The following is a 57,121-nucleotide window of genomic DNA, read 5'->3' as shown; positions in this document are numbered from 1 at the left end:
TTTCACCTGCGCCACCGGGTTCAGTACCAGCTCTGAGAAGCTGACCATCTCCATGCGCATGGTTTCGAAGTTGAATTCAGAGGCGATGGGGTTCTGCATCCAGCCGTTAGCAACCAGAATCCACAGCGCGGACATGTTAGAGCCTAGCGCCACCAGCCAGGTCACCGCCATGTGCTGCACTTTACCCAGCCGATCCCAGCCAAAAAAGAACAGGCCGACAAAGGTCGATTCCAGGAAGAACGCCATCAGACCTTCAATGGCGAGCGGCGCGCCGAAGATATCGCCAACGTAGTGAGAGTAATATGACCAGTTTGTTCCGAACTGAAATTCCATGGTCAGGCCGGTAGCGACACCCAGCGCAAAGTTAATACCAAATAACTTGCCCCAGAACTTCGTCATATCTTTATAAATTTGTTTACCGCTCAGGACATAGACCGTCTCCATGATCGCCAGCAAAAACGCCATACCCAGCGTTAAAGGGACGAACAGAAAATGGTACATCGCTGTTAAGGCAAACTGTAACCGCGACAGTTCGACGATATCTAACATAAGGACTCCTTGCTCCTCGCTTTGTCTCCGTCACGCGCGCGATCAGAACGAACGTAATCAGAGTCAGGAACGACTGTTTATTGATTCCAGTTTTTTTATGACCAGCAGAACAGATCTGTGAGCTGCCCGAACAGACGAGTAGCGAATGAAGCAGCTCTGAAAATTGTCAATCCGCGCTTTCATTAACGCGTGCTTTAACAGGAACAAAGCGGGTGTCACCCCGGGTTGAGCAGACGTCTGAAATTTTGTGTATAAGGCTGGATTGATGCAGCGCAATTTACGCTCTTAGCATTGCGCTTTGCCAGCGATATAGTTGGATATAAATCGCGATTAATTGATCTGGATTAACGCAATAAGTTTCCAGATAGAGTCAGGCGGGTTTCTTGTTAATGAGATGTCATTAATGAAATAAGACGGGAAATAATAGTTTACCTTTACCACTTTTTATTAACGTAACTAAACCTGCATGGTTATCTGACCATACCCTTTTCTCTTTAAATGTCTGAGTGATGTCTGTGCGTTACCGACATAAAAAAAGCCACCCGGAGGTGGCTTAATCTCAGATGACGCGGACTTATTTTGCCGGTAATACGGCTTTAACTGCGTCACCGATGTCAGCCAGGCTGCGAACGGTCTTCACGCCTGCGGCTTCCAGTGCAGCAAATTTCTCATCTGCTGTACCTTTACCACCGGCAATGATGGCGCCCGCATGGCCCATGCGCTTGCCTTTCGGCGCGGTTACGCCAGCAATATAGCCCACAACAGGTTTGGTTACGTGCTCTTTAATGAAGGCTGCCGCTTCTTCTTCTGCGCTACCGCCGATCTCACCGATCATCACGATAACTTCAGTCTGTGGATCATCCTGGAACATTTTCAGGATGTCGATGAAGTTAGAGCCTGGGATCGGGTCACCACCGATGCCGACGCAGGTTGACTGGCCGTAGCCGATATCAGTGGTCTGCTTAACCGCTTCATAGGTCAGGGTGCCAGAACGGGAAACGATACCGACGCGGCCCGGCTGGTGAATGTGGCCCGGCATGATGCCGATCTTACATTCGCCTGGGGTGATTACGCCCGGGCAGTTTGGGCCAATCATCCGCACGCCTGCTTCATCCAGCTTCACTTTCACAGTCAGCATATCCAGCGTCGGGATACCTTCGGTGATGGTGATGATCAGTTTGATGCCCGCTTCGATCGCTTCCAGGATGCCATCTTTACAGAAAGGCGCCGGAACGTAGATCACGGTGGCCGTTGCGCCGGTCGCTTCTACCGCTTCGCGTACGGTGTTAAACACAGGCAGGCCGAGATGCGTCGTGCCGCCTTTGCCTGGCGTTACGCCGCCAACCAGCTGAGTGCCGTAAGCCAGCGCCTGCTCAGAATGGAAAGTCCCCTGGCCGCCGGTGAAACCCTGGCAAATGACTTTGGTGTTTTTGTCGATCAGAATGGACATTATTTACCCTCCGCGGCAGCAACAACACGCTGTGCGGCGTCTGTCAGGCTGGTTGCTGCAATGATGTTCAGACCGCTGTCCGCCAGTTTCTGTGCGCCCAGCTCGGCGTTATTACCTTCCAGACGTACCACCACTGGCACGTTAACACCCACTTCAGCGACTGCGCCGATGATGCCGTCGGCAATCAGGTCACAGCGTACGATACCGCCAAAGATGTTAACGAAGACGGCTTTAACCGCATCGTCAGACAGGATGATTTTGAAGGCTTCGGTCACGCGCTCTTTCGTTGCGCCGCCGCCGACATCAAGGAAGTTAGCTGGCTGACCGCCATGGTGCTTAACGATGTCCATGGTGCCCATCGCCAGACCTGCGCCGTTAACCATACAACCGATATTGCCTTCCAGCGCAACATAGTTCAGTTCCCACTGTGTCGCATGCGCTTCACGTGGATCTTCCTGGCTTGGATCGCGCATTTCGCGCAGTTCTGGCTGGCGGAACAGGGCATTGCCATCGGCGCCCAGTTTGCCATCCAGGCAGATCATATCGCCCTGTTTGGTAATGACCAGCGGGTTGATCTCTACCATCGCCAGATCGCGCTCCAGGAACAGCGTTGCCAGACCCATGAAGATCTTAGTGAACTGACCGACCAGCTTACCGGTCAGGCCCAGTTTGAACGCCAGTTCGCGGCCCTGATAAGGCTGTGGACCGGTCAGTGGATCCAGCGCCATTTTGTGGATCAGGTGCGGGGTCTCTTCCGCCACTTTTTCGATTTCCACGCCACCTTCGGTGGAGGCCATGAAAATTACGCGACGCGTTGCGCGATCGACCACAGCGCCCAGGTAGAGCTCCTGATCGATGTCGGTTGCCGCTTCAACCAGAATCTGGTTTACCGGCTGGCCGTTTGCGTCTGTCTGATAGGTCACCAGACGTTTGCCCAGCCAGTTTTCAGCAAATGCGCGAATCTCTTCTTTGCTGTTAACCACTTTCACACCGCCCGCTTTACCGCGGCCACCGGCATGAACCTGACATTTAACTACCCACGGGCCTGCGCCAATTTTAGAGGCTGCTTCTTCCGCTTCACGTGGTGTAGTACAGGCGTAACCCGTTGGGGCCGGCATGCCATACCGTGCAAACAGTTGTTTCGCCTGGTATTCGTGTAAGTTCATGATGTTCTATCCATTCAGGTCTGAAAAGAGTATAGAGGTTGGGCGCGCGAGGCGCGCCCGGTGAAAATCAGACATCCAGCAGCAGACGCGCCGGATCTTCCAGCATCTCTTTCACTGCAACCAGATAACCCACTGATTCACGGCCATCGATCAGACGGTGGTCGTAGGAGAGTGCCAGATACATCATTGGCAGCACCACAACCTGACCATTGACCGCCATCGGGCGATCCTTGATGGCGTGCATGCCCAGGATGGCGCTCTGCGGTGGGTTGATAATCGGGGTGGACATCAGGGAACCAAATACGCCGCCGTTGGTAATGGTGAAGTTACCGCCGGTCAGATCGTCCACTGTCAGCTTGCCGTCACGGCCTTTCACTGCCAGCTCTTTGATTTTCTTCTCAATGTCCGCCATGCTCAGCGCATCAACGTCACGCAGAACCGGTGTCACCAGACCGCGTGGCGTTGAGACCGCGATGCTGACGTCGAAATAGTTGTGGTAAACCACATCTTCGCCATCGATGGAGGCATTCACTTCCGGGTAACGTTTCAGCGCTTCAACAACCGCCTTGATGTAGAAAGACATAAAGCCTAGACGTACACCGTGACGCTTCTCGAAGGCCTCACCATACTGCTTACGCAGATCCATGATGGGCTTCATGTTGATTTCGTTGAAGGTCGTCAGCATCGCAGTGCTGTTTTTCGCTTCCAGCAGACGCTCGGCAACACGCTTACGCAGGCGGGTCATCGGCACGCGTTTTTCGCTGCGATTCGCCACGGGTTGCTGCACGGCTGCAGTTTCTGCCGCAGGTGCGGCGGCTTTAGCGGCTTGTGGTGTGTTGGCCAGATGTTTTTCAACATCTTCACGGGTCAGACGTCCGCCTACACCGCTGCCTTTGATCTGCGAAGCATCAAGGTTGTGTTCCGCAATCAGACGGCGGATGGCCGGGCTGAGCGCATCGTTGCTCTCTTCTTCCAGTGACGCAGTCTGACGCTGAGCCGGGGTAGACTCTTTGCTTTCAGACTTCGCGCTGGTCTCTTTACCGGCGCTGTTGCCCTCTTTCAGACGACCCAGAATCTGACGTGAAGTGACGGTGGCACCCTCTTCTTCCAGAACCGCTTCCAGAATACCGTCAGCAGAGGCTGGCACTTCCAGCACCACTTTGTCGGTTTCGATTTCGACCAGCACTTCATCGCGAGTTACTGCATCGCCTGGTTTTTTGTGCCAGGTTGCCACGGAGGCATCGGCAACCGATTCAGGCAGGTCGGGAACGAGAATATCTACGCTACTCATTATCTTTCCTTTTAATTAATTAACGTTCAGCGCGTCATTAACCAGGTCTTGCTGCTGTTGTTGGTGTACGGACATGTAACCCACGGCCGGTGAGGCGGAGGCCGGGCGGCCTGCATAACGTAAGGTCGCACCAAACGGCACAACTTCACGGAAATGATGCTGGCTGCAGTACCAGGCGCCCTGATTCAGCGGCTCTTCCTGACACCAGACAAAATCCTGTACGTGAGAATACGCTTTTAATGCTTCCTGAACCGCGTGATGCGGGAACGGATAGAGCTGCTCGATACGGACAATGGCCACATCGGTCTGCTCATTTTTACGACGCTGCTCAAGCAGGTCGTAATAGACTTTACCGGAGCACAGCACGACGCGTTTCACGCCCTGCGCATCCAGATTATCAACTTCGCCAATCGCTGGCTGGAAGCTGCCGTTAGCCAGTTCATCCAGCGTAGAGATCGCCAGCGGATGACGCAGCAGTGATTTCGGCGACATCACAATCAGCGGACGGCGCATACCGCGCAACGCCTGACGACGCAGCATATGGTAAACCTGTGCAGGCGTTGACGGCACGCAGACCTGCATGTTCTGCTCAGCGCAGAGTTGCAGATAACGCTCCAGACGCGCAGAGGAGTGCTCTGGCCCCTGACCTTCATATCCGTGCGGCAGCAGCATTACCAGGCCACACATCCGGCCCCATTTCTGCTCACCGGAGCTGATGAACTGGTCGATAACGACCTGTGCACCGTTGGCGAAGTCACCAAACTGCGCTTCCCAGATGGTCAGGATGCGCGGCTCGGCGGTGGCGTAGCCATATTCAAAGGCCAGTACCGCCTCTTCTGACAGCACGGAGTCCCAGACTTTGAACTGGCCCTGACCGCTGTGCACATGGTGCAGAGGGGTATAGGTTGAGCCGTTTGCCTGGTTATGAACCACCGCGTGACGGTGGAAGAAGGTGCCGCGACCGGTATCTTCACCCGACAGGCGAACCGGAATGCCTTCATCAACCAGCGTGGCGTAGGCCAGGTTTTCCGCGCCGCCCCAGTCAAAGGCTTTTTCGCCTTCAGCCATCAGACGACGGTCGTTATAAATTTTGGCAACACGCGACTGCACATCAACTTCTTCAGGTACCTGGCTGATACGCAGCGCCAGCTCCTTCAGACGTTTCATATCGACCTGAGCCGGATAAGGCTCATCCCACTCATGGTTCAGGTAAGGTGACCAGGTAAAAGAGTGCAGGCTCATCGGACGCCATTCCGGCACCACGCATTCGCCCGCATCCAGCGCATCACGATAAAGATTGACCATTTCGGTCGCATCTTCCTGCGTGGCAACGGCTTCACCTTCCAGACGGTCGGCATAAATTTTACGCGGCGTCGGGTGTTTTTTGATTTTCTGGTACATCAGCGGCTGAGTCGCACTTGGCTCATCGGCCTCGTTGTGACCATGACGGCGATAGCAGACCAGATCGATAAACACATCGCGTTTGAAGGTATTACGATAGTCGAGCGCCAGACGGGTCACAAAGGCAACCGCTTCCGGGTCATCAGCGTTGACGTGGAAAATGGGTGCCAGCACCATTTTGCCGATGTCGGTGCAGTAAGGCGTTGAACGCGCATCTTTGGGGTTGGAGGTCGTAAAACCAACCTGGTTATTGATGACGATGCGAACAGTACCGCCCACTTCATAACCGCGTGCCTGTGACATGTTCAGGGTTTCCTGAACTACGCCCTGACCAATTACCGCCGCGTCACCATGAATGGTGATCGGCAGGACTTTATTGCTGGCAGGCTCATCCAGACGATCCAGACGGGCACGCACGGAACCCATAACGACCGGACTGACGATCTCCAGGTGTGACGGGTTAAACGCCAGCGCCAGGTGAACCAGTCCGCCTTCGGTTTCCACGTCTGAAGAGAAGCCCATGTGGTACTTCACGTCACCGGTGCCAAGATGCTCTTTATGCTTACCGGCGAACTCATCGAACAGATCCTGCGGCTTTTTACCCAGCACGTTTATTAGTACGTTGAGACGACCACGGTGCGCCATGCCCAGCACGACTTCACGGGTACCGCTCTTGCCGGCGTGACGGATCATTTCGCGCAGCATGGGCACCAGCGCATCGCCGCCTTCCAGCGAGAAGCGTTTGGCACCCGGGAATTTCGCCCCGAGATATTTTTCCAGCCCTTCTGCCGCGGTCAGCTCTTTCAGGAAACCTTTTTTCTCTTCGTTGCTGAACGCTGCACGGCCCGCTACAGACTCAAGACGCTGCTGGATCCAGCGTTTCTCATCCGTATTGTTGATGTGCATATATTCCGCACCGATTGAGCCACAGTAGGTCTGCGTCAGCGCGTCGAAGAGATCGGCCAGCTTCATGGTCTCTTTACCGATGGCAAAAGAGCCTACGTTAAAGCTTTCCTGAAAATCGGCCTCGGTCAGGTCATGAAAAGCAGGATCAAGATCGGCGACCCGATCCTGTTTCCACAGGCCAAGCGGATCGAGATTGGCGTGCTGATGACCGCGAAAACGAAACGCGTTGATCAGCTGCAGCACTTTCACTTGCTTGGAGTTGGTTTCCGGATCGGAGACAGATGAGGTGTAACGAGATGCATCTTTCGCCAGGCGACGGAAATACTCACGTGTGGTGGAGTGAAACTGCTCAGGTTTCATTCCGGTGCCCGGTAACTGTTGGAACATCGAGCGCCACACTGCATCGACAGAGTCAGGATCGGTCAGGAAATCCTCATAGAGCTGCTCTATGTAAGACTGATTCGCGCCGGCCAGCCAGGAAGAGTCCAGCCAGGGCTTCATCGCGCTGTTCTGCATTGTGATCCCTTAAGCATTGCTATGCTTTTTTGAGGTTTCATTTGTTGCCGCTTTCGCGGTTTGCCGTAGTGAGTTCAGCGATACGAGCACTTTGCGCAGCGCGCGTGGCCCGTAAGGGAACCTTTGTAAACGTGGTCATCACCGCGCTTACAGAGGCTTCCGTTAAAACACCGGGAACCTGAGGTTCCCGGCAGAAAAGCCTTATGCACCGCGCTGCAGCAGCATCGACTTGATATGGCCGATGGCGCGTGTCGGGTTCAGCCCTTTAGGACATACGCTCACACAGTTCATGATGCTATGGCAGCGGAATACGCTGAAAGCGTCATTCAGATTGTCGAGACGCGCATCTGTTTCGGTATCGCGGCTGTCAATCAGGAAACGGTATGCCGCCAGCAGGCCGGCAGGACCGATGAACTTCTCAGGATTCCACCAGAATGATGGGCATGAGGTTGAGCAGCAGGCACAAAGAATACACTCGTACAGGCCATCCAGGTGCTCGCGCTCATCCGGTGACTGCAGATGCTCACGTGCTGGCGGATTTTCCCCATTATTCAACAGGAAAGGCTTAATTTTCTCATACTGCGCATAAAACTGGCTCATGTCTACGACCAGGTCACGCACAACCGGTAAACCTGGCAGTGGACGGATAACGATTTTCTGTTTGCCGTTGCCCAGTGCCGAGACCGGCGTAATGCAGGCCAGTCCGTTTTTACCGTTCATGTTGAGGCCATCAGAACCGCAGACGCCTTCACGACAGGAGCGACGAAACGCCAGTGTCGGATCTTTCTCTTTCAGGCGAATCAGCGCGTCCAGCAGCATCATGTCGCGACCATCTTCTGATTCCAGGGTGTAATCCTGCATGCGCGGCTTGTCGTCGACGTCCGGATTGTAGCGATAAATTGAAAACTCGAGTCTCATGATCGTCTCCGAAATTAGTAGGTACGCACTTTCGGCGGGAACGCCGCGCGCAGTTTCGGCTGCATGTTCACCTCACGGCGCGTCATGCTTTCGGTTTCCGGGACATAAAGACTGTGGCACAGCCAGTTTTCATCATCACGATCCGGGAAGTCGAAGCGACTGTGCGCACCGCGGCTCTCGGTGCGATAGTTAGCCGCTACCGCCGTGGCAAAGGCCGTCTCCATCAGGTTATCCAGCTCCAGACACTCAATACGCTGGGTGTTGAAATCCGGTGAGCGGTCATCCAGACGCGCTGATTTCAGACGCTGGCGAATCTCTTTCAGCTCTTCCAGACCCTGCGCCATTGCGTCACCTTCGCGGAATACAGAGAAGTTGTTCTGCATGCAGCGTTGCAGCGCTTTACGAATCTCAACCGGATCTTCACCGGTGGTGTTGTTTTCCCAGCGGTTGAAGCGCGCCATCGCAACGGCGATTTCATCTTCTGTAGCGTCACGCAGTTCGCCCTGCTCCTGAATACTCTCCAGCAGATGCAGACCCGCTGCGCGGCCAAAGACCACCAGGTCAAGCAGTGAGTTGCCGCCCAGACGGTTGGCGCCGTGTACCGATACGCAGGCAATTTCGCCGACAGCGAACAGGCCAGGAATCACCACATCTTCACCCTGCTCATTCACACGCAATGCCTGACCGGACACTTTGGTCGGAATACCGCCCATCATGTAGTGGCAGGTCGGAATGACCGGGATAGGTTCTTTGATCGGATCGGCGTGAGCAAAAGTGCGTGACAGCTCGAGGATGCCAGGCAGACGTGACTCAAGCACCTCTTTACCCAGGTGATCGAGTTTCAGTTTGATGTGCGGGCCCCATGGACCGTCACAGCCGCGACCTTCACGAATTTCAATCATCATTGAGCGCGCAACCACGTCGCGGCCCGCCAGATCTTTAGCGTTTGGCGCATAACGCTCCATAAAGCGTTCGCCATGCTTGTTTAGCAGATAGCCGCCTTCACCACGGCAGCCCTCGGTGACCAGCACGCCCGCACCGGCGATACCGGTTGGGTGGAACTGCCACATCTCCATATCCTGCACCGGCACGCCCGCACGCAGTGCCATACCCACGCCGTCGCCGGTGTTGATGTGTGCATTAGTAGTGGACTGATAGATACGGCCCGCGCCGCCGGTGGCCAGAATGGTCGCTTTCGCTTTGAAATAGACGGTTTCGCCGGTTTCGATGCAGATAGCGGTACAACCGACTACCGCGCCATCGGCGTTTTTCACCAGATCCAGTGCATACCATTCAGAGAAGATGGTGGTTTTGTTTTTCAGGTTCTGCTGATAAAGGGTATGTAACAGGGCGTGGCCGGTACGGTCGGCTGCCGCTGCAGTACGTGCCGCCTGCTCGCCGCCGAAATTCTTCGACTGACCGCCAAACGGACGCTGATAGACACGACCATCTTCCAGACGCGAGAACGGCAGGCCCATGTGCTCCAGTTCCAGAATCGCTTCCGGGCCGGTTTTACACATATATTCAATCGCGTCCTGGTCACCGATGTAATCGGAACCTTTGACGGTGTCGTACATATGCCATTCCCAATTATCTTCATGGGTATTACCCAGCGCAACGGTAATACCGCCCTGCGCAGATACGGTGTGGGAACGGGTCGGGAAAACTTTCGATAACAGGGCACAGCTCTGGCCGGCCTGGGAGATTTGCAATGCGGCCCGCATACCTGCGCCACCTGCGCCGATCACCACGGCATCAAACTCTCTGATTGGCAAACTCATTTACACACCCCACACCACAACAAATCCATAAATCGCATACCACAGCAGCGCCACGACAATCACAAACTGCAACAACAGGCGCGTTGGCAGTGATTTAACGTAGTCTGTTAACACCTGCCACATGCCGATCCAGCCGTGAATCAGAATGGAGAACAGCGTCAGCAGCGTGAACACTTTAGTGAATGCCGAAGCGAAGAAGCCACGCCACAGGTCATAAGTCAGCGTGTCTGTCATCACAACGAAACCGAGGATGTAGACGATGTAGAGTGTAATAAGAATTGCAGTTGCCCGCAGCAGCAGCCAGTCCTGAATGCCGCTACGACCCAATGCGGATGCATTGCTTACCATACGAGGACTCCCGCCAGAATTGCCAGCACGACAGTGATTACAAAAGTCATATGAGCAGAACGCTTACCCACTTCCAGCGTTTCAGCCAGATAACCAAAATCCATCAACATATGACGAATCCCGCTCACCGCGTGATAGGCCAGCGCGGTTAAGATGCCCCACATAATGAACTTCGCGAAGAAGCCATCCATGATGGATGCAGCGTGCTTGAAACCTTCAGGAGAAGAGAGAGAGAGACCGAGCAGCCACAGCAGGATGCCAATGGCAACCAGGGTGATTACGCCGGAGACGCGGTGGAGAATGGACGTTATTGCAGTAACGGGAAACCGGATCGTCGAGAGATCCAAGTTGACAGGTCTTTGTTTTTTCACGGTTTTGCCCACACAGCTCTTTTTTATTTTGCTTCCTCCGGACCTGAAGCGGAGTCTAATCACAACGTGTGGCAGACTTAACCGTCACCAAACAAGCAACATCCAGTGTTAATTGACGCGGTAGTAAACGCTGGGTGGCTCCTGGTGTCAGGGTGTTCCGGAGACCTGCCAGGAGTATAGGAGGATCACATTCTGATTACAATTCCCCTACAAACTCTTTGGTATATTTTAGGTGGAACAGTGATCATACTCACGATTTTCACAATTGATACAATTTTAATTATCTGATTTGACAATAGTTCAACAATTCAGTTACAAACTAAGCCTGTAAATTCCTATGATGCACAAAAGTTATGGGGATACACTTTCCCCTAAGCGCAAGTTATGTAACATTGCGAATATGAGCTTTAAAAAGCATCAGGTTATTGGTTACCAAGAAGTTATGTCCTGACCGGATCTTTAACAACCGCGATATGCAGCATGTCCATGGCTCACCGGTTCCCGCTGGGAACGCGCCGCTCACTCTGTACCCTGCACCCGCTTTATACCCGCAGAGTGATACCGTGTAGTTTTGCCAACCGCAACATGAACGCGTTTCAGGTGTCTAAAGATCCTTACCTACATAAGGCGCTATGGAGACGAAAATGACAGATAAAAAAGTAACGCTAACCCTGCAAGATGGAACATCTGTTGAACTGGACGTGCTGAAAGGTACGCTGGGCCAGGATGTGGTTGATGTCCGCGCTCTGGGTTCAAGTGGCCTGTTCACCTTCGATCCCGGTTTTACGTCTACAGCGTCCTGCGAATCTGCCATCACTTTTATCGATGGTGACGAAGGTATTCTGCTGCACCGTGGTTTCCCGATTTCTCAGCTGGCGACCCATTCTAACTATCTGGAAGTCTGCTATATCCTGCTGAATGGCGAAGCGCCGGACCAGAAACAGTTTGATGAGTTCCGTACCACCGTTACCCGTCATACTATGATTCATGAGCAGATTACCCGCCTGTTCCACGGCTTCCGTCGTGACTCGCATCCGATGGCAGTAATGTGCGGTGTGACCGGTGCACTGGCTGCATTTTACCACGATTCACTGGACGTAAATATTGAGCGCCACCGCGAAATCGCGGCATTCCGTCTGCTCTCTAAGATGCCGACCATGGCAGCGATGTGTTACAAATATTCTATCGGCCAGCCGTTTGTTTATCCGCGCAATGACCTCTCTTACGCCGGTAACTTCCTGCACATGATGTTCGCCACGCCGTGCGAAGAGTACAAAGTGAATCCGGTGCTGGAACGCGCCATGGACCGCATCCTGATTCTGCATGCTGATCATGAGCAGAACGCCTCAACCTCTACCGTACGTACCGCCGGTTCAAGCGGCGCGAATCCGTTTGCCTGTATCGCCGCAGGGATCGCCTCTCTGTGGGGACCGGCGCACGGCGGTGCCAACGAAGCGACCCTGCGTATGCTGGAAGAGATCAGCACCGTTGAGCACATTCCGGAATTTGTTAAACGCGCCAAAGACAAGAATGATTCCTTCCGTCTGATGGGCTTTGGTCACCGCGTTTATAAAAACTATGACCCACGTGCGACCGTAATGCGCGATACCTGCCATGAAGTATTGAATGAGCTGGGTATGAAGGATGATCTGCTGGAAGTGGCGATGGAGCTGGAACACATTGCGCTGAACGACCCGTACTTTATCGAGCGTAAACTCTATCCAAACGTAGACTTCTACTCCGGTATCATTCTGAAAGCGATGGGTATTCCTTCGTCCATGTTTACGGTGATCTTCGCGATGGCCCGTACGGTTGGCTGGATTGCCCACTGGAAAGAGATGCACGACGAAGGCATGAAGATTGCCCGTCCGCGTCAGCTCTACACCGGTTATACCGAGCGCGAGTTCAGCTCACAGCTGAAGAAGTAAGATTTGATGGATAGCGGAGAGAAATCTCCGCTTGATGTGGTTATAACGCTGGGGCGCTTCGCTGGGATACTGCGCCTGCGCATGAAACACGGTCAGATCGGAAAGTCGCTTAAACCATCCCTGGCCGCTCGGCCCGCGCCGTCCCTGGCGCGGGACGCTTTCCTCTTCTGACCATGTTCCCCGCGTGTTAAGCTTCTTCGTAGCAGTTGGAATCACCCGGTTCGAAGTTTTTTAGCCGTCTGATGTAAGAACATTTTTCGCTATAAACTTCATGTCCTTTCTATCCCTGACAACCCGGACACCAGTAAAAAGGCCGTGATGAAAGTGTGCCCTTCTCAACTATCGTGCCACAACGCCGGCATTTTTTGCCCTGCCGATGGAACACCTCAAACTGAAACGCCGCTTCCTCATGATACTTCTTCATGGTTCCCCGCATCCGATAGGCATGACGCGGCACCGATAGCAGCGCCTCGCTGAAAGCAGTCAGCTGATCGTCACTGAGATCCTGCGCGCGATGATTTGGCAGAAGCTGCGCCAGCCAGAGAATCTCAGCGCGCAGGTAATTTCCCAGCCCGGCCAGAAAAGCCTGATCCAGCAGCAGACCACTGAACTGTCGCCGCCGGAACCGGGGCGACAGCAGCCGCTCTTTCACCTCTTCAACGCTAAGCTGGCTGTTCAGCACATCCGGTCCGATGCGGGTCAGAAACGGATGCGCTGCCAGCGTATCTGCGTTGAGCAGTTCAATATCGGAGGCGCTGTAGAGCAGAATCGCTTTGCCCGCCGTCGCCAGCCGCACCCGCAACTGACGTGTGGTATTGAGTTCGGTATCAGGTTTCACAATGCGCCAGACACCATAAAGCTGGTTATGACTGTAGAGTGTCAGGCCATTGCTGAAATGCGTCAGCAGCGCTTTGCCCCGCGTCTCAATCGCCTGCACCTGCTCACCAATCAGTGAGGATTCGTAAGTCTTCAGCTGAGGAAACGCGAACCACGCTTCCGTTAACGGCTGACCCACAATGGCGGCTTCAAGCTTATCCGCCACGCGGCGAATTTCCGGTCCTTCTGGCATCGTTCTTCCTCTTAATGGGTGGCACCGCCAGCCTGTTTAATATCGTCGCCGGTCTCCAGCATCACTTTTACCGCAATCTCCAGTGCCTGAACAATGGTTGCCACCGCCATGCTGGGCGCCCCCGGATGCTGCGCCGCCTGTTCAGGCAGATAGGGAATATGAATAAAGCCGCCACGCGCCGGACTTTTCTGCAGCTCAAGCCAGTGCAGCAGGCCATACATCACCCGGTTACAGGTAAAAGTGCCTGCCGTCTGCGAGACCGATGCGGGGATCCCCGCTTCACGCACCGCGGCCACAATCGCTTTGATGGGCAGCCGGGAAAAATAGGCTGCCGGGCCGCCTGCGATAATCGGTTCATCGACGGGCTGGTTTCCCGCATTGTCCGGGATACGGGCGTCATCGACATTAATACCGATACGTTCAACGGTAATGTCGCTGCGGCCGCCCGCCTGCCCTACCGACAGCACCGCGTCCGGTTTTACCTCTTCCAGTGCCCGGTTCAGCACGTTGAGCACCTCACTGAACACCACCGGCAACTGGCGGATGACTATCGTCGCCCCGCCAATCTGTTTGCCTTCCAGTGCGCGTACCGCTTCCCAGGAGGGGTTAATCGTTTCACCGCCAAAGGGTTCAAAGGCGGTCATCAGGACAGTTTTCATGCAGCCTCACAGGAACATCAGGAAATAGAGCAGGAAAATGTTAACGATTAACAGTAGCACACCGGTCGGAATCTGAGCTTTGATGACAGCGTTACGGTCGGGCAGCTCCAGCAGTGCCGCCGGAACAATATTGAAGTTGGCCGCCATCGGCGTCATCAGCGTGCCGCAGTAGCCGGAGAACATGCCAATCGCTGCCATCACCGCCGGATTTCCGCCATGCTGCAATACCAGAATCGGAATGCCGACGCCTGCGGTGATAATCGGAAACGCAGCAAACGCGTTACCCATGATCATGGTTAGCAGCGCCATCCCGACGGCATAGACCGTTACTGCAACAAAGCGGTTATCCACCGCCAGCCAGGTTTCGGTCAGATGTGAAATGGCACTGCCCACGCCCGCACTGGTAAACAGCAGTCCGAGCGTGGCGAGGATCTGCGGCAGGATAAAGGCCCAGCCAATCGAATCCAGCAGGCGACGGGTCTCCTGCATCGACTGCACCGGCTTTTCATGGGTCAGTTTCAACGCCACCAGCCAGCCAATGACACAGCCGACCATCATTGAAAAAAGTGTCACCAGCGTGGCGTGATTTCCGGGACCGAATACCGCATCCTGCAGACCGGGAATATGGTTAAACGCCAGCACACCGACCACGGTCACGACCGGAATGGCCAGCGCGGGCAGAAACAGTTTGTTGCGCAGACGCAGCGCACTGGCCTGCTTCTCTTCATCGCTGCGCTGATGATAGCGACCCAACCGGACACCCCCCAGACCGGCAATCAGCGCCATTACCACCACAATGACACCGATGGTGATATGCAGCATTCGGGTGCCCGCTGCATCCGAACCCATCAGACTGCTCATCATCTGCGTCGTCCAGTCACCGACCAGAAACACCAGGCCATACAAAGCCCAGAACAGTCCGGTGGTAAAGCGGCGTGGGTTCGCACTGTCACGCCAGGAAAGGATGGCCACCACCAGCAGGATAATGCCTGCCAGCCACATCAGATATTGTTGCTGAAACATTACTGACCTCCTTTGGCTCTCAGCGCCTGGTTGTTCAGCAGCTGCAACTCACGCGCAAGCTGACGATCGAGTCGCACCAGACGTGCCGAGTGGATCAGGAATGCGGCTATAGCAGTCGGAATGCCCCATAACGCAATGTGCAGCGGTTCGGTCTGAATCCCGGCCGACTCCTGCATGAAGTTGTGCATAAAAATAATCGCGCCAAATGCTACAAAGATATCTTCACCAAAGAAGAGTCCGACGTTGTCGGTAGCTGCTGACATGGCACGCAGCTTATGACGAAGTTCAGGTGTGATCTCACCATAACGGTTCTCCGTTGCGCCCTCTGCCATCGGGGCCAGCAACGGACGCACCATCTGTGGATGCCCACCCAGGCTGGTTAGTCCCAGCGCGGCGGTGATTTCACGTACAAACAGGTAGACGATTAGCAGACGTCCAGCGGTGGCCGTTCTAATCTGAGCGATCCACGCCTGTGCGCGCTCCTTCAGCCCGTGACGCTCCAGCAGCCCAATGACCGCCAGCGGCAGCAGCAGAATCAGCGGCAGGTTACGGGTATTCAGAAAACCTGCGCCGAGCTTTTCCAGAATGTCCGTCAGCGGCATCATCGCCGCCAGACCGGTTACAAAACCGGCGACGATCACCACCAGCACCGGATTAAAACGTAATACGAAGCCAACGACGATCGCGGCAATGCCCAGTAAAGGCCAGAGATTCACTGCACTTTCCATGGATTTCCCCCAGAGTTAAAAAACCCGACATAAGCCGGGCTAAGTAGTGTTTTCAGGCGCTGGTGACACGGATCTGCTGTCCGGCAACCGCATCACGCAACCGCTGTGCAAACTGCAGGGCGTGCGCGCCGTCGCCATGTAAGCAGACGGTCTGCGCATTCACTGCCACCCATTCTCCCGTGATACTTTTTACCTTACCCTGCTGCACCATCGTCAGCGTCTGATCGATAGCCTGCTGCTCATCGTCAATCAGCGCGCCCGGCTGGCTGCGCGGCACCAGCGCACCGCTGCTGAGATAGCCACGATCGGCAAAGACCTCTTCCCGCGTGCGTAAGCCGTAGTGCGACGCGGCACGTATCGATTCGCTGTTCGCCAGTCCCACCACAATCAGCTGGCTGTCGACGGCACGGATGGCGCGGGCAATAGCGTCTGCCAGCACCGGATCAGCCGCGGCCTGGTTATAGAGCATGCCGTGCGGCTTAACGTGAACCAGCCGCGCACCTGCGCTCTCCGCCAGGCTTTTCAGCGCGCCAATCTGGTAGATCATCTGGGCATAGACCGTTTCCGGTGGCAGCTGCATGGCGCTGCGGCCAAAGTTCTCCCGATCGGGAAAAGCAGGATGCGCGCCGATGGCGACGCCGGATGCCTGCGCCCAGCGCACCGACTGCAGCATGGTCTGCGCATCCCCTGCGTGAAAGCCACAGGCGATGTTGGCGGAACTCACCAGTTCAAGCAGTGCCTGATCGCTGGCACAGCCTTCGCCAAGGTCAGCGTTTAAATCAATTTTCATGAAGTCCCCATATCATCTGGTCCAGCGCGCGTTGCTGATGCTGACGTGCCAGCATCGCTTCCGGCAGGGTGCAGTGAATAAAGTGAATTGGCTCACCCAGGCGGATTTGCGCCAGATGATAGAGATCGGCTTCGATGACGGAGGCGATACGCGGATAGCCGCCGGTGGTCTGGGCATCCGCCATCAGCACGATAGGCTGTCCGTTCGGCGGTACCTGAATGACACCCGGCATCAAACCGTGTGACAGCAGCTCACGCGGACTCTCACGTTTAAGCTCACGTCCCTCAAGCCGGTATCCCATCCGGTTGCTTTGCGGGCTAAGTTTCCATGCGGTGCGCCAGAATGCCTGCTGCGCGTCGGAGCTGAACTCGTGATACTCCGGGCCAGGCAGTGCGCGGATGCGGTTGCCCCATAGCAGCTGCCGTACCCCGACTTTGCGGTCGAACTGACACGTCGGTTTGCCCAGCGGGATCCGATCGCCATCCCGTAAGGCGCGACCGTGAAATCCGCCAAATTTTGCTTTCAGATCGGTGCTGGCTGAGCCGAGCACCGCAGGGATGTCAAAACCACCCTGCACTGCCAGATAGCTGCGCATGCCGCGCTGCGGCATCGCCAGCGACAGGACCTGGCCGCGTTTTACCGGCATTCGCCAGCCCGTCCAGACCGGCTGACCGTCCAGCTCCGCATGGCAGCCTGCGCCAGTGAGTGCGAACCAGCCGTCGCGGGTAAACTCCGCTTTGAACTGGCCGAGCACCAGCTCCAGCACCGCGCTGTCAGGCGCATTGCCCACCAGCACATTGGCGGTGAACATCGCGGGATGATCCAGCACGCCGCCGGGGCTGATGCCATACTGACGCCAGCCGTAGCGCCCCGCATCCTGAAGGGTGGCGGCCAGCCCGGCGCGAAGAATATTTAACATACGCCCTCCTGTTGCGGCACAAAGCGAACCCTGTCACCGGGACGGAGCAGCGTGGGCGGTTGCTGCAGGGGATCAAACAGCGCGGTGCGCGTCTGGCCGATTAACTGCCAGCCACCAGGCGAAGCCAGCGGATAGACGCCCGTCTGGCTGCCGCCGATACCAACCGATCCGGCCGATACCGCAACTCTCGGCTCCGCACGGCGCGGTATGTGCAGCCGCGGATCCAGTCCGCCCAGATAGGGAAAGCCCGGCTGAAAGCCGACAAAAAACACCACATAGTCGCTGCTGCTGTGCAGCTCAACTACCTGACCGGGCGTCAGCGCGGCATGTTCCGCCACCACCACCAGATCGGGGCCAGACTCACCGCCATAGATCACCGGGATCTCCACCAGACGCGACTCCGGCAACTGCGCTTCACTCTCTTCCCACCAGCGCTGAAGCCGCTCTATCGCATCCAGCGCACTCTGCTGGGGATCGCGCAGAATCAGGGTGATATTGTTCATGCCAGGAATGACCTCCAGCACGCCCGCATCCGACTGCAGTCGCTGGTTAAGTCCCCAGATACGCTGCTGACTCTCCAGTGAGACCGGCGGCTCCAGCTCCAGCACGACAGCGCGTTCACCCAATAAATAACACCGTGCTCGTTGCAACAGCTACCTCCCGCCTGATTGAGATCGTGCCTGGCCGACCTGACCGGATGCCCGGTTCAGCCGATGGCTTATCTACGTAAAGCAAATAGTTATGCGAAAGTGGCAGGGATGTGTCAACCGATTTAGGTCCTGCGCAGGCGCGCAGGACAAGGGAGAGATCAGGCAGGATTAGGAATATCGATAAAGGTCACATCAAGATTGTGATGTTGCGCCAGCCACTCGCCCAGCGCTTTTACGCCGCCACGCTCGGTAGCGTGATGGCCTGCGGCAAAGAAATGCAGCCCCTGTTCGCGTGCGCTGTGAATAGTCTGTTCAGAGACTTCACCGGTGATGTAGGCATCAACGCCCGCAGCGGCCGCCTGGTCGATAAAGCCCTGTCCACCGCCGCTGCACCAGGCGATGTGACGAATCAGCGCGGGTGCGTTGTCACCACAATGCAGCGGTTCACGTCCCAGCTTATCGCCGATTCGGCGGGCCAGTGCTTCGCCGGAAATCGGTTCAGCCAGCTCCCCCCAGAACACCAGCGGCATCACTTCGCCACGCACCTCGATATCCAGCAGTTTCGCCAGCTGGGCGTTGTTGCCCAGTTCTGAATGCGCATCAAGCGGCAGGTGCCAGCCATAGAGATTAATATCGTTAGCCAGCAGCGTCCGCAGGCGGCGGCGCTTCATGCCTTTAATCACGGCCGGTTCACTTTTCCAGAAGTAGCCATGATGGACGATTATTGCATCGGCCTGACGTGCGACCGCCTCATCCAGCAGGGCCTGACTGGCCGTCACGCCGGTGATAATCGTTCTGACTTCGCTGCGTCCTTCAACCTGCAACCCGTTGGGGGCGTAATCACTGAAGCTGTGGCTATCGAGTTGCTGATTGATCAGCGTCTCTAATTCGTAATGGTTCATTCAGGCTCCTTCGAGGCCTCAGGCGGCGCTTTTGGCGCGCTCAAAGGCGTCTAATGTCTTTTTACGGGCTGCCTTATGATCCACGATTGGTGCCGGATAATCGAGTTTCCTGTTGTTCTTTTCCGCCCAGACGTGGGGCTGGTGGATATGGCTGTCAGGGACATCCGCCAGCTCCGGCAGATAGTGACGGATAAATTCGCCCTGCTCATCAAAGCGCTCGCCCTGTGTGGTCGGGTTAAAAATGCGGAAATAAGGTGCTGAGTCTGTACCGGTGGAAGCCGCCCACTGCCAGCCACCGTTGTTTGCGGCCAGGTCGCCATCAATCAGTTGCTGCATGAAATAGCATTCGCCTTCGCGCCAGTCGATCAGCAGATCTTTGACCAGGAAACTGGCAGTAATCATCCGTAAACGGTTGTGCATCCATCCCAGCGCCTTCATCTGACGCATTGCAGCATCGACGATCGGAAAGCCGGTTTTCCCTGCTTTCCAGGCATCGAAATGCGCGTCGTCACGCTGCCATTCCACGTTTTGCGTCCAGTCAACAAAGGGTTTGTGCCGGCAGAGTGCCGGATACGCAACCAGCAGATGACGGTAGAACTCACGCCAGATTAGCTCGTTCAGCCACGTAAATGCACGACTGTTGTCCAGCGCATCGGGATGTTCATGCAGTACGCGATGCAGGCACTGACGGGGCGACAGCACGCCGGTCGACAGATAAACCGACAGACGACTGGTGGCATCCAGTGCAGGAAGGTCGCGCTTCGCGGGATAATCGAGAACCGGTTTAGTGGCGAAATGGCGCAACCGCTTCAGGGCGGCTGCTTCGCCTGCCGGAAACAGATCCTCATCAAAGGCTTCGGTCGGACAGTCAAAAGCGGGGAGCCGGGTGGTTTTCAGCGGTGCACCGTCGCGGGGCTTAGGTGCAGGCACACACTCCGGCAGACTCTGCTGCAAACGGCGGACAAAAGCTTTGCTGAAAGGCGTAAAGACTTTGTACATTGAGCGATCGCCACTCTGCACACTACCGGGTGGCAGCAGCAGGCTGTCATCAAAGCCCTGGCAGATCACGCCCGCGTCATCGAGACGCTTTTCCGCCTCTGCATCGCGCTGACGCTCATTCATTTCATACTGATAGTTATAGAAGAGCTGGTCGACCTGGTGCTTCTCACAGAATTCCGTCAGTGCATCGATACTGTCGCTGAAGGCGTAACACGCCTGATAGTGCAGCGCAATGCCCCGCTCAGCCAGCGCGTTCTGTACTTCCACCAGACTGGCGTGAATAAACGCCGCCTGCCTGGGTGACATGTCATGCTGTTGCCACTGTTTTGGCGTAGCAAGGAAGAGCGCAATCACTTTTGCCTTGCTGTCGCGACAGGCGGCGTGAAGTGCCAGATTATCGTTGATGCGTAAATCATTACGCAGCCAGACCAGATGAGTGGTCATATGCCTCCTGAATTACTGTCCGTAGCGTAAGCACAAGGCTTCGGGATAGGGATCGAAATAGCGCTGCTGTGCCAGCCACGGATGCGGGTACTCCGCCATGTAGTGCTTGAGAATGGTAATCGGCACCAGCAGCGGTTGTGTGCCCTGACGATAGCGGTCAATCAGGGTTGCCAGTTCCTGACGCTGCGGTGAATTCAGATGCGTGCGGAAGTAGCCCTGCACATGCATCAGCACGTTGGTGTGATTGCGACGTGAGGCGGGACGTGACATCAGTTCCATCATGCGATTGCGATATTCAAAGGCAAAAGCTTCCAGCGATTCCCACTCACTCATCGAAGCAACAAACGGCCCCAGTTCGCGGTATTTCTCCTGCGAGTGCGCCAGCATCATCAGTTTGTAGCGGCTGTGAAAGGCAATCAGCCCCTGGCGGGTCAGGCCCTCTTTCCACATCTCATTAAACTCATGCAGTGCGCAGATGCGGCCAATAAAGTTCTCACGCAGGGCTGGGTCGTGCAGACGACCATCTTCTTCCAGCGGTAGCCAGGGCATCTCACGCTGCAGGAATTCAGCAAAAATGCCGGTGCCCACTTTGCGGTTGTTGTTATTGTCAGGCTCATAGACCCGCACACGCTCCATGCCGCAGCTCGGAGATTTGGCACAGAGGATATAGCCACAAAGGTGATGCAGTGATTTTACCCGTTCCGCTGACCAGTCACGCATCTGCGTGGTAACCTCTTCTCCACCATCTTTACTGAAGCAGAGATGCAGCTCATCATCACCCTGCTTTACCAGACGCAATGCCGGACGCGGCGTAGGCAGACCAATGGCCATTTCAGGACAGACCGGCTCAAAGCGGACAAATGGCGTAAGATCTTCAGTCGCAAAAGTAAGACGCTTATGCCCACCATCAAATCTGACGCGGTCGCCGAGCAGGCATGCACTGATTCCAACGGGGATTTTTTTGCTCATACTTGTACAACCTCATAAATCTTGTAGAGGTTTAAGTGTAGCGCAAAATGGCCAGTAAGAAAGGGGTATAACGTGGTTGCAGCCCATTTATTCTCAGAATAAACGCAAAAAAAGGCCCGGTCAGTTGACCAGGCCTGTTTTGCAACAAAGCGAATTACCAGAACGCGCCGCCACCGGCTTCAGACTGCGCCAGCCAGACCGGCTTTGCGCTGGTCTTGCACCAGACGCGATGCAGATAACTGTAGAAGCGTGCCCGATCCTGTCGAAACAGCATGACAGGCAGTGCCAGAACGCCGAGAAGAACCACCAGCGTACGACGCGCGAGTATTTTATAACGTGGATAAGCCTGATACATGGTTTCTCCTCCCGGTAAGTTAAAGTGTGCGAATGTGATCTGTGTTCAACTTTACGCCAGATTGTGTAATTTTACTACTCATCTGACCACTTATTTGCCGTTATTTTTGATGTTTAAGAATCAACCTGTAATTTAGTTACAGATAAGTTATCGCCAGGTTACGAGAGGGTTTGAATGCCCGGAAGATGAAGTGCGCGGACGGCAGCATAAAATATTGATAAAGTAGCGCTTCGGCACTCACTCAAGGCAGGTATTGCGTGACCACGGTTTTGATCGTTGAAGATGAAAAAGAGATCCGCCGCTTTGTACGGCTGGCGCTGGAAAATGAAGATCTGAAGGTGTTTGACGCTGATACGCTGCAGCGCGGACTGATTGAAGCGGCAACCCGTAAACCTGATTTAGTGATCCTCGATCTTGGCCTGCCGGATGGGGATGGCACCGATTTTATCCGTGATCTGCGCCAGTGGAGTGCCATACCGGTGATAGTGTTGTCGGCGCGCAGTGATGAGCAGGATAAGATCGCCGCACTGGATGCCGGGGCGGATGACTATCTGACCAAACCCTTTGGGATTGGCGAACTGCTGGCACGCGTCCGTGTTGCACTGCGCCGTCATGGTGGTCAGCAGCCCGAAGCCAGAATTCAATTTGCCGACGTCAGCGTCGATTTTGCCGCACGGCGGGTACAGCGCAACGGCAGTGAGATTCACCTCACGCCGATTGAATTTCGTCTGTTGAGCATTCTGCTGAATAATGCCGGCAAGGTGCTGACGCAGCGGCAGCTGCTGAGCCAGGTCTGGGGACCCAATGCGGTAGAGCACAGCCACTATCTGCGTATTTATATGGGGCATCTGCGCCAGAAGCTGGAAGCGAATCCGACCCAACCGGCCCATCTGCTGACCGAAACCGGGATTGGCTATCGCTTTATGCCATAAAAAAAGGCGCCAGAGGCGCCTTTTATTTACCCATCTTATCAGGCGTTTTTCAGCACTTCGCTGACAATCTCTACCGCTTCTTTCTCAATCTGCGCACGGTGTTCTGCGCCAAGGAAGCTTTCACAGTAGATTTTGTAGGCGTCTTCGGTGCCTGACGGACGAGCAGCAAACCAGCCATTCTCCGTCATCACTTTCAGACCGCCGATAGAGGCACCATTACCTGGTGCTGCCGTCAGACGCGCGGTGATAGGATCACCCGCCAGCGTATCCGCGTTCACCATCTCTGGTGACAGCTTCGACAGTGCGGCTTTCTGCGCTGAAGTGGCGGATGCCTGCAGACGGTTATAGCTTGGTGCACCAAAGCGCGCGGCCAGCTCATCATAGTGCTGCTGCGGGTTTTTACCGGTCACGGCAGTAATCTCAGCCGCCAGCAGACACATGATAATGCCATCTTTGTCTGTTGACCATGGCGTGCCGTCGAAACGCAGGAATGACGCGCCCGCGCTCTCTTCACCGCCGAAACCAAAGCTGCCGTCATACAGACCATCAACAAACCATTTAAAGCCAACCGGCACTTCCACCAGCTTGCGGCCAATGTCGTTGACGACACGGTCAATCATGGCGCTGGAGACCAGGGTTTTACCCACGGCAACATCCTGGCCCCACTGTGGACGGTGCTGGAACAGATAGTTGATCGCGACCGCCAGATAATGATTTGGATTCATCAGACCCGCCGGGGTCACAATGCCGTGACGGTCATAATCGGGATCGTTGCCGAACGCCAGATCAAACTTGTCACGGTAGGCCAGCAGGCCTGCCATGGCGCTTTCAGACGAGCAATCCATGCGCACAACGCCATCTTTATCCAGATGCATAAAGCGGAAGGTCTGATCGACCGCATCATTCACCAGCGTCAGATCCAGCTTGTAATGCTCAGCAATACGCTGCCAGTAAGCAATACCGGAACCGCCAAGGGGATCAACACCCAGCTTCAGGCCCGCTTTCTGGATCGCCGGGAAGTCGATAATCTCTGCCAGACCTTCAACGTACGGCTGGATCAGATCTTTCTCGACCACGTGGCCACTCGCCATCGCCTGTTCCAGCGGCAGACGTTTTACCTCTTTCAGCCCATCTTTGATCAGCTGGTTGGCGCGATCTTCCACCACTTTGGTGACGTTGGTATCAGCCGGTCCACCGTTAGGTGGGTTGTACTTGATGCCGCCATCTTCCGGTGGGTTGTGCGATGGCGTGATGACGATGCCGTCAGCCAGCGGGCCGCCCGCTTTGTTGTGCTCAAGAATAGCGTTCGAGATCGCAGGGGTCGGCGTATAGCCATTGTCCTGCTGCACAATCACATCAACGCCGTTGGCTGCCAGCACTTCCAGCACCGACAGGATCGCCGGCTCTGACAGCGCATGGGTGTCTTTACCAACGTAGCAAGGCCCGGTGATACCGTTCTTTTTACGCTCTTCAGCAATCGCCTGAGCAATCGCCAGAATGTGCAACTCGTTGAAGCTCTGACGCCCTGCACTGCCGCGATGGCCAGAGGTGCCAAATTTCACCGCGTGATCCGGGTTCGCCACATCGGGCTGCAGGACATAATATTGTGACGTTAATTGTGCAACGTTAATCAAATCGCTCTGCTGGGCGGGTTGCCCGGCACGTGGGTGATTGGCCATTGGCGCTGCTCCCTGACGCTTAAGTTTTAAATAGTGCCGCAAACTTTCTCGGTCAGTTCCGCCGGGAACTGCATCGAGAGCATGATGTGTTCGACCATGCTGCATTTACGACCAGTATTGGTGTTGGTGATCACCCAGTACGGCGTGCCGGGCACATGCTTCGGCTTGGTATGGGTGCCATTCTGTAACAACGTATGCTCATCACCGGCAAAATAGACGCGGGTGCGGCCCTGCAGAGATGCAGTAGCTTCAGCAAAAGCTGCAGTATCAAGACGATAGAGCGTTGACAAGATAAGCATAAAACGATTCACCGCCCGCTTCTGCTCCGCATATTCATCGGAGAGCAGCAGCTCACGCACCGCGCGGACACGATCCTGCGGGCGCGAACCTGCAGACGCAGGCTGAGACTCTTTCGCTGCCTCTTTTGAGGCTGGCTGAGCAGGCGAAGCGGGTGCAGTCTGACCGGCAGTGAACTTCAGCATACGACGCAGAATGTCGGACGCGCTTTCACCAATGTGTTGCGTGTGGCTGGCAATATAACGGTAGAGCTCTTCGTCAACTTCGATCGTTTTCATCTTATTCCGTACGGTTCTTTCTCATGGCAGAACCACCTGTTTCCTGAAAAGCTCTGAGTATAGTCAGGCAATTCAAAGGATGTGCGGGTTCTAACATCAGGATTATAAAGTTAAATTCAGGCGGGTTGTTAGTAATCTAACGGTTTGAGGGCAAAAGTCAGAATATGTCCTAATGCCGCCGGAACCAGCGCGCCTGAAAAGGTGAAACCATGATAACCTAAGCACAGGTCTCAAACTTAAGAACTTTGCTATGATTTTGAACGCCCGTCTGCAAACTGAACAATCCCCTGCTGATTCTTTACCTGTCCTGCTTATCCATGGCCTGTTTGGCAGTCTGGATAACCTTGGCGTGCTGGCGCGCGGGCTGAAAGATGCCGGGCCTCTGCTGCAGGTTGATGTCCGCAATCACGGGCTCTCTCCACGATCTGACGAGATGAACTACGCTGTAATGGCGCAGGACATGGTCGATACGCTGGATGCGCACGGCATTGCACGTGTCGCAGTGATCGGTCACTCAATGGGCGGGAAGATCGCCATGACCATGAGCGCGCTGGTGCCGGACCGCATTGAGCGGCTGGTGATGATCGACATCGCTCCGGTCGACTACCAGACCCGCCGCCATGATGAGATTTTTGCCGGCATTCGTGCTGTAACCGACGCAGGCGTCTCGTCACGCAGTGAGGCGGCGACGATTATGCGGACGCTTATCGATGAGGAAGGGGTGATTCAGTTCCTGCTGAAGTCATTTCAGGCGGGCGAGTGGCGTTTCAACGTCCCGGTGTTGTGGGATAACTACACCACGATTTCGGGCTGGCAACCGGTTCCGGCATGGAATCATCCGGCGCTGTTTATTCGCGGCGGCGACTCCAGCTATCTGGACAACCGCTACCGCGATGCGCTGCTGCAACAGTTTCCGGCCGCGCAGGCACATGTCATTGGCGGCGCGGGACACTGGGTTCATGCAGAGAAACCCGATGCCGTATTGCGCAGTGTCCGTCGCTTTTTTGCGCTTTAAAAGCAAATAGATGGCGGCAAAGGTTTAGGATTGGCGTCCGGAGTAAGCGTGAAGTATGATGGCGCGCTAAAATTTTGCCGCGCATCCGTTTTGCTGCGGCAATGGCCAATAATTTATAATCTGCGCGGTGAGTGACTGGCGCCCGCCCCCATTCAGTTTTACTAAGCCATGGCAAAAGAACAGACTGACCGAACGACGCTCGATCTCTTTGCTGATGAGCGCCGCCCAGGTCGACCCAAAACCAGTCCACTTTCGCGTGATGAACAGCTGCGCATCAACAAGCGCAATCAGCTTAAACGTGACAAAGGACGCGGACTTCGTCGTGTCGAACTGAAAATGAACAGTGAAGCCGTCGATGCGCTCAACACGCTGGCAGAACAGCGCAATCTCAGCCGCAGCGAGCTGATTGAACAGATGCTGCTGGCACAGCTCAAACTGGATTAATGCGGGCAAATCGCACGCAGGAGCAAATGTCGGGGCTTTAACCGTTCACCGGTTTTCTCTCGTCTGCTATTATTCGCTGAAATGTGCTGCGGCACACATCTCATTATCAGGATTTAAGAGGTTATTTTACTCATGGCACTCGTAGGCATCTTCTTTGGCAGCGATACCGGCAACACCGAAAACATTGCAAAAATGATCCAGAAACAGCTGGGTACAGACGTTGCAGAAGTGCACGACATCGCGAAAAGCACAAAAGAAGATCTGGAAGCGTTTGATATCCTGCTGCTGGGCATTCCGACCTGGTACTACGGTGAAGCGCAGTGTGACTGGGATGACTTTTTCCCGACGCTGGAAGAGATCGATTTCAACGGCAAGCTGGTTGCGCTGTTTGGCTGCGGCGATCAGGAAGATTACGCGGAGTACTTTTGTGATGCGATGGGCACGATCCGTGACATCATTGAGCCACACGGTGCCGTGATTGTCGGACACTGGCCAACCGAAGGTTACCACTTTGAAGCCTCAAAAGGTCTGGCTGATGATACCCACTTCCTGGGTCTCGCCATCGATGAAGATCGTCAGCCTGAACTGACTAACCAGCGCGTAGAGCAGTGGGTTAAGCAGATTTCTGATGAACTGCAACTGAAAGATATCCTTGAAGCCTGATCCTGCCCGCCTCAATGTGAGCGCCAGCTCACATTGAGGTAATGGAAATTCCTATAGAAATAATAGCCACATTTTTTTAACTTTCTCCGTTTAATCTGTAGAATACCCGCATCGATCTTCCGCTTATTTCTCAGGCGGCAAGACTAAGCGATGTACCAACAGACATCTGCCAGAATCCTCCCCGGCCCGGTGACCTATCCCACACAGCCCGTGATGATTCAGGCACGCCCTCTGGTTTTCATTTCATCGCTTCAGATCTATAATGAGACGCAAATGAGAATGAGCGCAGATCGACATTCAAGGCGATAAGCCACAAAGTGAATATAGTGACAGGACAAAATCCGCATGACTGACAACAACACCGCATTAAAGAAGGCTGGCCTGAAAGTGACGCTGCCCAGACTGAAAATTCTGGAAGTGCTTCAGGAACCTGAGTGCCATCACGTCAGTGCGGAAGATTTGTACAAACGCCTGATCGATATCGGCGAAGAGATTGGCCTGGCTACCGTTTACCGTGTTCTCAACCAGTTCGATGACGCCGGTATTGTGACCCGTCATAACTTTGAAGGCGGCAAATCGGTCTTCGAACTGACACAGCAGCATCATCACGATCATCTGATCTGCCTGGATTGCGGTAAAGTTATTGAGTTCAGCGATGAATCGATAGAAACGCGTCAGCGTGAAATCGCCACCCGCCATGGCATTAAGCTGACCAACCACAGTCTCTATCTCTATGGACACTGTACGCTGGGCGATTGCCGGGAAGACGAAACCCTGCACGACCAGTAACGTGACCTGAAATGAAAAAACCGGTGAATTCACCGGTTTTTTTTCGGCTGTTTTTGGCTGTTGTATCAGGCGACCAGCGTCTCCTGCAGATAGCGCCAGCGTGGAATGGAGCTGCTGCAGTCCAGTATCGCTAGCGAAATACGGCTCTGATTATTGCCATTCATCATCTGCATTTCACGATACTGCACGGTGATCTCTTTTTCATGATGAGAGAGGATGACGTGCTCGCAGGTGGCAATGCGCATCCCTTCGCGCTGTCCCTGCAGCTGCCGGAAGAGCTCCTCGACCTCGTTCAGATTGCACTCTCTGCCCTTTGGAGTGACCATGCGGAATTCAGGATGAAAATAGGACATCAGCAGCTCAAAACTGTCATCAGATCCGGCAGGCTGGTTAAAAATACGTTCAATGAGCTGATGTAAAACGACCACACTGTTTCTGGCTTCCTGGGCGAGAACTGTCATTTTTTTTCCTTCTGTAACCCGCTTTGCAACCTCTGAGAGCGCATAGCCTACCTGAAAGCGGATAATTCACATCTGGAAATTGATTAATTTTTTTAAACTCAGATTTCTCTCACAGTGCGGTATTTAATCAGTTTCGGTTAGATCAGAATAAACGTCGGCAATGATTAAAATCGGGGCAACAAAAAAGGGCGATAAATCGCCCTTTTGTCATTTTATGAGGTCAGCCTCAAAAAAATTTATTCGCCGGTTTTCGCCCAGGTATCACGAAGACCAACGGTGCGGTTAAAGACCAGTTGCGATGGCGTAGAGTAAACGCTATCGGCGCAGAAATAACCTTCACGTTCAAACTGGAACGGAGTGGTGGGTTCTACATCGCGCAGGCCCGGCTCCACAAAGCCTTGTTTGATTGCCAGTGACTCAGGGTTGATTACCGCCAGAAAGTCCTCTGCCGCGGCCGGGTTTGGCACACTGAACAGACGATCATAAAGTCGAAACTCTGCTGGCTGCGCGTGATCCGCAGACACCCAGTGAATCACCCCTTTGACCTTGCGGCCATCGGCAGGATCTTTGCTCAGCGTATCTGTGTCGCTGGTGCAGTAGATGCAGGTGATGTTGCCCGCTTCATCTTTAGCGACGCGCTCAGCACGAATCACATAGGCATTGCGCAAGCGGACTTCTTTGCCCAGCACCAGACGCTTATATTGCTTGTTCGCCTCTTCGCGGAAATCGGCACGGTCGATCCAGATCTCACGGCTGAACGGCACTTCACGCGTGCCCATCTCCGGTTTACCCGGATGATTTGGCATGGTGATGATTTCGTTATGGCCTGCTGGCAGATTTTCAATCACCACTTTCAGCGGGTCCAGCACAGCCATGGCACGTGGCGCGTTCTCGTTCAGGTCGTCGCGAATACAGGATTCCAGCGAGGCCATCTCCACGATGTTATCCTGCTTGGTCACGCCAATACGACGGCAGAATTCGCGGATAGAGGCGGCGGTATATCCACGACGACGCAGACCTGAAACGGTCAGCATGCGCGGATCGTCCCAGCCTTCTACGTGCTTCTCAGTCACCAGCTGAGTGAGTTTGCGTTTCGACATCACCGCATACTCCAGATTCAGGCGCGAAAACTCATACTGACGCGGATGAACCGGTATGGTGATGTTATCCAGCACCCAGTCATAAAGTCGACGGTTGTCCTGGAACTCCAGCGTACACAGCGAGTGCGTAATGCCTTCCAGCGCATCGGAGATGCAGTGGGTAAAGTCATACATCGGGTAGATGCACCACTTGTTGCCGGTCTGGTGGTGTTCCGCGAACTTGATGCGGTAAAGCACGGGATCGCGCATCACGATGAAATTAGAGGCCATGTCGATTTTAGCGCGCAGACAGGCCGTGCCCTCGGCAAACTCACCGTTACGCATCTTCTCAAACAGCGCCAGGTTCTCTTCCACGCTGCGGTCGCGATAAGGGCTGTTTTTGCCCGGCTCTTTCAGGGTGCCGCGATATTCGCGAATCTGATCCGGACTCAGCTCATCAACGTAGGCGAGTCCTTTGGAAATCAGCTCGATGGCATAGTCATAAAGCTGATCAAAATAGTTTGATGAGTAACAGACCTCACCGCTCCACTCAAAACCCAGCCACTGGACGTCACGCTTGATGGATTCAACAAATTCCACATCCTCTTTAACCGGATTGGTATCGTCGAAACGCAGGTTGCATTGCCCCTGATAATCCTGGGCGATGCCAAAATTCAGACAGATCGATTTCGCATGACCAATATGCAGATAGCCATTGGGCTCTGGCGGAAAACGGGTATGCACGCTGCTGTGCTTACCGCTCGCCAAATCTTCGTCAATGATCTGACGAATAAAGTTAGTTGGGCGGGCTTCAGCCTCACTCATCTCAAAAATCCTCAATACGAATAACGGGTGATTTGTACCACGAAGTAACGGAGTATGATCCACAAAGCGTCTGAGGGAAACAACCGTTTGTTAAGCCTTTAAAACAAAAAAGGCAGGAATCGCTTCCTGCCTGTGGGGTTCTGTTGCGGGGATTAGCCTTTCACTTCATACAGCGGAGTTTCACCTGCCACCACCTGACCGCGGGCCAGCAATGTCAGACCGGCGAAATCATCGCTGTTGCTGACAACCACCGGACTCACCATCGAGCGGGCATTGGCGTTGAGGAATTCAAGGTCCATTTCCAGCACAGGCTGACCGGCGACCACCGTGGCGCCCTCTTCAGCCAGACGGGTAAAGCCTTTACCTTCCAGCGCCACGGTATCCAGTCCCATGTGCACCACAATCTCTACACCATTGTCCGTTTCCAGACAGAAGGCGTGATTGGTGTTGAAGATTTTCACCAGCGTACCGGCAATCGGTGCCACGACCCATTTGTCACTCGGTTTGATCGCCAGACCATCGCCTACCGCTTTGCTGGCAAAGGCTTCATCCGGAACCGCATCCAGTGCAACGACCTCTCCCGTTACCGGGGCCAGCAATGTCGCGATGACACGCTTCTCACTGTTCAGCACGGCCTGCGGCTTGACGTCAGGCTCCACTGGCGCATTGCTGGTAGCAGCAGCTGCGACCGGACCCTTGGTCAGCACTTTTTTCATCGCCGAGGCAATACTTTCGGCCTGTGTACCTACGATGATCTGCACACTCTGCTTATTAAGACGGATCACCCCGGATGCACCCAGACGCTTCGCAACGCCCTCATTGACCTGAGCCGAATCATTCACGTTAAGACGCAGGCGGGTAATACAGGCATCAATGCTCGTTAAGTTAGCTGAGCCACCCACGGCACCAATATAACGACGCGCCAGCGATTCAGTGGCCGTTTCACCGTTGTCAGTTTTATCAACGTTGACGTCATAACCGTCGCTTTCATCACCTGCAACCGCCAGCTCACGGCCCGGCGTCATCAGGTTGAACTTTTTAATGGTGAAGCGGAACACCACGTAGTAGATAACAAAGAAGACCAGGCCCTGCGGGATCAGCATGTACCAGTGTGTTGCCAGCGGGTTACGGGTCGACAGCACCATATCCACCAACCCGGCGCTAAAACCAAATCCGGCAATCCAGTGCATGCTGGCAGCGATGAAGACCGAGATGCCGGTCAGGACGGCGTGGATCAGATAGAGCACTGGCGCCACGAACATGAAGGAGAATTCCAGCGGTTCGGTGATACCGGTAAAGAAAGCAGCAAACGCTGCAGCCAGCATGATACTACCGACTTTGACACGGTTCTCTGGACGCGCACAATGGTAGATAGCCAGCGCAGCACCCGGCAGACCAAACATCATAATCGGGAAGAAGCCCGCCTGATAACGGCCAGTGATGCCCACGGTTGCCGAGCCATCAGCCAGTGACTGCGCACCGCCCAGGAATTTAGGAATGTCATTAATGCCGGCAACATCAAACCAGAACACCGAGTTCAGCGCGTGATGCAGGCCGACAGGAATCAGCAGACGGTTGAAGAAGGCGTAGATACCGGCACCGGCTGAACCGAGCTTCTGGATATGCTCACCAAAGCCCACCAGACCATTAAAAATAACCGGCCAGATATACATCAGAATGAAAGCGACGAAGATCATCAGGAACGAGACGAGAATTGGCACCAGCCGGCGTCCGCTGAAGAAGGAAAGCGCCTTAGGCAGCTCGACGTGGCTGAAGCGGTTATAGACCTCCGCCGACAGAATACCGACCAGAATACCAACAAACTGGTTGTTGATTTTGCCAAACGCCACAGGCACCTGGTCAACCGGCATCTTCTGTATCATTGCCACCGCGGCCGGTGAGCAGAGCGTGGTAACAACCAGAAAGCCGACAAAGCCAGTCAGGGCAGCGGCACCATCTTTATCTTTTGACATGCCATACGCAACACCAATCGCAAACAGCACTGACATGTTTTCGATGATGGCGGCACCGGATTTGATCAGCAACGCAGCCAGCGCATTACCTGCCCCCCAGCTGTCCGGATCGATCCAGTAACCTACCCCCATTAATATTGCTGCTGCTGGCAGGGTTGCTACCGGCACCATCAGTGCGCGCCCCACCTTCTGTAAATAACCTAACATATCCCCTTCCCCCTATGAGCCTGACTTGTCGCTTTGCGCCGCTTAATGTTGTTATGTCAGCTGCAAAGATCGTTAATACACTTCATATCACGCTGCGAAGTGTAATGATAAATTAATTCGCCTCGCAAATTAAAACCCTGGTAAATGTGATTTTTATCACTAAAAAACATCATGTCACGCGGCAACATCTGGCTATCACCACAAACTTATTTTATGATTCGAAATATTGAATTACGCCCCGCCCGTAGCGAGAATAGACAATCTGCTCAGGCTGATGAGTAACGCAACGGTTTAGCGATCCCCTTTCTATTTTCTAATGAGGTGAAACATGAGACTGATTCCTTTAGCGACGCCAACCCAGGTGGGTAAATGGGCCGCCCGACATATTGTTAACCGCATCAATGCGTTTAACCCGACGGCGGACAGACCTTTTGTTCTGGGTCTGCCAACCGGCGGCACGCCACTGGAGGCGTACAAACACCTGATTGATATGCACAAAGCGGGCCAGGTCAGTTTTAAACATGTCGTGACCTTCAATATGGATGAATATGTCGGTCTGCCAAAAGAGCATCCTGAAAGCTATCACAGCTTCATGTATCGCAACTTCTTCGATCACGTTGATATTCAACCGGAAAATATCAATTTGCTGAATGGTAATGCGCCCGATATTGACGCAGAATGTCGTCAGTACGAAGAGAAAATTCGCGCACTGGGTAAAATTCACCTGTTTATGGGCGGTGTCGGCAACGACGGTCATATCGCCTTTAACGAACCGGCTTCGTCACTGGCTTCGCGTACCCGTATTAAAACCCTGACCCATGACACCCGCGTGGCGAACTCGCGCTTCTTTAACGGTGACGTGGATCAGGTGCCTAAGTATGCGCTGACGGTCGGTGTCGGCACGCTGCTGGATGCAGAAGAAGTGATGATTCTGGTTACCGGTCATGTCAAAGCGCAGGCGCTCCAGGCGGCGGTTGAGGGCAACGTGAATCATATGTGGACCATCAGCTGCCTGCAGCTGCATGCGAAATCGGTTGTGGTCTGTGATGAGCCAGCCACCATGGAACTGAAAGTGAAAACCGTGAAATATTTCCGCGAAATGGAAGCGGAAAATATGAAAGGCGTGTAACAGATTATTGTCTTGCCCTGCTGTTACGCTGAGTGACAGCAGGCCAGGACGGGAGATGAGAGATGTACGCATTAGTAAACGGTCGAATCTACAGCGGCCATGAGATTCTGGATAATCACGCCGTCGTGGTGGGTGATGGACACATTGCGCGCGTCTGCCCACGTGAATCGTTGTCGGCCGATATTGAGCAGCGGGATATGGCGGGTGCGATTATCGCGCCAGGCTTTATCGATCTGCAGCTCAATGGCTGCGGTGGCGTGCAGTTCAATGACAGCCTTGATGCGCTCAGCATTGAGACGCTGGAAACGATGCAGCGCGCCAATGAAAAGTCTGGCTGCACCAGTTTTTTACCGACGCTGATCACCAGCAGCGACGCGCTGATGAAGCGGGCGATTGAAACCATGCGCGCTTACCTGCAGAAACATCAGCATCAGGCGCTGGGTCTGCATCTGGAAGGCCCGTGGTTGAGTAAGGCGAAAAAAGGCACCCACGATCCGGCGCTGATTCGCCTGCCGGATGCCGCGATGGTGCAGTATCTCTGTGACAACGCCGACGTCATCACGAAAGTCACACTGGCACCAGAAAACGCCGGCAGCGACGTGATTCGTCAGTTGACCGACGCTGGAATCATTGTCTCAGCGGGTCACTCGAATGCAACCTATGAAGAGGCGAAAGCGGGCTTTTCTGCGGGTGTGAGTTTCGCGACCCACCTCTACAATGCTATGCCGACTTTTGCCGGACGTGAACCCGGGCTTATCGGTGCGCTGTTTGATTCGCCTGATGTATACTGCGGCATTATTGCGGATGGTTTACATGTACATTACGCTAACGTGCGCAATGCAAAACGCATTAAAGGCGACAGACTGGTGCTGGTAACCGATGCCACCGCACCGGCTGGCGCTGACATCAGCGAGTTTATTTTTGCTGGCAAAACAATCTATTATCGTGACGGCCTCTGTATTGACGAAAACGGCACACTCAGTGGTTCGGCCCTGACAATGATTGAAGCAGTACAAAACAGCGTCGAGCATGTCGGTATCGCACTGGACGAAGCGTTACGCATGGCATCACTCTACCCGGCACGGGCGATGGGCGTGGAAAGACAGTTGGGCTCGATCGAAGCAGGAAAAATCGCGAACCTGACTGTGTTTACGCGCGACTTTAAAATCATTAAGACGTTAGTCAATGGAGACGACGTCCTGAGCGAGTAAGCACTGAATGACCACTGGCGGCCAGTCACAAATAGGAAATGTCGATCTTGTTAAGCAACTTAATAGCGCAGCGGTTTACCGGCTGATTGATCAACAGGGGCCAATATCGCGCATTCAGATTGCCGAACTCAGCCAGCTCGCCCCCGCCAGCGTCACCAAAATTACCCGCCAGTTGATTGAGCGCGGCCTGATCAAAGAGGTAGACCAGCAGGCGTCTACCGGTGGTCGCCGCGCTATCTCGATTATCACTGAAACCCGCCACTTCCATACCATCGGGGTTCGCCTCGGCCGCAACGATGCTACTCTGACCCTGTTCGAGCTCAGCGGTAAGTCGCTGGCGCAGGAGGATTATGCACTGCCGGAACGCACGCAGGAGACGCTGGAACAGGCGCTGTTTAACGCCATCAGCGGCTTCGTTGAGCAGCATCAGCGTAAAATACGCGAGCTGATTGCGATTTCCGTCATCCTGCCGGGCCTGGTTGACCCGATTAACGGCGTGATCCGTTATATGCCGCACATCTCTGTCAGCCACTGGCCGCTGGTTGCCAGTCTGAAAAACCGATTCAACGTCACCAGTTTTGTGGGGCACGATATTCGCAGTCTGGCGCTGGCCGAGCACTATTTCGGTGCAAGCCGCGACTGTGCTGACTCAATCCTGGTGCGCTTACACCGCGGCACGGGTGCCGGCATTATTGCTAACGGCCATATTTTCCTCGGCAGCAACGGCAACGTCGGCGAAATCGGCCATATCCAGGTTGACCCGCTTGGCGAGCGCTGTCACTGCGGTAACTTTGGCTGCCTTGAAACCATTGCCGCTAACGGTGCCATTGAGAATCGTGTGCGGCATCTGCTGAATCAGGGCTACCCGAGTGTACTGACGCTGGAGGCGTGCCAGATGTCCCATATCTGCAAAGCAGCTAATCAGGGTGATGCGCTGGCCTGCGAAGTGGTCGAACAGGTAGGCCGGTATCTCGGCAAGGCGATTGCCATCGCGATTAACCTTTTTAATCCACAAAAAGTGGTGCTAGCGGGCGAGATTACGGAAGCAGAAAAAGTGCTGCTGCCCGCGATTGAAGGCTGCATCAACACCCAGGCATTAGAAGCCTTTCGTAAAAATCTGCCGGTGGTGCGTTCTACCCTGGATCACCGTTCTGCGATTGGCGCGTTTGCGCTGGCTAAACGTGCCATGCTTAACGGCATTCTGCTGCAACATCTTCTGGAAGACTAAGCTAACCCGCTGTTGTGGCGGGCCACATCGGATCTGACTATGACTATTAAAAGCGTAATTTGTGATATCGATGGCGTGCTGATGCACGACAACACGGCCGTTCCTGGCGCACAGGAATTTTTACAGCGCATTCTGGCCAAAGAGATGCCGCTGGTGGTGCTGACGAACTATCCCTCGCAGACCGAGCAGGATCTGGCGAACCGCTTTGCTTCGGCTGGTGTCGAAGTTCCTGAATCCGTTTTCTATACCTCTGCCATGGCTACCGCCGACTTCCTGCGTCGTCAGGAGGGTAAAAAGGCCTATGTCATTGGTGAAGGCGCGCTGATTCATGAGCTCTATAAAGCGGGCTTTACCATTACCGATGTGAATCCCGATTTTGTCATTGTCGGGGAGACGCGTTCGTTCAACTGGGACATGATGCACAAAGCGGCCTTCTTCGTCGCTAACGGCGCGCGCTTTATCGCCACCAACCCCGATACACACGCGCGCGGCTTTATACCCGCCTGTGGCGCGCTCTGCGCCGGGATTGAGAAGATCTCAGGCCGTAGCCCGTTTGTTGTGGGCAAACCCAGCCCTTACATCATGCGCGCCGCGCTGAATAAAATGCAGGCCCACTCGGAAGAGACGGTCATTGTGGGTGATAACCTGCGAACCGATATTCTCGCCGGTTTCCAGGCAGGTCTGGAGACAGTACTGGTGCTGTCAGGCGTCTCGACGCTGAGCGATATCGATGCCATGCCGTTCCGTCCGGACTGGATCTACCCTTCTGTTGCCGATATTGACCTGTTCTGATTCATTTCTCTTATGACGCATCCGCTTAATTTGTGGTGCGTCCCCGCTTTTTTGCATGCTTCCGCCTACTTTCGCTGCCTGTTTTTTACTCACAAACGCTATTCCATTGCCGATCCAACAACAAAACAACATTTAAATTATCGTTTCTTCATTTTTATTGCCATGTAAGCAATATTTTTATCAGTAAAATACGATTCCTCTTGCATTGAATGCACCAAATAGCGCATTTTCTTATCTATCACGCAGCGTCAGGCTGCCGGACAAACGCAAAAGATAACATCGCCGTAAGGTGAGATCAGGAGTCAGTTATGTGTTCAATTTTTGGTGTGCTGGATCTGAAAACCGATCCTGTTGAGCTGCGCAAAAAAGCGCTGGAATGTTCACGTTTAATGCGTCATCGCGGCCCGGACTGGTCAGGCGTCTATGCAGATGACAAGGCTATTCTGGCGCATGAACGCCTCTCAATTGTTGACGTTAACAACGGTGCACAGCCACTGTACAACGCCGACCACACCCACGTACTGGCCGTTAACGGCGAAATTTACAACCATCAGGCACTGCGCGCTGAACTCAGCGATCGCTACGAATTTCAGACCGGTTCTGACTGTGAAGTGATTCTGGCGCTTTATCAGGAGAAAGGTGTCGATTTCCTTGATGAGCTGGAAGGCATGTTCGCCTTTATCCTCTATGACAGCGTCAAGAAATCGTATCTGATTGGCCGCGACCATATCGGCATCATCCCGCTTTACATGGGTAACGATGAGCACGGCAACCTGTTTGTTGCGTCAGAAATGAAAGCGCTGGTACCGGCCTGCCGGTCGATCAAAGAGTTCCCGCCGGGAAGCTACCTCTCCAGCACCGATGGCGAAATCCGTCGTTACTGGCAGCGTGACTGGATGGAATACAAAAACGTTGAACACAACACCACAGACGCGGCTGGCCTGAAACATGCGCTGGAAGAGTCCGTGAAAAGTCACCTGATGTCAGATGTCCCTTATGGCGTGCTGCTGTCAGGCGGTCTGGACTCCTCCATTATTTCAGCCGTGACCAAGCGTTTTGCGGCGAAACGGGTTGAAGATCAGGATAAAAGTGATGCGTGGTGGCCGCAGCTGCACTCCTTCGCGGTCGGGCTGGAAGGTTCACCTGATTTAAAAGCAGCAAAATCTGTCGCAGAACATCTGGGCACCGTGCATCACGAAATTCATTTCACCGTGCAGGAAGGTCTGGATGCGATTCGCGATGTGATTTATCACATTGAAACCTATGACGTTACCACCATTCGCGCGTCAACGCCGATGTACTTAATGTCGCGTAAGATCAAAGCGATGGGCATTAAGATGGTGCTGTCAGGTGAAGGTGCAGATGAAGTGTTTGGCGGCTATCTCTACTTCCATAAAGCGCCAAACGCCAAAGAGTTCCACGAAGAAAACGTGCGTAAACTGCAGGCGCTGCATATGTTTGACTGCGCCCGTGCCAACAAAGCGATGTCCGCCTGGGGCGTTGAAGCCCGCGTACCCTTCCTGGATAAAAAATTCCTGGATGTGGCAATGCGTATCAACCCTGCCGACAAAATGTGTGGCAGCAACGGTAAAATGGAGAAGCACATTCTGCGTGAATGCTTCTCCTCTTACCTGCCAGAGAGCGTAGCGTGGCGTCAGAAAGAGCAGTTCTCTGATGGTGTAGGTTACAGCTGGATCGACTCACTGAAGGAAGTGGCCGCGAAGCAAATCAGCGACCAGCAGCTGGCAACCGCCCATTTCCGATTCCCGTTCAACACGCCGGGTTCGAAAGAAGCTTATCTCTATCGTGAGATCTTCGAAGAGCTGTTCCCGTTAGCAAGTGCGGCAGAGTGTGTGCCTGGTGGTCCATCGGTCGCCTGTTCGTCTGCTAAAGCGATTGAGTGGGATGAAGCGTTTAAAAACATGGACGATCCTTCCGGACGTGCCGTGGGTGTGCATCAGTCAGCCTATAAATAACCTGGCAGAAAGCCACCAGAATGGGCCTGTTATGGCCCGTTTTTTTAACGATTAGCGTTGTATTCACTGAAAAATTGCCGAATAAACCGTCAGGCTGGTTATATGCCAGTCAAACAGCGATTATCTGGCAAAAAACGGTAAAAAACTTGTTGACGCTGTCTGGTCAACTCCGCATAATGCGCCCCGCAACGCCGATGAAGGTAACGCGAAAAAAAGATGGCTACGTAGCTCAGCTGGTTAGAGCACAGCACTCATAATGCTGGGGTCACAGGTTCGATTCCCGTCGTAGCCACCATCTTTTTTTGCGGGAGTGGCGAAATTGGTAGACGCACCAGATTTAGGTTCTGGCGCCGCAAGGTGTGCGAGTTCAAGTCTCGCCTCCCGCACCATTTCATTATTCGGCAGCGTGGATGGGATATCGCCAAGCGGTAAGGCACCGGTTTTTGATACCGGCATTCCCTGGTTCGAATCCAGGTATCCCAGCCAATTTCGATGATTCTTGTATGCTGAGAACGGACGAATGGGATATCGCCAAGCGGTAAGGCACCGGTTTTTGATACCGGCATTCCCTGGTTCGAATCCAGGTATCCCAGCCATCATTGAAGTGCAGTACAATTTGGCTACGTAGCTCAGCTGGTTAGAGCACAGCACTCATAATGCTGGGGTCACAGGTTCGATTCCCGTCGTAGCCACCATATAATTGGGGTGTCGCCAAGCGGTAAGGCACTGGTTTCTGATACCAGCATTCCGGGGTTCGAATCCCTGCACCCCAGCCATACAAAGACAATTTGAAAACCCATTATTGGGGTGTCGCCAAGCGGTAAGGCACTGGTTTCTGATACCAGCATTCCGGGGTTCGAATCCCTGCACCCCAGCCAAATTGCACAACCAGGCCCGCTTTTGCGGGCTTTGTTGTTTTTGTCCCTTCTCCACCATCCTGATTACTGGCCCGCCCTGCAGCGAGCCTGAACGCGTAAGCGGCTATAGCCCCAGCGCGTAACGCAATACCTGCCGCTTAAGTACGCCAGAATGTTCAGCGGCAATCAGTCCGAGATTTCGCGCAAACCTCAGCGGTGCCAGCTGGTTGCTAAAGGCAAAGTAAAAGAGATCCATCCCGCCCTGCATCAGCATATTGTCTTTGCGACGCTGACGGTGATAACGCTGTAATACGCGCTCTGACGCCCAGTCCTCCGCCGCACCGCGTGCGCTCACCAGCACATCAATTAACGCATCAATATCGCGATACCCCAGATTCACGCCCTGCCCGGCCAACGGATTAATGGTATGCGCTGCATCACCGACCAGCGCCAGCCCCGGTAGGACATAACGTGAAGCATGACGGCGCACCAGCGGGAAGCCGCCCGCCGCGTGGGCTTTGAACCGTCCCAGCCGCGCCGGGAAGTGGCTGGCGATCTCTTTCTCCAGCTGGGCTATCGGCATCGCCTGAAGCTGACGCACTCTTGCGGGCGCGTCATACCAGACCAGTGAGGCCCGGTTACCATACAGCGGCAAAAAGGCACGTGGTCCCTGAGGCGTAAAGTGCTGCCAGGTCGCATCCCCTGCCGGATGGTCGCAGGTCACGCTGATCAGCAGGCAGGACTGCGCATAGCTCCAGCCATGAATGCCGATCCCGGCCATCTGCCGCACCTGCGAGTTTGCGCCATCTGCACCAATCACCAGCCGGGTATGCAAGGCCACGCCGTCGTTAAGGTCGACGCGCCAGCCGCCATTTTCTGGCTGAAGGTTTTCCAGCGTGGCCGGGCAATAGCAGGTCACGTCCAGCGACTGCATCTCCTCCCATAACGCCCGCTGAAGCACGCTGTTCTCGACCATAAAACCCAGTTCAGGCAAGCCCAGCAAGGCAGCATCAAAACTCACCTGCGCCGTCTGCCACTCCCAGGTTTCCAGTCTGCGATAGGGCGCACTGCGCATCGCTTCGACCCGCGGCCAGATGTTGAGCTGCTTCAGTAGCGCCACCGAGGAGGATCCGATCGCTGAGATTCGCAGATCGGGATCGCTATCGGCATCAAACGGCGCGGGTTCAGCACGCTCAATCACCGCCACGCGAAAATTTTGCTGTGTCAGTCCACAGGCCAGCGCAGCACCGACCATGCCACCGCCGACAATCACGACATCAAACTGATTATCCTGCATTGCTTAACTCCCTCTCTTATTCCCGCCAGCCTGAGCATCGCGGGTCTGAATTGAGCAAAGTGTACCGGAAAACCCGAGGGCTGGCAGAAAAGCCCTCAGGCTGGTCACCACAGCATCAAAGCATTACAATATGCGCCCCTCACTTCACTGCACTGAATCAATGGCTAGCGCGATGACAAAAAAACTGCATATCAAAACCTGGGGATGTCAGATGAATGAGTATGATTCATCCAAGATGTCTGATCTGCTGAACAGTACGCATGGCTATACGCTGACCGAGGTCCCTGAAGAGGCAGATATTCTGTTGCTTAACACCTGCTCTATTCGTGAGAAAGCGCAGGAGAAAGTGTTTCACCTGCTGGGACGCTGGAGAAAACTCAAAGAGCGTAACCCGGATGTGATTATCGGCGTGGGTGGCTGTGTAGCGTCGCAGGAAGGCGATCATATTCGTCAGCGCGCGCCCTGCGTGGATATTGTGTTTGGCCCGCAGACACTGCACCGCCTGCCTGAGATGATCAACACCGTGCGCGGCACCAAAAGTCCGGTAGTCGACATCAGCTTCCCGGAAATTGAGAAATTTGACCGCCTGCCGGAACCGCGTGCAGAAGGCCCGACAGCCTTTGTCTCTATTATGGAAGGCTGCAACAAATATTGTACTTTCTGCGTGGTGCCTTACACCCGTGGTGAGGAAGTGAGCCGTCCCAGCGATGACATTCTGCTGGAGATCGCCCAGCTGGCGGCGCAGGGCGTGCGTGAAGTTAACCTGTTGGGTCAGAACGTCAACGCTTATCGTGGTGCCACCTTTGATGGTGAGATCTGTACCTTCGCTGAGCTGCTGCGCCTGGTCGCCGCTATCGACGGTATTGACCGCATTCGATTCACCACCAGCCACCCGATTGAGTTCACCGATGACATCATTGATGTCTATCGCGATACCCCGGAGTTAGTGAGTTTCCTGCATCTGCCGGTTCAGAGTGGCGCAGACCGTATTCTGACACTGATGAAGCGCGCGCATACCGCGCTGGAGTATAAGGCGATTATCCGCAAGCTGCGCGCGGCGCGCCCGGATATCGAGATCAGCTCCGACTTCATCATCGGCTTCCCTGGAGAGACGCAGCAGGATTTTGAGCAGACCATGAAGCTCATCGCCGACATCAATTTCGACGTCAGCTTCAGCTTTATCTACTCTGCCCGTCCCGGCACGCCAGCCGCTGACCTGCCGGATGATGTCAGCGAAGAGGAGAAAAAGCAGCGTCTGTGGATCCTTCAGGACCGCATTAACCAGCAGGCGCAGGCGATCAGTCGCCGCATGCTCGGCACCGTGCAGCGTATTCTGGTGGAAGGCATCTCCCGCAAGAACGTCATGGAAGTCTCTGGCCGCACCGAAAATAACCGTGTGGTCAATTTTGAAGGCACGCCTGAGATGATTGGCCGCTTTGTGGATGTCGAAATTGTCGATGTCTACACCAACTCGCTGCGCGGCAGGCTGGTGCGTACTGAAGAGGAGATGGGCCTGCGCATGGCGCAAAGCCCGGCATCCGTGATTGCCCGTGCGCGCAAAGAAAACGAAATCGGCGTGGGTCTGTTCCAGCCGTGATACCTGCTATATTGAGTGGCAGCGCGCATTGCGTTGCTGCCAGTTTCACGCCGCGACACTTGGTTTCTGAAAGTGTCGCCCAAATATCTCTCCTTAAGCTTGCGCCCAGGCGTTACGGCATAAATAATTTCGTTATGGTGCATCCGGTTAAGCTCAACGGTGCGTCAGACACATCCCATAACTGGCCCTGAGTGACCCAAAGGATTCGTTTGAATATCGAAACTCGTGAAATCGCCCTTGAACCGGCTGATAACCGTCGTCTGATGAGCCTGTGTGGGCCTTTCGACGATAATGTGAAACAGCTTGAGCGTCGTCTGGGCATTGAGATCAATCGTCGCGACAACGTCTTTAAGCTGGTGGGACGCCCACTTTGCGTTAATGCGGCCGCAGATATTCTGAAGACCCTGTATGTCGATACCGCGCCAATGCGTGGTGAAATTCCGGATATTGAGCCTGACCAGATTCACCTGGCAATTAAAGAGAGTCGGGTACTGGAGCAAACTGCCGAAAGCGTGCCGGAATACGGTAAAGCAGTCAATATTAAGACTAAACGTGGTGTCATCAAACCGCGTACGCCAAATCAGGCACAGTACATCGCTAACGTGCTGGACCATGACATCACCTTTGGTGTCGGCCCTGCTGGTACCGGTAAAACCTATCTGGCGGTGGCTGCAGCAGTGGATGCGCTGGAGCGTCAGGAGATTCGCCGCATCATGCTGACCCGCCCTGCCGTTGAAGCGGGTGAAAAGCTCGGCTTCCTGCCAGGCGACCTGAGTCAGAAAGTCGATCCTTATCTGCGTCCGCTCTACGATGCGCTGTTCGAAATGCTCGGCTTCGAGCGTGTGGAAAAGCTGATGGAGCGCAACGTTATTGAAGTTGCCCCGCTGGCCTATATGCGCGGTCGAACCCTGAACGATGCGTTCATTATTCTTGATGAGAGCCAGAATACCACCATCGAGCAGATGAAGATGTTCCTGACGCGCATCGGCTTCAACTCAAAAGCGGTGATTACCGGTGACGTCACCCAGATCGACCTGCCGCGTCACGTCAAGTCGGGCCTGCGTCATGCCATCGAAGTGCTGGCAGATGTGGAAGAGATCAGCTTCAACTTCTTCCACAGCGAAGATGTGGTGCGCCATCCGGTCGTTGCCCGCATTGTCACTGCTTATGAAGCCTGGGAAGCCGCCGATCAGACCCGCCGTGACCAGCAGTCTGAAGAGCGTAAACGTGAAGCGCTGGCAGCACAGAGCACCACGCAGGAGAGCAAATGAGCGAGGTGATTCTCGACCTGCAGGTCGCCTGTGATAACACCGCTGATCTGCCTGATGAAAGCCAGTTTCACCGCTGGCTTTCAGCGGCTGTCACCCCTTTCCAGCCTGAAAGCGAAGTCACAGTCCGTCTGGTTGATGAAGCGGAAAGTCATGAGCTTAATCTGACTTATCGTGGCAAAGATAAGCCAACCAACGTCCTCTCCTTCCCGTTTGAAGCGCCGCCGGGCATTGAGCTGCCGTTGCTAGGCGATCTGATTATCTGCCGTCAGGTGGTTGAGCAGGAAGCGGCAGATCAGGGAAAAAGCGTTGAAGCCCACTGGGCACATATGGTGGTACACGGTACGCTCCACCTGTTGGGTTACGACCATATTGAAGACGATGAAGCTGACGAGATGGAAGGACTGGAGACCGAGATAATGCTTGCTCTTGGGTATCCTGATCCGTACATTTCGGAGAAAGAAGACGCCTGAATCCTGAATTCAGGCAATCCGGCTGTCAGCACGGTTAGCTGACAGCACCTGTTCCTCACCAGAGAGATCTTTAAAAACCGCCATGAGCGACGACCATTCTCAAAACAGCGATGCACCCAGTAGTAAAAAGGGATTTTTCTCCCTGTTGATCAACCAACTCTTTCACGGTGAACCAAAAAACCGTGATGAGCTTCTGGAGCTGATCCGCGACTCGAATAATAAAGAGCTGATTGACCAGGATACCCGTGACATGCTTGAAGGGGTTCTGGATATTGCGGAGCAGCGCGTGCGTGACATCATGATCCCGCGCTCGCAAATGATCACCCTGAAACGTAATCAGAGCCTCGAAGAGTGTCTGGATGTCATTATCGACTCCGCGCATTCCCGCTTCCCGGTGATCAGCGAAGACAAAGATCATGTGGAAGGGATTCTGATGGCGAAAGATCTGCTGCCGTTTATGAGCAGTGAGTCAGAGCCGTTCAGTATTGAGAAAGTGCTGCGTCCTGCGGTGGTGGTGCCTGAAAGTAAGCGTGTCGACCGGATGCTGAAAGAGTTCCGCTCCCAGCGTTACCATATGGCGATTGTTATTGATGAGTTCGGTGGCGTCTCTGGCCTGGTCACAATCGAAGACATTCTTGAGCTGATCGTGGGTGAGATCGAAGATGAGTATGATGATGAAGAAGATCGTGATATCCGCCAGCTCAATCGTCACACCTTCACGGTGCGCGCACTGACCGCCATTGAAGATTTTAATGAGGTGTTTGGCACGCAGTTCAGTGATGATGAAGTCGACACCATTGGTGGTCTGGTCATGCAGGGCTTTGGCCATCTACCCGCGCGCGGTGAAAGCATCGAGATTGAAGGTTACCAGTTCAAGGTGGCGATGGCCGATAGCCGCCGCATCATCCAGGTTCACGTGACTATTCCGGAAAATTCGCCACAACCACAACTGGAAGACGAATAAGTCTATGGCTTTAGCCTCACTTTACCCGCGCCAGCGGGTTCGCCTGCTGCTGGCTTTAATAACGGGTGCACTGGGCACCCTCGCCTTCTCTCCTTACGATTTCTGGCCTGCCGCCCTGCTCTCGCTGTGCGGCTTACAGCTGCTGACTCTGAACCGCTCAAGCTCGCAGGCCACCGCGATCGGCTTTGTGTGGGGAGTGGGTCTGTTCGGCAGCGGTATTAACTGGGTCTATGTCAGTGTTGCCACTTTTGGCGGCATGCCTGGTCCGGTCAATGTCTTTATCGTGGCGCTGCTGGCGGCATATCTGGCGGTCTATCCGGCGCTGTTTGCAGGTATACTGAATCGCCTCTGGCCACGCACGACGTTGTGGCGCCTGGCGCTGGCGGCACCGGCACTTTGGCAGATGACTGAGTTCCTGCGCGGCTGGGTGCTGACAGGCTTCCCGTGGCTGCAGTTTGGTTACAGCCAGATTGACGGCCCTTTAAAAGGCCTGGCCCCGCTGGCGGGCGTTGAGACGCTGACCTTCCTGCTGATGGTCATTGCTGGCCTGCTGGCTTATGCCCTACAGCAGCGCAACGTCAGAAGTCTGGTGGCGGCGTTGCTGCTGCTGGCCCTGTCCTGGCCGCTACGCTACATCCAGTGGGTTCAGCCAATGCCGGAGCGTGCTGTCGACGTGGCGCTGGTACAGGGAAATATCCCGCAGTCGATGAAGTGGGATCCTCAGCAATTGCTCACGACTCTGCGCATCTATAACGGTCTGAGCCAGTCGCTGATGGGCAAAGCGCCGATTATCATCTGGCCAGAGTCGGCAATTACCGATCTGGAAAGTAATCAGCAGCCGTTTCTGCGTTCGCTGGATGATGAGCTGCGTGAACGCGGCAGTTCGCTGGTCACCGGTATCGTCGACTCCCGACTGGAGCAGAATCGTTATCACGACTACAACACAGTGATCGTGCTGGGCGGCAAAACGCCGTACAACTACTTCAGCGGCAATCGTTACCAGAAGAATCATCTGGTGCCGTTTGGCGAATTTGTGCCGCTGGCCGATCTGCTGCGTCCGTTAGCCCCGTTCTTCGATCTGCCGATGTCAGCTTTCAGCCGTGGCAACTATCTCCAGCCGCAACTCAGCGTGGCGGGCTATAACCTGACCAGCGCCATCTGTTATGAGATTGTGCTCGGTGAACAGGTGCGGGCTAACTTCCATCCCGACACTAACTTTCTGCTGACCGTTTCGAACGATGCCTGGTTTGGTCACTCAATCGGCCCGTGGCAGCACTTCCAGATGGCGAGAATGCGGGCGCTGGAGCTGGGACGTCCGCTGCTGCGCAGCACCAACAACGGCGTGACGGCGGTGGTCAATGCCAGTGGTGATGTAGAGGCGATGCTGCCGCAGTTTACCCGCGATGTGCTGACCAGAAAGGTCACGCCAACGCAGGGGGAAACCCCGTATGCACGGGCGGGTATCTGGCCAGTCTGGTCACTGACGCTGCTGGCAGCGTTGCTAGCTCTGCTGCGTCGACGCCGGTAACTTATCCAATCCTAAAAGGCGAAGCGCAGGCTTCGCCTTTTTTCTTTGTTGACTCCGCGGTATATCTCACTCCCCTGACCACATACTCTGCTGCCTTTCTCGCCCTGCACCGCTTTCTGGCACGATGATTGCAGCATGTTTCACTGTTTTTCGCCGACAGGCGGATTGCAGGCGCTGACGCCTGGCCGGTTGCACCAAAACAGTCGCCTCTGCTGCACCGTTAACGCGCAGAGTAAGATATTTGCCTTTTTTTGGTGCGGATTGCCTCGCAAAAAAGAAACTTTTTTGTTTCATTGCGTTAACAATCCGCTATGTTAGTGACTCCTCTGCGCCCATTTAACCCGCAGAGTGAGCAAAAACGCAGCAAAAAACAGACACAACATCATAATCAGCACAGGTAATAGCCTGGGCCTTTTTCATACGAAGGAGTTGGAACATGCAACTACGCAAAGTGGCATTATCTCTTCTGCTGATCAGCGCAGCGGCGGGAGCGGCCCAGGCGGAAGATCTCAGCGGCACCCTGAAGAAGATCAATGACAATGGCGTCATTGTGGTCGGGCATCGCGAATCATCAGTTCCCTTTTCTTACTATGACAACCAGCAAAAAGTCGTCGGCTATTCACAGGCATACTCAAACGCCATCGTGGAAGCCATTAAAGCGAAGCTGAACAAGCCGGACCTGCAGGTCAAAATGATCCCGATCACCTCACAAAACCGTATTCCGCTGCTGCAGAACGGCACCTACGATTATGAGTGTGGCTCCACTACCAACAACCTTGAGCGCCAGAAACAGGCCGCGTTCTCTGACACCATTTTTGTCATCGGCACCCGTCTGCTGGTTAAAAAAGATGGCCCGATCAAAGATTTCGCTGATCTGAAAGGCAAAACGGTGGTCGTGACTTCAGGAACCACCTCTGAAGTGCTGCTGCACAAACTCAATGACGAACAGAAACTGGATATGCGCATCATCAGCGCCAAAGATCACGGTGACTCTTTCCGTACGCTGGAAACCGGTCGTGCCGTGGCTTTCATGATGGATGATGCTCTGCTGGCCGGCGAACGCGCCAAAGCCAAAAAGCCGGATAACTGGGAAATCTTAGGTACGCCGCAGTCAAAAGAGGCCTATGGCTGCATGCTGCGTAAAGATGATCCGCAGTTTAAAGCGCTGGTCGATGAAACCATTGCTAAAGCCCAGACCTCTGGTCAGGCAGAAAAATGGTTCGATACCTGGTTCAAACAGCCGATTCCACCAAAGAATCTGAACATGAACTTTGAACTCTCCGATGACATGAAAGCCCTGTTCAAAACACCAAATGACAAAGCACTGAATTAACAAAAAAATACCCAATGGATCTCAGATTGCATTGAGGCGGCAGGAGAATGCATTCCAATGAGCTTACTCAGGTAAGTCATTTGGATGAGTGAACATAGCCAACAAAAATGCAGCCTGAAAGACGGCGGGTATAACAAGGGCAGCCTGGCTGCCCTCTCGATTGCTGAAACCGCGGCTTGGACAAACAGACTGACACGGGTCGTTCCCCTGAGTCAGGTAATAAAACGCCGTTCATCAATCTTCAGGGTAGCTTAGCTACCCTTTTTTTCCGGAGCTCGTTATGGGTATCGATTGGAACTGGGGCATATTTCTCGAACAGGCCCCGTTCGGTAACACGACCTACCTCGGCTGGCTATGGTCCGGTTTTCAGGTGACGATAGCTGTCTCCTGCTGCGCCTGGATTATCGCCTTCTGCGTGGGGTCATTTTTCGGCATTCTGCGCACCGTGCCGAATCGCCTGCTGTCGACCATTGGCACCTGCTATGTGGAACTGTTTCGTAATATCCCGCTGATCGTCCAGTTCTTCTTCTGGTATCTGGTCGCGCCAGAACTGGTGGGCGAAAAGCTTGGCATGTGGTTTAAGTCGGAGCTGGACCCCAACATTCAGTTCTTCCTCTCTTCAATGATCTGTCTTGGCCTGTTTACCGCCGCCCGTGTCTGCGAGCAGGTGCGCGCAGCCATTCAGTCACTGCCGGCAGGACAGAAAAATGCCGGTCTGGCGATGGGATTAACGCTGCCGCAGACCTATCGCTATGTTCTGCTGCCGAATGCGTATCGCGTGATTGTGCCGCCGATGACCTCGGAAATGCTGAACCTGGTCAAGAACTCCGCTATCGCCTCCACCATTGGTCTGGTCGATATGGCGGCACAGGCGGGCAAACTGCTCGACTATTCTGCTCACGCCTATGAATCCTTTACCGCCATTACGCTGGCTTATGTCGCGATTAACCTGGTGATTATGTTGTTGATGAGTCTGGTCGAGCGCAAAGTCCGGCTGCCAGGCAATGCGGGAGGCAAGTAATGTACGACTTTGACTGGAGTTCGATTACACCCAGCCTGCCCTATCTGCTTAACGGCTTAGTGATTACCTTCAAGATCACCATTACCGCCGTGGTCTTCGGCATTCTGTGGGGCACCCTGCTGGCGGTGATGCGTCTGTCGAGCTTTAAGCCCATCAGCTGGTTCGCCAAAATCTACGTCAACCTGTTCCGTTCGGTGCCGCTGGTCATGGTGCTGCTGTGGTTCTATCTGGTGGTGCCGAGTTTCCTGCAGCAGGTCCTGGGCCTGTCGCCGAAAACCGATATCCGGCTGATTTCCGCCATGGTTGCCTTTTCGCTGTTTGAAGCGGCCTACTACTCCGAAATCATTCGTGCCGGCATCATCAGTATTTCGCGTGGACAGGGCAACGCCGCGCTGGCGCTGGGTATGACACAGTGGCAGGCAATGCGACTGATCATCCTGCCGCAGGCGTTCCGAGCCATGGTTCCGCTGTTACTGACGCAGGGTATCGTGCTGTTCCAGGATACCTCGCTGGTTTATGTCTTAAGCCTGGCGGACTTTTTCCGTACCGCGTCCACCATTGGTGAGCGCGACGGCACCCAGGTTGAAATGGTTTTGTTTGCAGGTCTGGTCTACTTCGTTATCAGCCTGAGCGCATCGCTGTTGGTCAGCTATCTGAAAAGAAAAAGGACGGTTTAAATGATTAGCCTGAAAAATGTTTCTAAGTGGTATGGTCACTTTCAGGTGCTGACCGACTGCTCAACCGAGGTAAAAACCGGTGAGGTAGTAGTGGTCTGCGGGCCGTCCGGCTCCGGTAAATCAACGCTGATCAAAACGGTGAACGGACTTGAGCCGGTTCAGCAGGGCGTGATTGCGGTCAACGGCACCGAGGTGAATAACAAAAAAACCAACCTTGCACAGCTTCGCAGTCAGGTCGGTATGGTGTTCCAGCATTTCGAGCTGTTCCCGCATCTGAGCATTATCAACAATCTGGTTCTGGCGCAGGTAAAAGTGCTGAAGCGCGATAAAGCAGCGGCCCGTGATAAAGGGCTGAAACTGTTGAAGCGTGTGGGTCTGTCAGCGCATGCTGAAAAGTTTCCTGGTCAGCTCTCCGGCGGTCAGCAGCAGCGCGTGGCGATTGCACGTGCGCTCTGCATGGATCCTATCGCGATGCTGTTTGATGAACCGACCTCCGCGCTGGATCCGGAAATGATCAACGAAGTGCTGGATGTGATGGTAGAGCTGGCTCAGGAAGGGATGACAATGATGGTGGTGACACACGAGATGGGCTTTGCCCGCAAAGTAGCCAATCGCGTGATCTTCATGGATGAAGGAAAAATTATCGAAGACACCAATAAAGATGACTTCTTTAATAACCCACAGTCTGACCGTGCGAAAGATTTCCTCGCTAAAATTCTGCACTAAATAACCTATGCGGGTCACCTGAGTGGCCCGCATCGTTTTTATTATCAGGGTTCAAAAGGCTGACGCTGAAACTGGTCATTGCCGCATTCCGGACAGCGCGACAGGGTTTCCGGCGTATAGATCGCCCGGGTGAACTGACACTTCTCACACACCAGATTGCCCAGCCCTACCACTTCGCCGCTCTGATACACACCGTGATGATGCAGATCCTGGAAAACTTCGCGCCATTCCAGCTGACTTTTATCGGTGATATCCGCCAGCTCTTTCCAGACGCTCTCACGAATAATGCGCATAAACAGTGAGTCCGCCAGCGGCTCTTCCACATCGGTATAACTGCGTGCAAACTCGCCCAAATCACGGCGCACCGAGCTCAGCGCCTGGTCAATCTCTTCTTCCGTCATGTCATCGCGCACCCGTAACTGGCTGCGTCGACTGGCAATCAGCTCATCAAGGTTACGATCGCCCTGACGGAGACGTTCAGTCAGCACGGCTAACGACTCGCGATATTCCTGAGCTACTTTATTCATTTTATTCTCCTTTATGCAGACCCTCGCTGAATTAAGTTTAGTCGCAATGCGGCTTTTGCCGTGTCGTCTGTACAGTGAATTACAAAAGGGTGAAGAGACTGACGCTATCAGCAGAAATCGTGCCAGCAAAAGTGGGAAGTGTTGTTGATGCGCGGCCTTATGGGTATGCTATGCGGATCACAGAGCCCGAAAAATGTTATTCATAAAGGACCACAGGCAGCCATGCAAGAGCAATACCGCCCGGAAGAGATTGAATCCCGTGTGCAGCAACACTGGGATGAAAACGAAACGTTTAAAGTGACTGAGCAGGAAGGTAAAGAGAAATACTATTGCCTTTCCATGTTGCCCTATCCTTCTGGCCGCCTGCATATGGGCCACGTTCGTAACTACACCATCGGCGACGTAATCGCGCGTTATCAGCGTATGCTCGGCAAAAACGTACTACAGCCGATTGGCTGGGATGCTTTCGGCCTGCCTGCGGAAGGCGCTGCGGTTAAAAACAACACCGCACCGGCCCCCTGGACATACGACAACATCGCCTACATGAAAAACCAGCTTAAACTGCTGGGCTTTGGCTATGACTGGAGTCGTGAACTGGCAACCTGCCAGCCAGAGTACTATCGCTGGGAACAGTGGTTCTTCACTAAACTGTATGAAAAAGGTCTGGTCTATAAAAAGACCTCTGCCGTCAACTGGTGTCCGAACGATCAGACGGTGCTGGCGAACGAGCAGGTGATCGATGGCTGCTGCTGGCGCTGCGACACTAAAGTTGAGCGCAAAGAGATTCCGCAGTGGTTTATTAAGATTACCGATTATGCGGAAGAGCTGCTGAACGATCTGGATACGCTGGAAGAGTGGCCTGAGCAGGTCAAAACCATGCAGCGTAACTGGATTGGCCGTTCTGAAGGCGTCGAAATCACATTCGACGTTGCTGACAGCGAAGAGAAAGTCACCGTCTACACCACCCGCCCGGATACCTTTATCGGCGCAACCTATGTCGCCGTTGCGGCGGGTCATCCGCTGGCAACCCAGGCGTCGGTGAACAATCCGGCACTGGCTGACTTTATCGCTGAATGCCGCAATACCAAAGTGGCCGAAGCCGATATGGCGACCATGGAGAAGAAAGGCATGGCGACCGGCCTGTCTGTTATTCATCCGCTGACCGGCGAGCTTCTCCCTGTCTGGGTCGCTAACTTCGTGCTGATGGAATATGGCACCGGCGCCGTCATGGCGGTCCCGGCGCACGACCAGCGCGACTGGGAATTTGCCACTAAATACGATCTGGCGATCAAGCCGGTAGTACTCAATCTGGATGGCTCTATTCCTGACGTCAGCGCCGCGGCAATGACCGACAAAGGCGCGCTGTTTAACTCAGGTGAATTCAACGGTCTGGATCACGCCGCAGGGTTTAGCGCCATTGCAGATTCTCTGGCGGCGAAAGGCGTAGGCGTCCGTAAAGTGAACTACCGTCTGCGCGACTGGGGTGTTTCCCGTCAGCGCTACTGGGGCGCACCAATCCCAATGGTCACGCTGGAAGATGGCACCGTAATGCCGACACCTGAAGACCAGCTGCCGGTGATCCTGCCGGAAGATGTGGTGATGGATGGCATTACCAGCCCGATCAAAGCCGATCCGGAGTGGGCGAAAACCACGGTGAACGGCCAGCCTGCTCTGCGTGAAACCGACACCTTTGACACCTTCATGGAGTCCTCCTGGTACTACGCGCGTTATACCTGCGCCAGCTACAAAGAAGGCATGCTGGATCCGGCCGCGGCAAACTACTGGCTGCCGGTCGATCAGTATGTGGGGGGTATTGAACACGCCATCATGCACCTGATGTATTTCCGCTTCTTCCACAAGCTGCTGCGTGACGCGGGCCTGGTTAATTCCAATGAGCCAGCCAAACGTCTGCTGTGCCAGGGCATGGTGCTGGCTGACGCCTTTTACTACCTCGGTAACAACGGCGAGCGTAACTGGGTTTCACCGGTTGACGTTGAGATTGAGCGTGATGAGAAAGGCCGCATTGTTAAAGCTACCGACACCCAGGGCCGCGAAGTGATTTACGCAGGCATGAGTAAAATGTCGAAGTCGAAAAACAACGGCATCGACCCTCAGCTGATGGTTGAGCGTTACGGCGCGGATACCGTGCGTCTGTTCATGATGTTTGCTTCACCGGCCGATATGACGCTGGAGTGGCAGGAGTCGGGCGTTGAAGGGGCTAACCGCTTCCTGAAGCGTGTCTGGAAGCTGGTTTACGAGCACACCTCACAGGGTGCGACCGTGGCGCTGGATGTGGATAGCCTGAATGACGAGCAGAAATCGCTGCGTCGTGACCTGCACAAAACCATCGCTAAAGTGGCGGATGATATTGGCCGTCGTCAGACCTTCAACACCGCCATTGCAGCGATTATGGAGCTGATGAACAAACTGGCGCGTGCACCGCAGGAAGGCGAGCAGGATCGCGCTCTGATGCAGGAAGCGCTGCTGGCTATCGTCCGTCTGCTCTATCCGTTTACCCCGCATGCCTGCTATGTTCTGTGGCAGACGCTGGGTGGCGAAGGCACCATCGATGAAGCGAGCTGGCCGGTGGCTGATGAAGCCGCTATGGTTGAAGATTCACTGCTGGTTGTGGTGCAGGTGAACGGTAAAGTGCGTGGTAAAATTACCGTACCCGCCGATGCAACACAGGAACAGGTTCAGGCACGCGCTGCTCAGGAGCATCTGGTGGCGAAGTATCTGGACGGCGTGACTATCCGTAAAGTCATTTATGTACCGGGCAAACTGCTTAACCTGGTCGTAGGTTAAGTTCAGGAGGAACTGTGCGACATCCGATTATCAGGCTGTTTGTCATGCTGGCGGTGGTGATCACCGCTGGCTGTGGTTTTCATCCGCGCGGCACCACGCAGGTGCCCAGCGAACTGAAAACCCTGATTGTTTCAACCGGCGATCCTTATGGACCGCTGGCGCGTACTGTGCGTCAGCAACTGCGTATCAACGATGTCACCATCGTTGAAGACAACAAACAGAACCGCACCGATATTCCGACGCTGCGTCTGGGTCCTGAGGTTTCGGGACGTAACACCGCATCGGTCTTTATCAGCGGCACCTCTGCTGAGTATCAGCTGGTCATGACCCTTACCGCGCAGGTCCTGTTGCCGGGCAAAGGAATCTACCCAATCAGCACCACGGTTTATCGTTCATTCTTCGATAACCCGAATGCTGCGCTGGCAAAAGATGCCGAGCAGGATCTGATTACGCAGGAGATGCGTCAGCGTGCTGCCGAACAGCTTGTACGTAAACTGCTGACCGTGCATGCCGCACAGATCAACAACAAAGAGACCTTACCGGCGTCAGTGATTCCGGTTCCGGGTCAGGGTTCACAGGAAGCACCCTCTTCCTCTGCTACCAGCCTGCAATGATCAGGATTTACCCTGAGCAACTCAGCGCGCAGCTCCGTGAGGGGCTGCGCGCCTGTTATTTGTTAGCCGGAAACGAACCGCTGCTGTTGCAGGAGAGTGCGGATGCCATCCGTGCCGCCGCAACCGCGCAGGGATTTGAGGAACATTTTAGTTTTACGCTGGACGCCCAGACCGACTGGGAGAGCCTGTTTGTCAGCTGTCAGTCACTGAGTCTGTTTGCGCAGCGTCAGACCATGACGCTGCAATTCCCCGAGAATGGACCGAACGCCGCAATGGCCGAGCAGCTGGTTAAGCTGTCGCAGCTGCTGCACGCCGATATTCTGCTGATCTGCCGGATGCCAAAGCTCACCAAAGCGCAGGAAAACAGTGCATGGTTTAAAGCCCTGTCCGCCTCTGCAGTTTTAGTGCCCTGCCAGACGCCCGAACAGGTGCAACTGCCGCGCTGGGTCGTGAATCGTGCTAAGGCGCTGAAACTTTCGGTCGATGACGCGGCTGTGCAGCTGTTGTGTTACTGCTATGAAGGTAATCTGCTGGCGCTGGCCCAGGCGCTGGAGCGTCTCTCGCTGCAGTGGCCTGACGGCAAACTGACCCTGCCCCGGGTTGAAGAGGCGGTCAGTGATGCCGCACACTTTACACCGTTCCACTGGGTCGATGCTCTGCTGGCGGGTAAGAGCCGTCGCGCGCTGCATATCCTGCATCAGCTGGAGAAAGAAGAGAGCGAAGTCGTGATTCTGCTGCGTACGCTGCAGCGCGATTTGCTGACACTGCTGCATCTGCAGCGCCACCAGGCGCAGCAGCCGCTGCGTACCCTGATGGATCAGCAGCGTATCTGGCAGAACCGCCGCGCGCTGTTCACCGATGCACTGCAACGCCTGAGCGCCACGCGTCTGCAACGCGCGATTCATCTGCTCAGTCAGATTGAGATCACCCTGAAGCAGGATTACGGACAGCCGGTGTGGCCACAGTTACAGACCCTGACGCTGCTGCTCAGCAGTCGTGTTTTTCCGACGAGTTTTGCCCATGTCTGAGTTACACGCGCTGTTTGGTGGCACCTTCGACCCGATTCATTTTGGTCATCTGCGTCCGGTCAAAGCGCTGGCTCAACAGACCGGCCTGCAGCGTGTGACGCTACTGCCCAACAATGTGCCACCGCATCGTCCGCAACCGGAAGCCAGCGCCATTCAGCGGGTCGCGATGCTGCGCTGCGCTATCCGCGGCTTACCGCTGTTTGAGATTGATACCCGTGAGCTTGAGCGCGACACCCCCTCCTGGACCGTCACTACTCTGGAAGGCTGGCGCGTCGAACGCGGTGCAGAACAGCCGCTGGGCTTTATTATTGGTCAGGATTCCCTGCTGAGCTTAGCGAAATGGCATCGCTGGCAGGATCTGCTGTCACTCTGTCATCTGCTAGTGTGCCAGCGCCCCGGCTATCCGACCCGATTCGATGCGCCGGAGATGCAGCAGTGGCTCGATCAACACCTTGCTCAGGATATCCGTCAGCTGCATCAGCAGCCCGCAGGCCACATCTGGCTGGCGGAAACCCCGCTCTATGACATTTCGGCGACTGAAATCCGCCGCCGTCGCCATCAGAACCAGCCCTGCGACGACCTGTTGCCCGCGGCGGTTATCGACTATATCGACCGCGAAGGCTTATATCGCGACTGATCCGGGCATGCTATACTGCGCCGCTTAAATTTTGGCTGCACTCTCCGGGCTTACAGCCAGCCCGATACCACCAGATTCCAAGGGGAACCTTTTGCAAGGTAAAGCACTCCAAGAGTTCGTTATTGATAAGATTGATGATCTCAAAGGCCAGGACATTGTCACCATCGACGTTCAGGGCAAATCCAGCATCACCGATTTCATGATCATCTGCACCGGCACCTCCACGCGTCATGTGACTTCGATCGCAGAACACGTTGAGCAGGAATCCCGTTTAGCTGGCCTGATGCCATTAGGCATTGAAGGTAAAAGCGCGGCAGACTGGGTCGTGGTTGATCTGGGTGATGTCATCGTACATGTGATGCAGGAAGAGAGTCGCCAGCTATATGAGCTGGAAAAACTCTGGGGCTAATCGGTGAAACTGCAACTTGTTGCCGTCGGCACAAAAATGCCCGACTGGGTGCAGACCGGTTTCATGGAGTATCTGCGCCGCTTCCCTAAAGATATGCCGTTTGAGCTGACCGAAGTCACCGCAGGTAAACGCGGCAAAAATGCTGATATCAAACGTATTCTTGAAAAAGAGGGTGAAGCAATGTTAGCGGCGGTCGGCAAAGGCAATCGCATCGTCACGCTGGATATTCCTGGTCAACCGTGGGAAACCC

General features: G+C 54.5%; 54 protein-coding genes and 7 tRNA genes (2 of these 61 running past the window's edge). 33 read left to right on the top strand and 28 right to left on the bottom strand.

The window, feature by feature from the left end; genetic code table 11:
• From cydA to sdhC, 9 genes are all read right to left on the bottom strand, one after another.
• Window positions 1–549, bottom strand: the 5' end (the start) of a protein-coding gene (cydA, locus tag QSK07_RS17760; protein WP_061061929.1) for a cytochrome ubiquinol oxidase subunit I. Its footprint begins 1,023 nt before the window's first position; 549 of the gene's 1,572 nt are visible here — the first part of the coding sequence; it begins with the start codon at window positions 547–549; its stop codon lies off the left edge, out of view.
• A gap of 574 nt (window positions 550–1,123) precedes the next feature.
• Entirely contained in the window at window positions 1,124–1,999 is an 876-nt protein-coding gene (gene sucD, locus QSK07_RS17755; RefSeq protein WP_003853148.1) for a succinate--CoA ligase subunit alpha, read from the bottom strand.
• Window positions 1,999–3,165, bottom strand: coding sequence for an ADP-forming succinate--CoA ligase subunit beta (sucC, locus tag QSK07_RS17750; protein ID WP_098051196.1), 1,167 nt, complete (start codon window positions 3,163–3,165; stop codon window positions 1,999–2,001). The genes sucD and sucC overlap by 1 nt, the downstream gene beginning before the upstream one ends.
• Window positions 3,166–3,232: 67 nt before the next feature.
• On the bottom strand, window positions 3,233–4,456 hold the full coding sequence (gene odhB, locus QSK07_RS17745; protein WP_098051197.1) for a 2-oxoglutarate dehydrogenase complex dihydrolipoyllysine-residue succinyltransferase: 1,224 nt from the start codon (window positions 4,454–4,456) through the stop codon (window positions 3,233–3,235).
• 15 nt (window positions 4,457–4,471) lie between these two features.
• Window positions 4,472–7,279 (bottom strand): 2-oxoglutarate dehydrogenase E1 component, encoded by a 2,808-nt coding sequence (gene sucA, locus QSK07_RS17740; RefSeq protein WP_275219883.1) that lies wholly within the window; start codon window positions 7,277–7,279, stop codon window positions 4,472–4,474.
• A gap of 201 nt (window positions 7,280–7,480) precedes the next feature.
• Window positions 7,481–8,197 carry a succinate dehydrogenase iron-sulfur subunit gene (locus tag QSK07_RS17735; protein WP_013357144.1) on the bottom strand — a complete coding sequence of 239 codons (717 nt, stop codon included), beginning with the start codon at window positions 8,195–8,197 and terminating at the stop codon, window positions 7,481–7,483.
• A gap of 14 nt (window positions 8,198–8,211) precedes the next feature.
• Window positions 8,212–9,978 carry a succinate dehydrogenase flavoprotein subunit gene (sdhA, locus tag QSK07_RS17730; RefSeq protein ID WP_098051199.1) on the bottom strand — a complete coding sequence of 589 codons (1,767 nt, stop codon included), beginning with the start codon at window positions 9,976–9,978 and terminating at the stop codon, window positions 8,212–8,214.
• Window positions 9,979–10,326: a succinate dehydrogenase membrane anchor subunit gene (sdhD, locus tag QSK07_RS17725; protein WP_098051200.1), complete on the bottom strand. Its 348-nt coding sequence runs from the start codon at window positions 10,324–10,326 to the stop codon at window positions 9,979–9,981.
• On the bottom strand, window positions 10,320–10,709 hold the full coding sequence (gene sdhC, locus QSK07_RS17720; protein ID WP_285720832.1) for a succinate dehydrogenase cytochrome b556 subunit: 390 nt from the start codon (window positions 10,707–10,709) through the stop codon (window positions 10,320–10,322). Before sdhC ends, sdhD begins: the two co-directional genes overlap by 7 nt.
• Before the next feature lie 632 nt (window positions 10,710–11,341).
• Between sdhC and QSK07_RS17715 the strand changes: the two genes are divergently transcribed.
• Window positions 11,342–12,625: a citrate synthase gene (locus QSK07_RS17715; protein ID WP_013357141.1), complete on the top strand. Its 1,284-nt coding sequence runs from the start codon at window positions 11,342–11,344 to the stop codon at window positions 12,623–12,625.
• Between the two features lie 280 nt (window positions 12,626–12,905).
• On the opposite strand, the gene nei is transcribed toward QSK07_RS17715, so the two are convergent.
• From nei to QSK07_RS17660, 11 genes are all read right to left on the bottom strand, one after another.
• Window positions 12,906–13,694 (bottom strand): endonuclease VIII, encoded by a 789-nt coding sequence (gene nei / locus QSK07_RS17710; RefSeq protein WP_285720833.1) that lies wholly within the window; start codon window positions 13,692–13,694, stop codon window positions 12,906–12,908.
• A gap of 11 nt (window positions 13,695–13,705) precedes the next feature.
• Window positions 13,706–14,353, bottom strand: a complete 648-nt coding sequence (gene pcp, locus QSK07_RS17705; RefSeq protein ID WP_098051203.1) for a pyroglutamyl-peptidase I — start codon at window positions 14,351–14,353, stop codon at window positions 13,706–13,708.
• Window positions 14,354–14,359: 6 nt separating this feature from the next.
• Complete coding sequence (locus tag QSK07_RS17700; RefSeq protein WP_285720834.1) at window positions 14,360–15,376, bottom strand: DUF979 domain-containing protein; 1,017 nt, start codon at window positions 15,374–15,376, stop codon at window positions 14,360–14,362.
• Complete coding sequence (locus QSK07_RS17695) at window positions 15,376–16,104, bottom strand: DUF969 domain-containing protein (RefSeq protein WP_098051205.1); 729 nt, start codon at window positions 16,102–16,104, stop codon at window positions 15,376–15,378. Before QSK07_RS17695 ends, QSK07_RS17700 begins: the two co-directional genes overlap by 1 nt.
• Before the next feature lie 52 nt (window positions 16,105–16,156).
• Window positions 16,157–16,894: a 5-oxoprolinase subunit PxpA gene (pxpA, locus tag QSK07_RS17690; RefSeq protein WP_285720835.1), complete on the bottom strand. Its 738-nt coding sequence runs from the start codon at window positions 16,892–16,894 to the stop codon at window positions 16,157–16,159.
• The gene (pxpC, locus tag QSK07_RS17685; RefSeq protein WP_285720836.1) at window positions 16,884–17,813 is read right to left on the bottom strand and encodes a 5-oxoprolinase subunit PxpC; all 930 of its coding nucleotides are present in this window, start codon (window positions 17,811–17,813) and stop codon (window positions 16,884–16,886) included. The genes pxpA and pxpC overlap by 11 nt, the downstream gene beginning before the upstream one ends.
• Complete coding sequence (pxpB, locus tag QSK07_RS17680; protein WP_285720837.1) at window positions 17,807–18,463, bottom strand: 5-oxoprolinase subunit PxpB; 657 nt, start codon at window positions 18,461–18,463, stop codon at window positions 17,807–17,809. The genes pxpC and pxpB overlap by 7 nt, the downstream gene beginning before the upstream one ends.
• Window positions 18,464–18,621: 158 nt before the next feature.
• Complete coding sequence (locus QSK07_RS17675) at window positions 18,622–19,365, bottom strand: type 2 GTP cyclohydrolase I (protein WP_098051209.1); 744 nt, start codon at window positions 19,363–19,365, stop codon at window positions 18,622–18,624.
• Window positions 19,366–19,383: 18 nt separating this feature from the next.
• Entirely contained in the window at window positions 19,384–20,808 is a 1,425-nt protein-coding gene (gene phrB, locus QSK07_RS17670) for a deoxyribodipyrimidine photo-lyase (RefSeq protein WP_285720838.1), read from the bottom strand.
• A 12-nt stretch (window positions 20,809–20,820) separates the two neighbouring features.
• A complete protein-coding gene (locus QSK07_RS17665; protein WP_285720839.1) occupies window positions 20,821–21,777 on the bottom strand; it encodes a YbgA family protein in 957 nt (318 codons plus the stop codon).
• Window positions 21,778–21,931: 154 nt separating this feature from the next.
• On the bottom strand, window positions 21,932–22,132 hold the full coding sequence (locus tag QSK07_RS17660) for a DUF2517 family protein (RefSeq protein WP_013357130.1): 201 nt from the start codon (window positions 22,130–22,132) through the stop codon (window positions 21,932–21,934).
• Between the two features lie 257 nt (window positions 22,133–22,389).
• On the opposite strand from QSK07_RS17660, the gene kdpE reads away from it, so the two are divergent.
• Window positions 22,390–23,064 (top strand): two-component system response regulator KdpE, encoded by a 675-nt coding sequence (gene kdpE / locus QSK07_RS17655; RefSeq protein ID WP_098051212.1) that lies wholly within the window; start codon window positions 22,390–22,392, stop codon window positions 23,062–23,064.
• Window positions 23,065–23,102: 38 nt separating this feature from the next.
• On the opposite strand, the gene pgm is transcribed toward kdpE, so the two are convergent.
• Both pgm and seqA read right to left on the bottom strand, forming a co-directional pair.
• Window positions 23,103–24,743 (bottom strand): phosphoglucomutase (alpha-D-glucose-1,6-bisphosphate-dependent), encoded by a 1,641-nt coding sequence (gene pgm, locus QSK07_RS17650; RefSeq protein ID WP_285720840.1) that lies wholly within the window; start codon window positions 24,741–24,743, stop codon window positions 23,103–23,105.
• 26 nt (window positions 24,744–24,769) lie between these two features.
• Window positions 24,770–25,318: a replication initiation negative regulator SeqA gene (gene seqA, locus QSK07_RS17645; RefSeq protein WP_098051213.1), complete on the bottom strand. Its 549-nt coding sequence runs from the start codon at window positions 25,316–25,318 to the stop codon at window positions 24,770–24,772.
• A gap of 250 nt (window positions 25,319–25,568) precedes the next feature.
• Here seqA and ybfF point away from each other — a divergent pair, with 250 nt between their 5' ends.
• From ybfF to fur, 4 genes are all read left to right on the top strand, one after another.
• Window positions 25,569–26,333, top strand: a complete 765-nt coding sequence (gene ybfF / locus QSK07_RS17640; RefSeq protein WP_275219891.1) for an esterase — start codon at window positions 25,569–25,571, stop codon at window positions 26,331–26,333.
• 168 nt (window positions 26,334–26,501) lie between these two features.
• Window positions 26,502–26,777: a LexA regulated protein gene (gene ybfE / locus QSK07_RS17635; RefSeq protein WP_003852811.1), complete on the top strand. Its 276-nt coding sequence runs from the start codon at window positions 26,502–26,504 to the stop codon at window positions 26,775–26,777.
• 132 nt (window positions 26,778–26,909) lie between these two features.
• Window positions 26,910–27,440 carry a flavodoxin FldA gene (gene fldA, locus QSK07_RS17630; RefSeq protein ID WP_013357124.1) on the top strand — a complete coding sequence of 177 codons (531 nt, stop codon included), beginning with the start codon at window positions 26,910–26,912 and terminating at the stop codon, window positions 27,438–27,440.
• 345 nt (window positions 27,441–27,785) lie between these two features.
• Entirely contained in the window at window positions 27,786–28,229 is a 444-nt protein-coding gene (fur, locus tag QSK07_RS17625) for a ferric iron uptake transcriptional regulator (RefSeq protein WP_009091454.1), read from the top strand.
• A 65-nt stretch (window positions 28,230–28,294) separates the two neighbouring features.
• On the opposite strand, the gene QSK07_RS17620 is transcribed toward fur, so the two are convergent.
• The 3 genes from QSK07_RS17620 to nagE form a co-directional block, all read right to left on the bottom strand.
• Complete coding sequence (locus QSK07_RS17620; RefSeq protein ID WP_013357123.1) at window positions 28,295–28,690, bottom strand: hypothetical protein; 396 nt, start codon at window positions 28,688–28,690, stop codon at window positions 28,295–28,297.
• A gap of 236 nt (window positions 28,691–28,926) precedes the next feature.
• Window positions 28,927–30,594 carry a glutamine--tRNA ligase gene (gene glnS, locus QSK07_RS17615; protein ID WP_275219892.1) on the bottom strand — a complete coding sequence of 556 codons (1,668 nt, stop codon included), beginning with the start codon at window positions 30,592–30,594 and terminating at the stop codon, window positions 28,927–28,929.
• Window positions 30,595–30,746: 152 nt separating this feature from the next.
• Window positions 30,747–32,774, bottom strand: coding sequence for an N-acetylglucosamine-specific PTS transporter subunit IIBC (nagE, locus tag QSK07_RS17610; protein WP_285720841.1), 2,028 nt, complete (start codon window positions 32,772–32,774; stop codon window positions 30,747–30,749).
• 328 nt (window positions 32,775–33,102) lie between these two features.
• Between nagE and nagB the strand changes: the two genes are divergently transcribed.
• The 12 genes from nagB (at window position 33,103) to QSK07_RS17550 (ending at window position 39,988) form a co-directional block, all read left to right on the top strand.
• Window positions 33,103–33,903 carry a glucosamine-6-phosphate deaminase gene (gene nagB / locus QSK07_RS17605; protein WP_013357120.1) on the top strand — a complete coding sequence of 267 codons (801 nt, stop codon included), beginning with the start codon at window positions 33,103–33,105 and terminating at the stop codon, window positions 33,901–33,903.
• Window positions 33,904–33,965: 62 nt separating this feature from the next.
• Window positions 33,966–35,114: an N-acetylglucosamine-6-phosphate deacetylase gene (gene nagA / locus QSK07_RS17600; protein ID WP_285720842.1), complete on the top strand. Its 1,149-nt coding sequence runs from the start codon at window positions 33,966–33,968 to the stop codon at window positions 35,112–35,114.
• 7 nt (window positions 35,115–35,121) lie between these two features.
• Window positions 35,122–36,342: a DNA-binding transcriptional regulator NagC gene (nagC, locus tag QSK07_RS17595; protein WP_285720843.1), complete on the top strand. Its 1,221-nt coding sequence runs from the start codon at window positions 35,122–35,124 to the stop codon at window positions 36,340–36,342.
• 39 nt (window positions 36,343–36,381) lie between these two features.
• Window positions 36,382–37,134: an HAD-IIA family hydrolase gene (locus tag QSK07_RS17590; RefSeq protein WP_013357117.1), complete on the top strand. Its 753-nt coding sequence runs from the start codon at window positions 36,382–36,384 to the stop codon at window positions 37,132–37,134.
• A gap of 308 nt (window positions 37,135–37,442) precedes the next feature.
• Window positions 37,443–39,110, top strand: a complete 1,668-nt coding sequence (asnB, locus tag QSK07_RS17585; protein WP_013357116.1) for an asparagine synthase B — start codon at window positions 37,443–37,445, stop codon at window positions 39,108–39,110.
• A 218-nt stretch (window positions 39,111–39,328) separates the two neighbouring features.
• Window positions 39,329–39,405: transfer RNA gene (locus QSK07_RS17580), tRNA-Met, on the top strand.
• Between the two features lie 9 nt (window positions 39,406–39,414).
• Window positions 39,415–39,499 (top strand) — tRNA-Leu (locus QSK07_RS17575).
• Window positions 39,500–39,521: 22 nt separating this feature from the next.
• A tRNA-Gln gene (locus tag QSK07_RS17570) sits at window positions 39,522–39,596 on the top strand.
• A 35-nt stretch (window positions 39,597–39,631) separates the two neighbouring features.
• Window positions 39,632–39,706, top strand: a tRNA-Gln gene (locus QSK07_RS17565).
• Window positions 39,707–39,728: 22 nt separating this feature from the next.
• Window positions 39,729–39,805, top strand: a tRNA-Met gene (locus QSK07_RS17560).
• Window positions 39,806–39,811: 6 nt separating this feature from the next.
• Window positions 39,812–39,886, top strand: a tRNA-Gln gene (locus QSK07_RS17555).
• 27 nt (window positions 39,887–39,913) lie between these two features.
• Window positions 39,914–39,988: transfer RNA gene (locus tag QSK07_RS17550), tRNA-Gln, on the top strand.
• Between the two features lie 103 nt (window positions 39,989–40,091).
• On the opposite strand, the gene ubiF is transcribed toward QSK07_RS17550, so the two are convergent.
• The gene (ubiF, locus tag QSK07_RS17545; RefSeq protein WP_098051220.1) at window positions 40,092–41,264 is read right to left on the bottom strand and encodes a 3-demethoxyubiquinol 3-hydroxylase; all 1,173 of its coding nucleotides are present in this window, start codon (window positions 41,262–41,264) and stop codon (window positions 40,092–40,094) included.
• A gap of 172 nt (window positions 41,265–41,436) precedes the next feature.
• Here ubiF and miaB point away from each other — a divergent pair, with 172 nt between their 5' ends.
• The 5 genes from miaB (at window position 41,437) to lnt (ending at window position 47,094) form a co-directional block, all read left to right on the top strand.
• A complete protein-coding gene (gene miaB, locus QSK07_RS17540; protein ID WP_285720844.1) occupies window positions 41,437–42,861 on the top strand; it encodes a tRNA (N6-isopentenyl adenosine(37)-C2)-methylthiotransferase MiaB in 1,425 nt (474 codons plus the stop codon).
• Window positions 42,862–43,070: 209 nt separating this feature from the next.
• Window positions 43,071–44,132 carry a PhoH family protein gene (locus QSK07_RS17535; protein WP_285720845.1) on the top strand — a complete coding sequence of 354 codons (1,062 nt, stop codon included), beginning with the start codon at window positions 43,071–43,073 and terminating at the stop codon, window positions 44,130–44,132.
• Window positions 44,129–44,602, top strand: coding sequence for an rRNA maturation RNase YbeY (ybeY, locus tag QSK07_RS17530; protein WP_275219895.1), 474 nt, complete (start codon window positions 44,129–44,131; stop codon window positions 44,600–44,602). The genes QSK07_RS17535 and ybeY overlap by 4 nt, the downstream gene beginning before the upstream one ends.
• A gap of 82 nt (window positions 44,603–44,684) precedes the next feature.
• Window positions 44,685–45,566 carry a CNNM family magnesium/cobalt transport protein CorC gene (gene corC, locus QSK07_RS17525; RefSeq protein WP_013357111.1) on the top strand — a complete coding sequence of 294 codons (882 nt, stop codon included), beginning with the start codon at window positions 44,685–44,687 and terminating at the stop codon, window positions 45,564–45,566.
• A gap of 4 nt (window positions 45,567–45,570) precedes the next feature.
• Window positions 45,571–47,094, top strand: coding sequence for an apolipoprotein N-acyltransferase (gene lnt, locus QSK07_RS17520; RefSeq protein ID WP_285720846.1), 1,524 nt, complete (start codon window positions 45,571–45,573; stop codon window positions 47,092–47,094).
• 66 nt (window positions 47,095–47,160) lie between these two features.
• Here lnt and QSK07_RS17515 read toward each other — a convergent pair whose 3' ends face one another.
• Entirely contained in the window at window positions 47,161–47,388 is a 228-nt protein-coding gene (locus QSK07_RS17515) for a hypothetical protein (RefSeq protein ID WP_285720847.1), read from the bottom strand.
• A gap of 142 nt (window positions 47,389–47,530) precedes the next feature.
• Here QSK07_RS17515 and QSK07_RS17510 point away from each other — a divergent pair, with 142 nt between their 5' ends.
• From QSK07_RS17510 to QSK07_RS17495, 4 genes are all read left to right on the top strand, one after another.
• Window positions 47,531–48,427 carry an amino acid ABC transporter substrate-binding protein gene (locus tag QSK07_RS17510; RefSeq protein ID WP_013357108.1) on the top strand — a complete coding sequence of 299 codons (897 nt, stop codon included), beginning with the start codon at window positions 47,531–47,533 and terminating at the stop codon, window positions 48,425–48,427.
• A 280-nt stretch (window positions 48,428–48,707) separates the two neighbouring features.
• Window positions 48,708–49,448: an amino acid ABC transporter permease gene (locus QSK07_RS17505; RefSeq protein WP_013357107.1), complete on the top strand. Its 741-nt coding sequence runs from the start codon at window positions 48,708–48,710 to the stop codon at window positions 49,446–49,448.
• On the top strand, window positions 49,448–50,125 hold the full coding sequence (gene gltK, locus QSK07_RS17500) for a glutamate/aspartate ABC transporter permease GltK (RefSeq protein WP_098051226.1): 678 nt from the start codon (window positions 49,448–49,450) through the stop codon (window positions 50,123–50,125). The genes QSK07_RS17505 and gltK overlap by 1 nt, the downstream gene beginning before the upstream one ends.
• The gene (locus tag QSK07_RS17495; RefSeq protein WP_013357105.1) at window positions 50,126–50,851 is read left to right on the top strand and encodes an amino acid ABC transporter ATP-binding protein; all 726 of its coding nucleotides are present in this window, start codon (window positions 50,126–50,128) and stop codon (window positions 50,849–50,851) included. It abuts the gene before it with no gap.
• 44 nt (window positions 50,852–50,895) lie between these two features.
• Here QSK07_RS17495 and QSK07_RS17490 read toward each other — a convergent pair whose 3' ends face one another.
• On the bottom strand, window positions 50,896–51,378 hold the full coding sequence (locus QSK07_RS17490; protein ID WP_098051227.1) for a zinc ribbon-containing protein: 483 nt from the start codon (window positions 51,376–51,378) through the stop codon (window positions 50,896–50,898).
• A gap of 222 nt (window positions 51,379–51,600) precedes the next feature.
• Between QSK07_RS17490 and leuS the strand changes: the two genes are divergently transcribed.
• From leuS to rlmH, 6 genes are all read left to right on the top strand, one after another.
• Window positions 51,601–54,183 carry a leucine--tRNA ligase gene (leuS, locus tag QSK07_RS17485; protein ID WP_285720848.1) on the top strand — a complete coding sequence of 861 codons (2,583 nt, stop codon included), beginning with the start codon at window positions 51,601–51,603 and terminating at the stop codon, window positions 54,181–54,183.
• A 14-nt stretch (window positions 54,184–54,197) separates the two neighbouring features.
• Window positions 54,198–54,797: an LPS assembly lipoprotein LptE gene (gene lptE / locus QSK07_RS17480; RefSeq protein WP_013357102.1), complete on the top strand. Its 600-nt coding sequence runs from the start codon at window positions 54,198–54,200 to the stop codon at window positions 54,795–54,797.
• Complete coding sequence (holA, locus tag QSK07_RS17475; RefSeq protein WP_275219899.1) at window positions 54,794–55,825, top strand: DNA polymerase III subunit delta; 1,032 nt, start codon at window positions 54,794–54,796, stop codon at window positions 55,823–55,825. The genes lptE and holA overlap by 4 nt, the downstream gene beginning before the upstream one ends.
• Window positions 55,818–56,462 (top strand): nicotinate-nucleotide adenylyltransferase, encoded by a 645-nt coding sequence (nadD, locus tag QSK07_RS17470; protein ID WP_098051230.1) that lies wholly within the window; start codon window positions 55,818–55,820, stop codon window positions 56,460–56,462. The genes holA and nadD overlap by 8 nt, the downstream gene beginning before the upstream one ends.
• A gap of 91 nt (window positions 56,463–56,553) precedes the next feature.
• Entirely contained in the window at window positions 56,554–56,871 is a 318-nt protein-coding gene (gene rsfS / locus QSK07_RS17465) for a ribosome silencing factor (RefSeq protein WP_010258968.1), read from the top strand.
• Window positions 56,872–56,874: 3 nt separating this feature from the next.
• Window positions 56,875–57,121, top strand: partial view of a 23S rRNA (pseudouridine(1915)-N(3))-methyltransferase RlmH gene (gene rlmH / locus QSK07_RS17460; RefSeq protein ID WP_098051231.1) — the 5' portion only. It continues 224 nt past the right edge of the window; 247 of the gene's 471 nt are visible here — the first part of the coding sequence; its start codon is at window positions 56,875–56,877; its stop codon lies beyond the right edge, outside the window.

The sequence above is a fragment of the Pantoea sp. QMID4 genome, from assembly GCF_030270445.1.
In the GTDB taxonomy this organism is placed as follows: domain Bacteria; phylum Pseudomonadota; class Gammaproteobacteria; order Enterobacterales; family Enterobacteriaceae; genus Pantoea; species Pantoea vagans.
Note: the sequence above shows the minus strand (reverse complement) of the source record. Positions and strands in the feature narration are given on the sequence as shown.

What these genes read in the sequence shown, in the direction of transcription:
- sucD (WP_003853148.1), bottom strand. Translation starts at nt 1,999, where the DNA reads ATGTCCATTCTGATCGACAAAAACACCAAAGTCATTTGCCAGGGTTTC.
- sucC (WP_098051196.1), bottom strand. Translation starts at nt 3,165, where the DNA reads ATGAACTTACACGAATACCAGGCGAAACAACTGTTTGCACGGTATGGC.
- odhB (WP_098051197.1), bottom strand. Translation starts at nt 4,456, where the DNA reads ATGAGTAGCGTAGATATTCTCGTTCCCGACCTGCCTGAATCGGTTGCC.
- sucA (WP_275219883.1), bottom strand. Translation starts at nt 7,279, where the DNA reads ATGCAGAACAGCGCGATGAAGCCCTGGCTGGACTCTTCCTGGCTGGCC.
- QSK07_RS17735 (WP_013357144.1), bottom strand. Translation starts at nt 8,197, where the DNA reads ATGAGACTCGAGTTTTCAATTTATCGCTACAATCCGGACGTCGACGAC.
- sdhA (WP_098051199.1), bottom strand. Translation starts at nt 9,978, where the DNA reads ATGAGTTTGCCAATCAGAGAGTTTGATGCCGTGGTGATCGGCGCAGGT.
- sdhD (WP_098051200.1), bottom strand. Translation starts at nt 10,326, where the DNA reads ATGGTAAGCAATGCATCCGCATTGGGTCGTAGCGGCATTCAGGACTGG.
- QSK07_RS17715 (WP_013357141.1), top strand. Translation starts at nt 11,342, where the DNA reads ATGACAGATAAAAAAGTAACGCTAACCCTGCAAGATGGAACATCTGTT.
- nei (WP_285720833.1), bottom strand. Translation starts at nt 13,694, where the DNA reads ATGCCAGAAGGACCGGAAATTCGCCGCGTGGCGGATAAGCTTGAAGCC.
- pcp (WP_098051203.1), bottom strand. Translation starts at nt 14,353, where the DNA reads ATGAAAACTGTCCTGATGACCGCCTTTGAACCCTTTGGCGGTGAAACG.
- QSK07_RS17700 (WP_285720834.1), bottom strand. Translation starts at nt 15,376, where the DNA reads ATGTTTCAGCAACAATATCTGATGTGGCTGGCAGGCATTATCCTGCTG.
- QSK07_RS17695 (WP_098051205.1), bottom strand. Translation starts at nt 16,104, where the DNA reads ATGGAAAGTGCAGTGAATCTCTGGCCTTTACTGGGCATTGCCGCGATC.
- pxpA (WP_285720835.1), bottom strand. Translation starts at nt 16,894, where the DNA reads ATGAAAATTGATTTAAACGCTGACCTTGGCGAAGGCTGTGCCAGCGAT.
- pxpC (WP_285720836.1), bottom strand. Translation starts at nt 17,813, where the DNA reads ATGTTAAATATTCTTCGCGCCGGGCTGGCCGCCACCCTTCAGGATGCG.
- QSK07_RS17675 (WP_098051209.1), bottom strand. Translation starts at nt 19,365, where the DNA reads ATGAACCATTACGAATTAGAGACGCTGATCAATCAGCAACTCGATAGC.
- phrB (WP_285720838.1), bottom strand. Translation starts at nt 20,808, where the DNA reads ATGACCACTCATCTGGTCTGGCTGCGTAATGATTTACGCATCAACGAT.
- QSK07_RS17665 (WP_285720839.1), bottom strand. Translation starts at nt 21,777, where the DNA reads ATGAGCAAAAAAATCCCCGTTGGAATCAGTGCATGCCTGCTCGGCGAC.
- QSK07_RS17660 (WP_013357130.1), bottom strand. Translation starts at nt 22,132, where the DNA reads ATGTATCAGGCTTATCCACGTTATAAAATACTCGCGCGTCGTACGCTG.
- pgm (WP_285720840.1), bottom strand. Translation starts at nt 24,743, where the DNA reads ATGGCCAATCACCCACGTGCCGGGCAACCCGCCCAGCAGAGCGATTTG.
- seqA (WP_098051213.1), bottom strand. Translation starts at nt 25,318, where the DNA reads ATGAAAACGATCGAAGTTGACGAAGAGCTCTACCGTTATATTGCCAGC.
- ybfF (WP_275219891.1), top strand. Translation starts at nt 25,569, where the DNA reads ATGATTTTGAACGCCCGTCTGCAAACTGAACAATCCCCTGCTGATTCT.
- ybfE (WP_003852811.1), top strand. Translation starts at nt 26,502, where the DNA reads ATGGCAAAAGAACAGACTGACCGAACGACGCTCGATCTCTTTGCTGAT.
- fldA (WP_013357124.1), top strand. Translation starts at nt 26,910, where the DNA reads ATGGCACTCGTAGGCATCTTCTTTGGCAGCGATACCGGCAACACCGAA.
- fur (WP_009091454.1), top strand. Translation starts at nt 27,786, where the DNA reads ATGACTGACAACAACACCGCATTAAAGAAGGCTGGCCTGAAAGTGACG.
- QSK07_RS17620 (WP_013357123.1), bottom strand. Translation starts at nt 28,690, where the DNA reads ATGACAGTTCTCGCCCAGGAAGCCAGAAACAGTGTGGTCGTTTTACAT.
- glnS (WP_275219892.1), bottom strand. Translation starts at nt 30,594, where the DNA reads ATGAGTGAGGCTGAAGCCCGCCCAACTAACTTTATTCGTCAGATCATT.
- nagE (WP_285720841.1), bottom strand. Translation starts at nt 32,774, where the DNA reads ATGTTAGGTTATTTACAGAAGGTGGGGCGCGCACTGATGGTGCCGGTA.
- nagB (WP_013357120.1), top strand. Translation starts at nt 33,103, where the DNA reads ATGAGACTGATTCCTTTAGCGACGCCAACCCAGGTGGGTAAATGGGCC.
- nagA (WP_285720842.1), top strand. Translation starts at nt 33,966, where the DNA reads ATGTACGCATTAGTAAACGGTCGAATCTACAGCGGCCATGAGATTCTG.
- nagC (WP_285720843.1), top strand. Translation starts at nt 35,122, where the DNA reads ATGACCACTGGCGGCCAGTCACAAATAGGAAATGTCGATCTTGTTAAG.
- QSK07_RS17590 (WP_013357117.1), top strand. Translation starts at nt 36,382, where the DNA reads ATGACTATTAAAAGCGTAATTTGTGATATCGATGGCGTGCTGATGCAC.
- asnB (WP_013357116.1), top strand. Translation starts at nt 37,443, where the DNA reads ATGTGTTCAATTTTTGGTGTGCTGGATCTGAAAACCGATCCTGTTGAG.
- ubiF (WP_098051220.1), bottom strand. Translation starts at nt 41,264, where the DNA reads ATGCAGGATAATCAGTTTGATGTCGTGATTGTCGGCGGTGGCATGGTC.
- miaB (WP_285720844.1), top strand. Translation starts at nt 41,437, where the DNA reads ATGACAAAAAAACTGCATATCAAAACCTGGGGATGTCAGATGAATGAG.
- ybeY (WP_275219895.1), top strand. Translation starts at nt 44,129, where the DNA reads ATGAGCGAGGTGATTCTCGACCTGCAGGTCGCCTGTGATAACACCGCT.
- corC (WP_013357111.1), top strand. Translation starts at nt 44,685, where the DNA reads ATGAGCGACGACCATTCTCAAAACAGCGATGCACCCAGTAGTAAAAAG.
- lnt (WP_285720846.1), top strand. Translation starts at nt 45,571, where the DNA reads ATGGCTTTAGCCTCACTTTACCCGCGCCAGCGGGTTCGCCTGCTGCTG.
- QSK07_RS17515 (WP_285720847.1), bottom strand. Translation starts at nt 47,388, where the DNA reads ATGAAACAAAAAAGTTTCTTTTTTGCGAGGCAATCCGCACCAAAAAAA.
- QSK07_RS17510 (WP_013357108.1), top strand. Translation starts at nt 47,531, where the DNA reads ATGCAACTACGCAAAGTGGCATTATCTCTTCTGCTGATCAGCGCAGCG.
- QSK07_RS17505 (WP_013357107.1), top strand. Translation starts at nt 48,708, where the DNA reads ATGGGTATCGATTGGAACTGGGGCATATTTCTCGAACAGGCCCCGTTC.
- gltK (WP_098051226.1), top strand. Translation starts at nt 49,448, where the DNA reads ATGTACGACTTTGACTGGAGTTCGATTACACCCAGCCTGCCCTATCTG.
- QSK07_RS17495 (WP_013357105.1), top strand. Translation starts at nt 50,126, where the DNA reads ATGATTAGCCTGAAAAATGTTTCTAAGTGGTATGGTCACTTTCAGGTG.
- QSK07_RS17490 (WP_098051227.1), bottom strand. Translation starts at nt 51,378, where the DNA reads ATGAATAAAGTAGCTCAGGAATATCGCGAGTCGTTAGCCGTGCTGACT.
- leuS (WP_285720848.1), top strand. Translation starts at nt 51,601, where the DNA reads ATGCAAGAGCAATACCGCCCGGAAGAGATTGAATCCCGTGTGCAGCAA.
- holA (WP_275219899.1), top strand. Translation starts at nt 54,794, where the DNA reads ATGATCAGGATTTACCCTGAGCAACTCAGCGCGCAGCTCCGTGAGGGG.
- nadD (WP_098051230.1), top strand. Translation starts at nt 55,818, where the DNA reads ATGTCTGAGTTACACGCGCTGTTTGGTGGCACCTTCGACCCGATTCAT.